Genomic DNA, 56505 nt, shown 5'->3' with positions numbered 1-56505 from the left:
CCCTGTCCCGGTACCGTCCGGTCCGCGTCCGCCCGGTGACGTCATCGGGGGTACGGCAGTCGGCGTACTCCGGCGCGCGAGGAACGACCCCCGCTCAGCGGACGGTGACGGTGACCGTGTGCCAGCCGGTGGCGCCGTCCGGGGCGACGTCCTGCGTACGCTCGGTCTGGGTTTCGCCTGTCGCGTCCGTCGCGCGAACCTGGAGTCGGTGCTCGCCCGGCGTGGCGTCCCAGCGCCAGGACCACTGCACCCAGGTGTCCACCGACACGGCCGGGGCCAGCGCTGCCTGCTGCCAGGGGCCGCCGTCGACGCGTACCTCGACTCGGCTGATGCCCCGATGCTGCGCCCAGGCCACACCGGCGACCGTGACCGGGCCGGTGGTCAGCCGGTTACGCCCCCGGGGTGTGTCGATCCGCGACTGGGTCTTGATCGGGCCCTGGGCGGACCAGCCGCGCGGCACCCAGTACGCGTCGAAGTCGGCGAAACGGGTCAGCTCCAGCTCGGTCACCCATTTGCAGGCCGAGACGTACCCGTAGAGGCCGGGCACGACCATCCGGACCGGGAAGCCGTGCTCGACCGGCAGTGGCTCGCCGTTCATGCCGACCGCCAACAGCGCGTCCCGCCCGTCGCGCAAGGCGGCGGTGGGGGTGCCGCAGGTCCAGCCGTCGACCGACCGGCCGACGACCTGGTCGGCATCGGCGTCCGGCTCGACCTCGTCCAGCAGCTCCCGAAGGGGTACGCCGAGCCAGCGGGCGTTTCCGATCAGGTCCCCGCCCACCTCGTTGGAGACGCAGGCAAGCGTGACGTACCGCTCGACCAGCGGCCGAGCCAGCAGATCCGCGTAGCTGTAGGTGCGCTCGGTGCCGACCCGCCCGTGGATCCGCAGCCGCCAGGTGTCCGGGTCGACCTGGGGCACCACAAGCGCGGTGTCGATCCGGTAGAAACCGAAGTTCGGGGTGACGTACGGCGCGAGCTGCGTCAACGAGAGGTCCGCGCCCGCCGGTAGGGCCGGTGCGGGGGCGACCGGCGCGGGCAGGCGGATCGCGTCGCGGGCGGCGGACACCCCGCGCCGGCCGGCCAGCCAGCGCCCACCGAGACCGGCCACCACGGCGGTGCCGAGCAGCACTCCGCTGCCGGTGAGGAAGCGTCGCCGCGACTCCGGGTCGACCCCCGTAGCCCCCTCCGGCTCGTTCGCCGCCGCGGACCGCCCGCCCGGAGCCACCGGTACCGGCGCAGCGGGCGACACCGACCCACCAGGCGGCACCGACCCGGCCGGCGGCACGATCGGTGTGGGTGGTGACCAGGGCCAGGGGTCCAGCTCGAACGGGCCGGCGATGAACAGCCAGAGCACCAGGGCGCCGAGGCCGGCACCGACAAGTGACGGCAGCGCGTCAGCCGCGTCGGCACCGGAGCGGGTCAGGGCGGCGGCCACGCCGATGACACCGAACGCGGCGATGCCGGCGAGGCCCAGTGCCAGTCGGCGGACGGCCAGCACACCGAAGAGGGCGGCGAACGCTCCGAGCAGCAGGCCCGTGCCGACCAGCAGTGCGATCTTGTCGGCAGTGCCGAAGAGGTCGATGGCGAACTGTTTCAGCGACTCGGGGACGGCGTCGACGACCACCCCGCCGACCGCGACCAGGGGCGCCGACCGCGGGCCGGTCAACACGGCCACCGGTTCGGCGATTCCGATCGCGACGGCGGCGGCGGTGACCCCGGCCAGCGCGGCGTACCGCCGCGACGTGGTGCTCATCGGCCCAGTGTGCGCGATCATCTTGCCCGGTCGCCAACAACGTCAGCGTTCGGTAATGACCTACCGGCTCAACGAGCGAACCGGGGCACATCGCCGTACGGCGGTGTGCCCCGGTTCAACTACCGGATCAGAAGCCCGGGCCGTGCTGGTGGCCGTGCCCGTGACCGTGGCCGCCACCGGCGGCGGCCGGCTCGGCCTGCTCCGGCTTCTCCACCACGAGGCTCTCCGTGGTGAGCAGCAGGCCGGCGATCGAGGCGGCGTTGGTGACCGCGTTGCGGGTCACCTTCACCGGGTCGATGATGCCGGCCTTGACCAGGTCGACGTACTCGCCCTTGGCGGCGTCGAGGCCGTTGCCCCAGTCGAGGTCGGCGACCTTCTGCGTCACGACGTAACCGTCGTGACCGGCGTTCTGGGCGATCCAGCGCAGCGGCTCGACGAGCGCCTTGCGCACGACCGAGACACCGACCTTCTCGTCACCGGTGAAGCCCAGGTCGTCGTCGAGCACCGAGCGGATCTGCACCAGGGCGGCGCCGCCGCCGGGGACGGTGCCCTCCTCGACCGCGGCCTTGGTCGCCGCGATGGCGTCCTCGATGCGGTGCTTGCGCTCCTTCATCTCGACCTCGGTGGCCGCGCCAGCCTTGATGACGGCGATGCCACCGGAGAGCTTCGCCAGCCGCTCGGCCAGCTTCTCCCGGTCCCAGTCGGAGTCGGAGGCCTCGATCTCCTTGCGGATCTGGGAGACCCGGTCGGCGACGTCTGCCTTCTGGCCGCCACCGTCGACGATCGTGGTGTTCTCCTTGTCGACCACGATGCGCCGAGCGGTGCCGAGCACCTCCAGGCCAACCTGGTCGATCTTGTAGCCCAGCTCCGGGGCGACAAGCTCGGCGCCCGTGGAGATCGCGATGTCCTGGAGCATCGCCTTGCGCCGGTCACCGAAGCCCGGGGCCTTGACCGCGCACACCTTGAGGGTCTTGCGCAGCGAGTTGACCACCAGGGTGGAGAGCGCCTGGCCGTCCACGTCCTCGGCGATGATCAGCAGCGGCTTGCTGTTCTGCAGGACCTTCTCCAGCAGCGGCAGCAGCTCCTCGATCGCCGAGATCTTCTGGGTGGTGACCAGGATGTACGCGTCCTCGAGGACGGACTCCTGACCCTCCAGGTCGGTGACGAAGTTCGGCGAGATGAAGCCCTTGTCGAACTGGAGACCCTCGGTCACGTCCAGCTCGGTGGTGAGCATGGAGCCTTCCTCGACGGTGATGACACCGTCGCGGCCGACCCGCTCCATCGCCTCGGCGATGAGATCACCGATCGTGGCGTCCTGCGCGGAGATCGTCGCCACGTTCGCGATCGACTCCTTGCTGGTGACCTCCGCGGCACGGCCGAGCAGCGCCTCGGAGACCTTGGTGGCCGCCGCGTCGATGCCCCGCTTGAGGCCGGCCGGGTTGGTCCCGGCGGTCACGTTGCGCAGGCCCTCGCGAACCATGGCCTGGGCCAGCACGGTCGCGGTGGTGGTGCCGTCACCGGCGACGTCGTTGGTCTTGGTCGCCACCTCCTTGACCAGCTGCGCGCCAAGGTTCTCGTACGGGTTGGTGAGCTCGATCTCCTTGGCGATGGTCACACCATCGTTGGTGATCGTCGGCGCACCGAATTTCTTGTCCAGGACGACGTTGCGCCCGCGCGGGCCGAGGGTGACCTTGACCGCGTCCGCGAGGGCGTTGACACCGTGCTCCAGCAGGTGTCGGGCGTCGTCCGAGAAGCTCAGGATCTTCGCCATTAATGTCCCTTCGAAGCGCCACTGCCCCGGCCCGGCGAGCCGGACCGGGGCAATGGAACTGATCGGTTGCTTACTTCTCGATGACCGCGAGGACGTCGCGGGCGGAGAGCACCAGGTACTCCTCGCCGGCGTACTTGACCTCGGTGCCGCCGTACTTCGAGTAAAGGACGGTGTCGCCGACCTGCACGTCAACCGGAACCCGGTTGCCGTTGTCGTCGACGCGCCCCGGGCCCACAGCGAGGACGGTGCCCTCCTGCGGCTTCTCCTTGGCGGTGTCGGGGATCACGATGCCCGACGCCGTGGTGGTCTCAGCCTCGTTCGCCTGGACCACGATGCGGTCCTCGAGCGGCTTGATCGCAACCTTGGTCGCGGTAGTCACGGGCATACCCTCCTGGGGTACTGGTTTCGTTGCTGGCCGGCGGGGCCAACCAGCGTCAATCTGCCTCATGCCACCGGGCGGGACCGTCGTCGCGGGTGCCGGTCCGCCTGGCGTGCGCACCCGGGTCGCGAGACCCGGAAGCTGGCACCCTCAGGGTGAGAGTGCTAATCGCAGGTTATTCCGTGGCTAGCACTCCGTCAAGGAGAGTGCCAGCGAGTCGCGCCCCGCCAGCCCGGATTTCCGGGTCCACCCGGACAATGACCGGGTGGATCTCGATCAGCTGGCGGCGCTGCGTACCCCCGAGGGGTCGGCCGCGCTCGCGACGGCGGCCGGTCTGGCCGGCGGTGATCCGCTGGTCGCGGCGTCGGCGCTGCGCGCGGCCGGGGTGCCGCCGACGCTGGCCGCGGCGGCGCTCACCCAGGCCGAGCTGCGGCACCGGGCGGCCGGCAAGTTCGGCCCGGTCGCCGCCGGGATGTTCCTCACCCGCCCCGGCCTGGAGCAGGCCACCCGCCGGGTGGTCGCCGACCGTCGAGCCGTCCGGCTGTCCGCGGCCGGCGTGCGCACCCTGGCCGACCTCGGGTGCGGCCTCGGCGCGGACGCGCTGGCCGCCGCCCGTGCCGGCATCCGGGTGTACGGGGTGGAGGCCGACCCGGTGACCGCGGCGATGGCCGCCGCCAACGCCACGGCGGCCGGGCTGGCCGAGCTGTTCACCGTCGAGTGCGGGGATGCCACCGCGTTCGACGTCTCCCGGGTCGACGGGGTCTTCTGCGACCCGGCCCGCCGCAGCAGCGGCACCGGGCGACGAATCTTCGACCCGCGCGCCTTCTCGCCGCCGTGGGACTTCGTCACCGGGCTGGCCGAGCGGGTGCCGCGCACGGTGGTGAAGGTGGCACCGGGCCTGGACCACGCGCTCATCCCGGCGGGTGCGGAGGCGGAGTGGGTCGGTGTGGACGGCGACCTGGTCGAGGCCGCGCTCTGGTGCGGGGAGTTGGCGGAGGTGCCCCGCCGCGCCACGCTCTACCGCCAGGAGGGCGCCGAGACCCGCCGCCACCAGCTCACCGGCTCGGGTGCCGACGAGGCGCCGGTCGGGCCGCCCCGGCGCTACCTGTACGACCCGGACGCGGCGGTCATCCGCGCGCACCTCGTCGCCGAACTGGCCGCCCAACTGGACGCCAACCTGGGTGACCCGAGCATCGCCTACCTCTACGCGGACCAGCCGACCCGCACCCCGTACGCGCGCTGCCTGGAGATCACCGACGTGCTGCCGTTCTCGCTCAAGCGACTGCGGACGCTGCTGCGCGAGCGCCGGGTGGGCCGGGTGGAGATCCTCAAGCGGGGTTCCGCGCTCACCCCGGAGCAGCTGCGCCGGGATTTGCGGCTGGCCGGCGACGCGGCGGCGAGCCTGGTGCTCACCCGGGTCGCCGGCGCACCGACAGTGCTGATCGGTCGGCCGGTCGACTAGCGTCGCGGGTGTGGCAGGACAGGGCACCCCGGCGACGGCACTGTTGGTCAGGCACGGAGTCGCGCACCGCACGCACCCCTACCGGGTGTCGCCGGACGCCCCGAACTACGGCGCGCTGGTGGCGGTGGCGCTCGGCGTGGCACCGGAGCGCGTCTTCAAGTCGTTGGTGACCGAGGTCGACGGCGCGCTCACCGTGGCGGTCGTGCCGGTCACCGGCGAGCTGGATCTCAAGGCGCTCGCGGCGGCGGTCGGCGGCAAGCGGGCGGCGCTGGCCGACCGGGCGGTCGCCGAGCGGGCCACCGGCTACGTACGCGGGGGGATCAGCCCGCTCGGGCAGCGCAGGCGACTGCCCACAGTGCTTGACGAATCCGCGCTGGATCTTCCGACGATCTACGTCTCGGCTGGTCGGCGCGGTCTGCAACTCGAACTGGCCGCGACGGCTCTGGTGGCGCTGACCGACGCCCGCACCGCGCCGTTGCAGACCCGCTGACACCCTTCGTTACGTCGACTACGCCGTGGGATACCCACGGAGTAACAGTCGCGTTGCTGAATTGTTATCGCTGCCAACAAACTAGGCACCGGAGCGGTCTTGTGGAGCCGGTGTGACGCGCAATACGTTGCCGGACACAACAAAAACAACACCTCCCCCACCCCCGAAAGGACCCTGCACATGCGTAAGGGGATCCTCACCATCGCCGCCGTGGGCCTGCTGACAACCGGCGGGTTGACCGCCTGCAGCGACGACTCCGGCGGCGACAAGGCCGGCTCGACCAAGACTCCCAAGATCGGCGTGATCCTTCCGGACAGCAAGTCCTCCCCCCGCTGGGAGACGGCCGACCGCCGCTTCCTGGAAGAGGCGTTCAAGACTGCCGGCGTCCAATACGACATCCAGAACGCCCAGAACGACAAGACCGCCTTCCAGACGATCGCCGAACAGATGATCACCAGCGGCGTCACCGCCCTGATGATCGTCAACCTGGACTCCGGCACCGGCAAGGCCGTGCTCGACAAGGCCAAGTCGCAGGGCGTCGCCACCATCGACTACGACCGGCTCACCCTCGGCGGCTCCGCCCAGTACTACGTCAGCTTCGACAACGAGACCGTCGGCAAGCTCCAGGGCGAGGGTCTGGCGAAGTGCCTGACCGAGAAGGGCGCCAAGAACCCGGTCGTGGCGTACCTCAACGGCTCCCCCACCGACAACAACGCCACCCTGTTCAAGTCCGGCTACGACTCGGTGCTCAAGCCGAAGTTCGACGCCAAGGAATACACCAAGGGCCCGGACGACGCCGTGCCGGGCTGGGACGGCCCCACCGCCGCGACCATCTTCGAGCAGCAGCTCACCGCGGCCAAGGGCAAGATCGACGGCGTGCTGGCCGCCAACGACACTCTCGGCAACGCCGCCATCTCGATCCTCAAGAAGAACAAGCTCAACGGCAAGGTGCCGGTGACCGGGCAGGACGCCAGCGTCGAGGGTCTGCAGAACATCCTCGCCGGTGACCAGTGCATGACCGTCTACAAGGCCGTCCGGGAAGAGGCCAAGGCGGCCTCCGAGCTGGCCATCACCCTGGCCAAGGGCGAGAAGAAGGACACCGGCCAGACGGTGAAGGACCCGGAGGGTGGCCGGGACGTCCCCTCGGTGCTGCTCACCCCGAAGGCCATCTACAAGGACAACGTCAAGGACGTCGTCGCCGACGGCTACGCGACCAAGGAGCAGGTCTGCACCGCGGCGTACGCCAAGTTCTGCACCGAAGCCGGCATCAGCTGACGGACGTCGCAGTACCCGCCGGGACGACAATCGCCGCCCGGCACGGGAGCACCCTCCCGTGCCGGGCGGCGCCCGCCGGACGGGCCCCGACCCTCCCTTGAGAAGGAGACCCCCGTGTCCGCGACCCCTTTGCTGGAACTCCGCGGGATCGACAAGAGCTTCGGTCCCGTCCAGGTGCTCCGCGACGTCGCCCTGAGCGTCCACCCGGGCGAAGTGACCGCACTGGTCGGCGACAACGGCGCCGGCAAGTCGACCCTGGTGAAGTGCATCAGCGGCATCCACCCCACCGACGCCGGCGAGATCCTGTTCAACGGTGAACCGGTGCACATCGGCAGCCCCCGGGACGCCGCCACGCTCGGCATCGAGGTCGTCTACCAGGACCTCGCGCTCTGCGACAACCTGGACATCGTGCAGAACATGTTCCTCGGCCGGGAGAAGCACAGCGGCATCGTCCTGGACGAGCCGAGCATGGAACAGCTCGCCGCCGAGACGCTGGCCGGGCTCTCCATCCGCACCGTCACCTCGCTGCGTCAGCACGTGTCCAGCCTCTCCGGCGGTCAGCGCCAGACCGTGGCCATCGCCAAGGCGGTGCTGTGGAACAGCAAGCTCGTCATCCTGGACGAGCCGACCGCGGCGCTCGGCGTGGCACAGACCGCCCAGGTTCTCGAACTGGTCCGCCGCCTCGCCGACAACGGCCTGGCCGTGGTGCTCATCTCGCACAACATGAACGACGTCTTCGCCGTCTCCGACCGGATCGCCGCGCTGTACCTCGGCCAGATGGTCGCCCAGGTGAAGACCACCGACATCACGCATGCCCAGGTGGTCGAGCTGATCACCGCCGGGCGCTCCGGCGGGCTCGGCCTCGCCACCGACCCGGGCAGCAACGGCGACGGCCCGCAGCCGGCCGACTCGATCTCAGGAGGCGCCCGATGACCACCACCGCCGTGCGGAAGGACGGCCCCGCGGCCGTCACACCGGCGCCGACCGTCGGGGGCCACGTCCGCAACTACTTCAGCCGGGTACGCGGCGGCGACGTCGGCGCGCTCCCGGCCGTACTCGGCCTGATCGTGCTCTGCACGGTCTTCGCGATCATGCGGCCGTCGTCGTTCCTGTCGGCCGGTAACTTCGCCAACCTCTTCACCCAGGGCGCGGCGGTCACGCTGATCGCGATGGGCCTGGTCTTCGTGCTGCTGCTCGGCGAGATCGACCTCTCCGCCGGCTTCGCCAGCGGTGTCTGCGCGGCGGTGCTGGCCAATGTGGTCACCGTGCTCGGCTATCCCTGGTGGGTCGCCGTGCTCGCCGCGATCGTCACCGGTGTGGTCATCGGCACCACGCTCGGGTTGCTGGTCGCGAAGATCGGCATTCCGTCCTTCGTGGTCACTCTCGCCGGCTTCCTCGCCTTCCAGGGCGTCGTGTTGCTGCTCGTGCAGGAGGGCACCAACATCTCCGTCCGTGACGAGGTGCTGGTCGCCATCGCCAACCGCAACCTCGCCCCCGTCCTGGGCTGGGCGCTGACCGCTGTCGCCGTCGTCGGCTACGCGGCGGTGCAACTGCTGCGCCACCGCAACCGGTCGGCCCGCGGTCTGATCACCGACCCGATCGCGGTGGTGGCGCTGCGGATCGGCGGGCTCGCCGTCATCCTCGGCACCGCGGTGTACGTGCTCAACCTGGAGCGCAGCCGCAACGTCCTCATCGTCTCGCTCAAGGGCGTGCCGATCGTGGTGCCGATCATCGCGGTGCTGCTGGTCATCTGGACCTTCGTGCTCCAACGCACCAGCTACGGCCGGCACATCTACGCCGTGGGTGGCAACCGGGAAGCGGCCCGCCGCGCCGGCATCGGCGTCGACCGGATCCGGATCTCCGTCTTCGTGATCTGCTCGTCCATGGCCGCCATCGGTGGCATCGTGGCGGCCAGCCGGGCCAACTCGGTCGACCCGAACACCGGTGGCAGTAACGTACTGCTCTACGCGGTCGGCGCGGCGGTGATCGGCGGCACCAGCCTCTTCGGCGGCAAGGGCCGCGTCCTCGACGCCGTCCTCGGCGGCGCGGTGGTCGCGGTCATCGAAAACGGAATGGGCCTGATGGGTTACAGCGCGGGAGTCAAGTACGTGGTAACTGGCATTGTGCTGCTGCTCGCCGCCAGCGTCGACGCACTCTCCCGCCGCCGCGCGGCAGCCACCGGCACCCGCTAGCCGCGCGGGAGGTAGCACCAGGATGCGCCCAGGACCGAGCCAGGATCACGTCCGACGGCAGAACCTCGGGGCCCTGCTGAGGCACGTGCACGTCCACGGGGCGACGACACGCGCCGAACTGACCACCACGCTGGGCCTCAACCGCAGCACCATCGGCGCGCTCACCGCCGACCTGTCCGCGGTGGGTCTGGTCAGCGAGGGTGCACCGAAGGAGACCGGCCGGGCCGGCCGACCGTCACTGGTCGTCCGGCCCGAGTCGGCCCGGGTCTACGCGTACGCGTACTCCGTCGAGGTGGACCGGTTGCGCGCGGCCCGGATCGGGCTGGGTGGCGCGGTCCTGGACCGCCGCGACCTGGACCGACCGCGCGGCCTACAGGCCGCAGAGGCCGCGCCGCTGCTGGCCGGCGCGCTCAAGGAGATGCAGCAGACGGTGCCGCACGACGCGATCTGTGTCGGCGCCGGCGTCGCGGTCTGCGGCATCGTCCGCCGCGACGACGGCCTGGTGCGGCTCGGCCCCACCACCGGCTGGGTGGACGAGCCGATCGGCGCGACCCTCGCCGCCGAACTGGGCATCGGGGTGCCGGTCACGGTGGGCAACGTGGCGGACGTCGCCGCGTTCGCCGAGCACGCACGGGGTGTGGCGGCCGGCTGCGACAACGTCATCTATCTGTACGGCGACGTCGGCGTGGGTGCCGGCATCATCGCCGGCGGGCGTCGACTGACCGGGCACGGTGGGTACGGTGGCGAGGTCGGCCACATGAAGGTGGTCGTCGACGGGCGACCCTGCCAGTGTGGTTCCCGGGGCTGCTGGGAGACCGAGATCGGCGAGCACGGCCTGCTCCGCGCCGCCGGACGCGCCGACGCCCGAGGTCCCGACGCGCTGCTGGCCGTCTTCGACGCCGCCGACCGGGGCGACGCCCGCGCCCAGACCGCGGTCCGCCAGGCCGGTGACTGGCTCGGCTTCGGATTGGCCAACCTGGTGAACGTCTTCAACCCGGAAATGGTCATCTTCGGCGGCACCATGCGCCACCTCTACCTCGCCTCGGCGGCCCAGGTCCGCAGCCGGCTCAACTCCAACGCGCTCGCCGCCTGCCTGGAGCACGTCCGGCTGCGTACGCCGAAGTTGGGCGAGGACGCACCCCTGCTCGGGGCCGCCGAGTTGGCCTTCGAACGGCTCCTCGCCGACCCCCTCGATGTGGGCTGATCCGCGTACGCTGTCCGGCGTGGATGTCGAGCTGCGCGCTTCCGACGACGACCGCAACCGGGTGGTCGCCGAGCTGCACCGGCACACCGCGGCGGGCCGGCTGACCCTCGACGAGTTCTCCGATCGGGCCGGTGCGGTGTGGACCGCCCGCACCCTCGGCGACCTGGCCGCGCTGACCCGCGACCTGCCACCCCTGCCCGCCCCGGCCGGCAGTGCCGACCCCGTCGAGCACGGGCGTCGGGAGCTGCTGATGCTCTTCGCCGCCGCCGCGCTCACTCTGCTGCTGCTCGGCGGCTTCCTCGCCGTCACCCGCTGATCGGCGCGACCCGTTTCCCGCTGATCGGCGTCGCCCTTGAGATGAACTGATCGCGCGATCGGTCCGTACCAGTGGGCGGACGGGCAGTCGGCAGGGTGTGACTGCCCGGTCCAGACGCGTTTCGGTCCGGACCGAGGAGGCCCCACAGACATGGCACCGCGCAGATCCGCCCACCACCGACTGGGCAACCGGACCCATCGAGCGGCGCTGCTGCTCATCGCGATCATCGCGGCGGTCGGTGTCCTGCCCGGCGTGGCCGTCGCCGCACCGGCCGGCGGTCAGCAGCTCAACGCCGCCGACATGACGCTGCTCAACGGGGTCCGGTTGGCCGGGCTGTGGGAGATGCCAGCCGGCCAGATGGCCGCCGAGAAGGGACAGTCGGCCAAGGTCCGGGAGATCGGCGCGGGCATCGCCAGCGAGCACCAGCGGCTCGACCAGCTCACCGTGGACGCGGCGAACAAGTTGGGCGCGAGCATCCCCAGCGAGCCGACGGCCGAGCAGAAGGGCTGGCTGGCCGAGATGCAGAAGGCCTCCGGCGCCCGGTTCGACCAGATCTTCGTCACCCGGCTCCGGGTCGCCCACGGCAAGATCTTCCCGGTGATCGGCGCGGTCCGCGCCAGCACCCGGGACGCCACCGTCCGCAAGCTCTGCGAGGACGCCAACACGTTCGTCCAGCACCACATGCAGATGCTGGAGAGCACCGGGCTGGTCCGCTGGCCGGAACTGCCGCCGGCCGCGCTGCCCGCCCCCGGCGAGGACGGATTGTTGGCCGCCGCCGCCGCGAACTCCGGCCCACAGGTCGGGGTCAGCAGCACCGTCGTCTGGCTGGTCTTCCTCGCCGCGCTGGGCACCGGCGGAATCGCCACGTACCGGATGCTGCGCCGCAGCTGACCGTCCCTCGTTGGTGGCTCGCGTCAGCGGTCGACCTGGGTGAAGTCCCAGGAGTGCGGGGCGCGGGCCACCAGCAGGGCGGGCGGATCGGGCAGCGGACGCGGGTTGCTGCGCCACTTGGAGATGACCACCACGCGATGATCCGTGGAGGAGAAGACCTCGCTGGAGACGTGCAGTGGGTCGTGCTCCAACTCGGGCAGGGCGGTGTCGCACACCCAGGTGATCAGGTCGGCGACGCCGTACGCCTCGGCGCGTGCCTCCCACATCCGCACGATCATGTCCGCCGCTCCCGTCACACGCTGACCGTGGTCAGCGGCAGTGCCGAATCGGCCGGCAGATCCAGCCGGCTGGGCGCGACCCCGGCGGCGACCAGGTGTGACCCGAGCGCCGCCACCATCGCCCCGTTGTCGGTGCACAGCTTCGGCCGGGGCACCCGCACCCGGATGCCGTACTTCTCGGCCCGTTGCTCGGCCATCGCCCGCAGCCGCGAATTCGCCGCCACTCCCCCGCCGATCACCAGGGTGTCGATGCCCTGCGCCCGGCAGGCGGCGAGCGCCTTGCTGGTCAGCACGTCACAGACCGCCTCCTGGAAGGACGCGGCCACGTCGGCCACCGGCACCGGCTCGCCGGCCCGCTGACGCGCCTCGACCCACCGGGCCACCGCCGTCTTCAGCCCGGAGAACGAAAAGTCGTACCGGTGGGCGGCGAGGTCCTTCGCGGCGGTCAGCCCGCGCGGGAAGGCGATCGAGGCGGCGTCGCCGGCGCGGGCCTCCCGGTCGATCGGCGGCCCGCCCGGGAACGGCAGCCCCAGCAGTCGGGCGACCTTGTCGAACGCCTCGCCGGCCGCGTCGTCGATGGTGGCGCCCAGCGGGGTGACTCCCCGGGCCAGGTCGTCGACGAGCAGGAGGGACGAGTGCCCGCCGGACACCAGCAGGGCGATGGCGGGTTCGGGCAGCGGGCCGTGTTCGAGGGTGTCCACCGCGACGTGGGCGGCGAGGTGGTTCACGCCGTACACGGGCTTCTCGGCGGCGAGCGCGTACCCCTTCGCGGCGGCGACGCCGACCAGCAGCGCGCCGGCCAGCCCGGGCCCGGAGGTGACCGCGATGGCGTCGATGTCGGCCAGGGTGATGCCGGCCTCGGTCAGGGCCCGGTCCATGGTCGGCACGATGGCCTCCAGGTGTGCCCGGCTGGCCACCTCGGGCACCACGCCCCCGAAGCGGGCGTGCTCCTCGACGCTGGACGCGAGCGCGTCGGCCAGCAGGGTGTGCCCCCGCACGATGCCGACACCGGTCTCGTCGCAGGAGGTCTCGATACCCAGGATCAGCGGTTCGTCAGCCATGGTCGTGTGGTCCGTCCCCGGTCGGCTCGGCGTCGCGCCGCATGACCAGCGCGTCGGTGTTGCTCGGTTGGTAGTAGCCGCGCCGCACCCCGACCGGCTCGAACCCGTACGTCGCGTAGAGCCGCTGGGCCGCGGCGTTGTCCACGGCGACCTCCAACAGGGTGCTGCGGGCGTCGCGCCGGGCCGCCTCGGCGAGCAGTTCCTCCAGCAGGACGCGGCCCACGCCGCGCCGCTGCACGTCCCGGCGGACGGCGATGTTCTGCACCCACACCTCGCCCGGCGGAACACCGGCGAGCCCGGCGTAACCGAGCACCGAGCCGTCCGCGTCGACGGCGACCCGGTAGTGGTGTCCGTTGGCCAGCTCGTTCCAGAACATGGCCGGCGACCACTGCTCGGCGCCGAAGAGGTCGGCCTCGATCGGCAGCACGTCGTCGATGTGCCACCAGCGGAACGGTTCGAGTCGTACCCCGGTCATGGCAGGACCGGCTTGCGGCCGGTCGCCGCCACGGCGTCCGGACGGCGCAGGTAGAGCGGGGTGAGTCGCTCGCCGGGCGCGCCGGCCCGAATCCGCTCGGCGGCCAGCAGCGCCAGCACCGTGGCGTCCGGGTACCGCGGCTCGACCCGGACCGGCAGGTCCAGGGTCTCGGCGTACCGGTGCGCGCCGTCGCCGACCGCGATCGTCGCGCCCAACTCCCGGGCGCGCGCGGCGGCCACCGCCGGCGTCGACACCTCGGGGCCGACGATCCGCTGGCCGGCACCGTCGTAGACGGCCCAGTACAGCTCCTTGCGCCGGGCGTCGCTGGCGGCCAACACCGGCTCACCGGACGCCGCCGGGTAGCCGATCCCGTCCAGCGAGCAGACGCCGTACGTGGGGATGCCGAGCACCTGACCCATCGTCGCGGCCGTGACCAGGCCGACCCGTAGCCCGGTGAACGGACCCGGGCCCAGCCCGGCGACGATGGCGTTCAGGTCACGTGGGCGCGCGTCGGCGTCGGCGAGAACCGCGTCCACCTGAGGGGCGAGCAGTTCGCCGTGCGCGCGGGCATCGACCGTGCACCGGTGCGCCCGGGACACCACAGCGTCCGCCGAGACCTCCACCAACGCCGCGGTCACCGCAGGGGTCGAGCTGTCCACCACGAGTACGAGCACGGTAAGCCAGCCTAGCCGCCCCGCCCTGCGCCCCGGTCACGCCCCGCCCCGCCCCGCCCCGGACATGACGTCGCCGGTCCGGGCGGCGAACCAACGGTGAGCGGTGGCGCCGCAGCTTCCAATTGAGCGTGATGCCGGTGGGTCATCAAGATGACTCAGAGGCATCGCGCTCATCGCCATAGGTCTTCCCGGCCGGGACCCGCTCGGGCAGCAGGTGACGCTGGCCGGTGTGCCGCCGCCGTCCGCCGCCGGCTCACACACCGGGCGTTCGCGGTGCGACTGGGGCGCAAGTCCCCGATCTGCCGCAATGGGATCGCGGACATCTCACGCCTGGCCCACCATGCTGGGATGTCATCCACTCGCCTTGTCACCCTTCTCGGCGCCGCCGTGCGGCACCAACGACACCTGCGCGACCTGAGCCAGCGCCAGTTGGCCGCGCTGGCCGAGGTCAGCCAGGCCGCGGTGGCCAGGATCGAACGTGGCGAGCGAGCGCCGACCATCCCGGTGTTGGAGCGGTTACTTGCCGCCATGGACGTGCAGTTGGTCGTTGGGGTTGAGCCGCTGGACGCACACCTGGACGCTCGGATCGACGACCTGGCCGCCCGGCCGATCGTCGAGCGGATCGACGCGCTTGGCCTGGACGAGCTACTGAGCCGGCGAGGTGCGCCACGGTGAGCGGAGTTACCAGGTCGTGCCGCTTGTCGAGCTGGAGCTGACCGAGCCGCGCGCCGCCGAACTGTTGCGCCGTTACCGGGCCCGGCAGCAGGCCAGCGGAAGCTGAGCGGCGGAGGTCAGCCGGCGGTGCGCTCCCAGTCGATGGTGGGCAGGCCGGCGTCGGCGAGTGCCTTGTTGGCGGCGCTGAACGGGCGGCTGCCGAGGAAGCCGCGCGGGTTCATCGGGCTGGGGTGGCCGGCCTCCAGCACCACGTGCTGCGGGTTGGTGACCAGGGCCGCCTTCTTGCGGGCGTAGCCACCCCAGAGCAGGAAGACCACCCGATCCGCGGACGCGTCAAGTGCCCGGATTGTCGCGTCGGTGAACTCCTCCCAGCCGGCGTTGGCGTGCGAGCCCGGGGTGGCCTGGCGCACGGTCAGCACCGCGTTGAGCAGCAGCACGCCCTGCGCGGCCCAACCGTCGAGGTTGCCGCTGCGCGGCTTGGGAACGCCGACGTCCTCGCCCAACTCCTTGAAGACGTTGCGCAACGACGGCGGCACCGACACACCGTCGCGGACGCTGAAGCTCAACCCGTGTGCCTGCCCGGCCCGGTGGTAAGGGTCCTGACCGAGGATCAGCACCCGGGTGCTCCGCGGCGGGCACAGCCGGTAGGCCGAGAACAGGTCCTCCAGGGGCGGGAAGACGGTCTGCGTCGCGTATTCCCGGGCGACGAACTCGCCGAGCGCGGTGGTGCGGGCGGCGTCCAGGTGGGGGGCGAGCGCGGCACGCCACTGCTCCGGCAGCAGGGCCAACAGGTCAAGGGCGGGGGCGTCGTCGGGCATCAGGAACCTCTCACAGCGCGGGTCGGTCCCCCGCACTCTAGGCATCGGGTACGACAGCCGCCGGGCTAGCCCAGGTCGGCGAGCCGCCGGGCCCAGTCGCCACCGATCGGGTCCAGCTCGACGATCCGGGTGTCGTCGTCGCGGCGGTCGATGCGGACCCGTAGGTGCGCGTCGACCAACTGCTCCACCAGGCCCTCACCCCACTCGACCACCGTCACCGAGTCGTCCACCGAGGCGTCGAGGTCCAGGTCGTCGATCTCGGCGCGCGGGTCGGTGGCGTCACCCAGCCGGTACGCGTCGGCGTGCACCAGAGCGACCCGGCCACCCCGGGCCGGATCGGGGCGGTGCACCCGGGCGATCACGAAGGTCGGCGAGGTGATGTCGCCGACGACACCGAGCCCGGCGCCGACGCCCTGGGTGAGCGCGGTCTTGCCGGCGCCCAGCGGACCGGTCAACAACACCAGGTCGCCGGCCCGCAGCAGCCCGGCCAGGCGTCGGCCGAACTCCCGAGTGTCCTCGACGGTCGGCAGCTTGACGACGTGACTCACCGTTCCTCCGGCTTCCCCAGTGACTCCAGGAACCGCGCGAGCGCGGCATTGACCTCGTCGGCGTGCTCCAGCATCACCACGTGACCACTGTCCTTGATCTTGACGAACTCGGCGTGTGGCAGCCGCCGGACGATCTCCTCGGAGTGGACCACCGGGGTGATCATGTCCTTGTCGCCGACCACCACCAGCACCGGCGTCGCGGCCAACGCCGCCAGAGCCGGGAAGCGCGAGTGGGTGGCCAGGGTCCGCAGGTAGCGGGTCACCGTGTCGGCCGACGTCCGAGAATTCATCGTCTCCACGTAGGACACCAGCGCCGGGCTGGGCTTGCGGGTGCCGAAGCCGTACTTGCGGGTCAGCAGCCAGGCCACGTTCGACGTCGACTTGCGGGCCTTGTCGATCACCGGCCCGCCGTAGCGGGTGGCGTTGCTGACCATGTAGAGCACCGGGCCGCCGACCCGGCCGAGCAGCGCGGGCGCGACCAGCTTGGTCTCCGCGACGAGCCCGCCCGAGGTGGCCATCAGGACGGTGCCCACCACCCGGTCACCGAACAGCTCGGGAAACAACTCGGCGAACGCCATGATGGTCATGCCGCCCATCGAGTGGCCGACAAGCACCAACGGCCCGTCCGGGGCGGTGCGGTCGATCACCTCGCGCAGCGTCCGGCCGAGCACCGCGAGGTCGTACTCCCCGGTCTCCAGCCGGCCGGACCGACCGTGACCCGGCTGGTCGTACGCCACGATCCGGTGGTCGCCACGGGCGGCGAGCATCTGACGTTGGAAGTGGAACGTGCCCATGTCCAGGCAGAAGCCGTGCACCAGCACCACCGTCGGGTGCCCCGGCACCGGCCGGGTCGGCTCGACCACCTCGACGTGGATGTCCGTGCCGTCCGGCAACGCCAGGCGGAACGCCTCGTCGTACCGCTGCTCGCCGAACGCCTCGTGCGCGTAGCGGTCGGCCGGGTCGGCCTTGAGCCGGCGGACCAGGGTGCGCTCGGTCGCCACCCCGGCCGCCAGGCCCGCCGCGGCCACCCCCACCGCGGCGCCGACGATCCCCGCGACCCGGCCCACCGCGGTCCGCGGACGCGGAATGCGATAGCTCATGGCCGCTCGCCGTCATAGACCCGGGGCACCCGCGTGCTGCCGAACCGGGTCACGATCTCGTAGTTGATCGTGCCGACCGCCTCGGCCCAGTCGTCGGCTGTCGGCTCGCCGTCGGCGCCGCTGCCGAAGAGGGTCGCCACGTCGCCGTCCGCCACCGGGTCGTCGCCGCAGTCGAGCACGAACTGGTCCATGCAGACCCGCCCCGAGATCGTCCGCCGTACGCCGCCGAGCTGCACCGGCCCGGTGTTGGAGGCGTGCCGGGGAACCCCGTCGGCGTATCCGAGCGGGACCACGGCCAGGTTCGCGTCGGATTCCGTGGTGTAGGTGTGCCCGTAGGAGACCCCGGTGCCGGCGGGCACCCGCTTGGTGAGCATCACCCGGGCGCGGGCGGTCATCGCCGGCCGCAGCCCGTACGTCTCACCGGCCACCGGGGAGAGGCCGTAGATGGCCAGACCGGGGCGGACCAGGTCGAAGTGGGTGTCCGGGCGGGTCAGGGTGGCCGCCGAGTTGGCGAGGTGCCGCCAGCGCGGTCGCAGCCCCGCCCGCTCGACCATGGCCAGCCCCTCGTGGAAGACGGCCAGTTGACGGTCGATGGTGGGGTGGCCGGGCAGGTCCGCGTACACGAAGTGGCTCCACACGCCGACCACCTCGACCAGGCCGTCGGCCTGCGCCTTCGCGGCGGCGTCCAGCAGCGCCGGCCAGTCGGCGACTGTCGCCCCGCCCCGGGACAGCCCGGTGTCGATCTTCAGGTGCAGGCGGACGGGGCGCCCGGCGAGCCGGCTCGCCTGGAGCATCTCGTCCAGTTGCGACAGGCTGGCCGCGCTCAGGTCCACCCCGGCGCTGACCCCCTCGTGCAGCGGCAGGCCGGGCGCGAGCAGCCAGGCCAGCACCGGCTGGGTCACGCCGGCCCGGCGCAGGGTGAGCGCCTCGTCGAGGGTGCAGACACCGAGCCAGTCCGCGCCGGCGTCGAGGGCCGCGCGAGCGGCCGGGAGCATGCCGTGGCCGTACCCGTCGGCCTTTACCACCGCCATCAGCTCGGCGGTGGTGCCGGAGCGGAGTCTGCCCACGTTCTCGCGGATCGCGTCAAGATCGACGCGTACCTCGGCCTGCCACATACGCCCAGCCTACTTTCCGCCGTGATCACCGGGGGCGGCGACGCGCGCCCTCAGACCCCGACCCGACCGGAACGGCCCGATCAGCCCAGCCGGGCGACAACCGGGCGAAGGGCGGTCACCACGTCGGGCGCGGTCACCGGCCCACCCCGGGCCGCCTCCCGGCCGGCGAGCCCGTGCAGGTACGCGGCCGCGGCGGCGGCCCGATCGGCGGGCACCCCGGCCGCCAGCAGCGAGCCGAGCAGCCCGGCCAGCACGTCGCCGGTGCCCCCGGTGGCCAGGGCCGGGGAGCCGGTCGGGTTGACGTACGCCCGACCGTCCGGCGTGCCGATCACCGTGCGGTCACCCTTGAGCAGCACCACCGCGTTCATCCAGGCGGCCAGCCGCAGCGCGGCGCCGACCCGGTCGGCGCCGGGCTCCTCACCGCACAGCCGGGTGAACTCACGATCGTGCGGGGTGACCACGATCGGCGCGTCCCGACCGCGCAGCCGGTCGGCGAGCGAGCCGTCCACCAGCAGGGTCAGCGCGTCGGCGTCGAGCACCACCGGGACCGCGGTGGCCAGCACGGCGCGCAACTCGGCCGCCGCCTCCGCGCCGGTGCCCAGCCCGGAGCCGCAGACCCAGGCCTGCGCCCGGCCCGCGTCGGCGACCCGCGCACTGGCGATCACCGAGGGGTGCTGGTGCAGCACCTCGGCGCGGGCGCCGCCGGCGTAGCGGACCAGGCCGGTCGGCCCGGCCAGGGCGCCGCCCACGGAGAGCACCGCCGCACCCGGGTAGGTCGCCGAGCCGGTCGCGACCCCCACCACGCCCCGCGTGTACTTCTCCGACGCCGGGCCCAGCTTCGGCCACCAGTCGACCAGGTCGGACCACTCGGTGACCAGCAGCGCCGGGGTGCCCCGCAGCCACTGCCGCAACCCGATGTCGACAAGCTCCACCTGCCCGGCCAGGGCGGCGGCCGGCCCGACCACCAGGGCGGGCTTCAGCGCGCCGAACGCCACAGTCACGTCGGCGTGGACCGCGTCCGGCCGGCCGGACGCGGCCAGCGGCACGTGCCCGGTGTCCACCGCGACACCGCTCGGCACGTCCACCGCCAGCACCGTGGCCCGGTTGCCGTCGCGCCCGCGCAGCTCACCGAGCCGCTGGACCACCTCGTCCGCACCCGCCCGCAGCCCGCCGGTGCCCCCGATGCCGACGATGCCGTCGAGAACCAGGTCGACCGGGCCGTCGGGCTGGTCCACAAGTCGACCACCGGCGGCCCGCAGCGCGGCCAGCCCCGCCGCGTGCGCACGCCCGGGGGTGAGGAGCAGCGCGGACACCTCGACACCCCGGCGGGCCAGTCGCTCCCCGGCGTACAACGCGTCGCCGCCGTTGTCGCCCGAGCCGACCAGCAGCAACACCCGACCGCCGTAGACCCCGCCGCGCTCGGTGAGCAGCAGCGCGGCCCTGCGGGCCAGCCCGGCGGCGGCCCGCTGCATCAGCGTCCCCTCCGGCAGCGTGCCCATCAGCCCCGCCTCGGCCGCCCGTACGTCGGCCACCCGCCACACCGATCTCATGCCACCGTGTCCCCATCCGCTCGCGGGTGGACCCGACTGGCCCGCCCGGTCGACGTCACCGTTCCGCGACCACCATCGCCGACGCGATCCCCCCGTCGTGCGACAACGAGAGGTGCCAGTGGTTGACCCCGCGCGCCTCGGCCGCCGCCGCCACGGTGCCGGCGACGGCCAGCCAGGGACGGCCGTCCGGGTCGGCCATGATCTCGCAGTCGTGCCAGCTCAGCCCGGCCGGAGCGCCGAGCGCCTTGGCCACGGCCTCCTTGGCGGCGAACCGCGCGGCGAGCGACTCCGGTGGGCGCGGGCTGCCGGAGCGGGTGTGCCGCTCGGCGGTGGTGAAGAGTCGGTCGGCGAGCAGCGGCGTCCGGGCCAGGGCTCCGGCGAACCGGTCGACCAGGACCACGTCGATGCCGACAGCGACGATCACCACACCACCCTACCGGCGGCCGGGGGTCGCAGATTAGCCGTCGGGTTCGCGGTGGGCAACGCCTGTGGACAAGCCGGGGTACGGCCCGCCGCCCGCCGTCCACAGGGCATCGCCGGGGCCGCCGAGCCCGCCTAGCGTCAGCGCGTCGATACCGATCGTGCACGGGGGTGTGGTCATGACCGAAGAGCTGTTCGCCGTCCGGCCGGAGGAGCTGCGGGCGGTCGCCGGCACGCTCGACGACGAGGCACACCGGCTGGCGTTGGGCCTCGCGCGGGTGCCCGGGCTGCTGGTGGCCGCGCCGCAGTGGCGAGCCGGCGCGGCTCTGGCCGGGCTGGAGGCGGCCGGGCACGCCTGGTTCTGCCGCCTGGGTGCCCGGGTCGCGGCGACCTCCGGTGGGGTCCGGGCGGCGGCCGAGGCGTACGAGACGGTGGACGACCGGGCCGCCGACCGGTTCGCCGCGCTGCCCCGGTGAGCAGCGTCGGCTACCGGCAACTGTGGGCTGCCGATCCGGGTGGCTGGCGGTCCGCCGGTGCCGCGTGGGCCGGCTTGACCGGGCCGGTCGACCGACGGGTCGGCGAGCTGGGTGGGGCCGGCACGCGGCTGCGGGGCGGTTGGTCCGGTGCGGCGGCCACGGCGGCGGGCACCCGGCTCGCCGGTCTGCGTGACGAGCTGACCTCGATCGTGCCCGCACTGATCGAGGTCGACCAGGTGCTGGCCGAGTTGGCCGGCCGACTGACGGTCGCGAAGGCGCGGCTCGCCGAGGCGGTCGCCCTGGCGGACGCGGGCGGACTGGTGGTGGACCGGTCGGGCGGGGTGCACGTCGATCCCGCCCGGGCCCGGCCGACCGAGCGGCCCGGCGTGGCGGCGGCTCGGGTCGCGGCCGCTCTGCGCGCCGCGCTCGACGGGGCCGGGGCGGCAGACCGGGTCGCCGCCGACCGACTGGACGAGCTGGCCCAGGCCGCCGCCTCCGGCTGGGCGTCCCCGCCACCACCGGGTCGGCCGGCGGCCGGTGCCGCACCGGCGCTGGTCCGCGCCTGGTGGTCCGGAATGACGCCGGCGCAGCGCCGGTGGCTGATCGGGCACGAGAGTGCTCTTGTCGGCCGGCTGGACGGGGTGCCGGTGGCCGCCCGGGACCAGGCCAACCGGTTGCGGCTCGGGGTCTGGCGCGCGGAGTTGCTGGCGGAGCGGCGACGGTTGCTGACCCGGGTGCCGCCGGGGCCGCTCGCGGCGGTCCGCCTGCACGGGCTGGCCGGGCGGTTGGCCGGTCTGGACACGTTGGCCGGGCGACTGACGGCGGGGGGCGAGCCGCGGGCGTTCCTGCTCGGGTTGGATCCGGCCGGTGAGGGCCGGGTGGTGCTGGCGCTCGGCGACCCGGACCACGCCGACCGGGTGCTGACCTACGTGCCGGGGACGACCGCCGGTCTCGGCGACGCTCCCGGTCAGTTGGGCAGGGCGGCGCGCGTGCTGGACCGGTGCGTCGCGCTCGCGCCAAGTGAGCGCAGCGCGGCGGTGCTCTGGTTGGACTACGACGCCCCGGATTTTTTGACCGAGGCCGCCTCGGCACGCCAGGCCCGCGACGCCGGCCCGGCGCTGCACCGCTTCCAGGAAGGGCTGCGGGTCAGCCACGAGGGGTCGCCGGCCCGGCAGACCGTGCTCGGGCACAGCTACGGGTCGCTGGTGGTCGGGACGGCCGCCCGGGAGCACGGGCTGGCCGCCGACGCGCTGCTCTTCGTCGGCTCGCCCGGGGTCGGCGCGTCGCACGCCGCCGAGTTGGGCGTGCCACCCGGGGAGGTCTGGGCGAGCAAGGCCCCCGACGACGTGATCCGCAAGGCCCGCCCGGTGGGCGAGCTGGGCCTGCGCACCCCGCTCAGCGCGGCCCAACTGGCCGCCGTGCTGGGCTGGCCCGACCGGGTCTCGCACGAGCTGTGGTTCGGTCACGATCCGTCGGATCCGGGGTTCGGTGGTCGGGTCTTCGCCAGCGGGCGCGGCGGGCACAGCGGTTACTGGGACCCGGGCAATCCCGCGTTGGACGGGATGGCCCGGGTCGTGTTGGGCCAGGGCGTTTCGGGTGGCTGAGGGCCTACTCGACGGTGACCGACTTGGCCAGGTTGCGGGGCTGGTCCACGTCGTGCCCACGGGCGGCGGCGATCTCGGCGGCGAGCACCTGCAACGGCACCGTGGTGACGAGCGGGGCCAGCAGGGTCGGCGTACGCGGCACGTAGATCAGGTGATCGGCGTACCGGACGACGGCCTCGTCACCCTCCTCCGCGATCACGATGGTCCGCGCGCCGCGCGCCCGGACCTCCTGGATGTTGGAGACGACCTTGTCGTGCAGCATGCCCCGGCCCACCGGCGAGGGCACCACGCAGATCACCGGAGTGCCCTCGTCGATCAGGGCGATCGGGCCGTGCTTCAGCTCGCCGGCGGCGAAGCCCTCGGCGTGCATGTACGCCAGCTCCTTGAGCTTCAGCGCACCCTCCAGGGCCACCGGGTAGCCGACGTGCCGGCCGATGAACAGCACGGTGGGCTCGGCCTTCAACTCCCGGGCCAGCTCACGGACGGGCTCGATCCGGTCGAGCAGCTCCCGCAGCTTGCCCGGGATCTCCTGCAACTGCGCGACGACCGCGCCCACCTCGTCGGCGAACTTGATCCCGCGCACCTGGGCCAGGTGCAGGCCGATCAGATAGCAGGCGACGACCTGGGTGAGGAACGCCTTGGTCGACGCGACGGCGATCTCCGGCCCGCCGTGGGTGTAGAGCACGGCGTCCGACTCGCGGGGGATGGTCGAGCCGTTGGTGTTGCAGATCGCCAGCACCCGGGCCTTCTGCTCCTTGGCGTGGCGCAGCGCCATCAGGGTGTCCATCGTCTCGCCGGACTGCGAGATCACCACGATCAGCGTGGACCGGTCGAGCACCGGGTCGCGGTAGCGGAACTCGCTGGCCAGCTCCACCTCGCAGGGGATCCGCGTCCAGTGCTCGATGGCGTACTTGGCGACCATGCCGGCGTGGTACGCGGTGCCGCAGGCCACGATGAAGATCTTGTCGACGTCGCGCAGATCCTGGTCGCTGAGGCGGACCTCGTCCAGGGCGATCTCACCGGTCTCGGTGAGCCGGCCGAGCAGCGTGTCGGCGATGGCCTGCGGCTGCTCCTCGATCTCCTTGAGCATGAACCAGTCGTAGCCGCCCTTCTCGGCCGACGAGGAGTCCCAGTCGATGTGGAAGTCCTTGCCGGCGGCGGGCTGGCCGTCGAAGTCGGTGATCTCGATGCTGTCGCCGGTGATCAGGACGATCTGGTCCTGGCCCAGCTCCACCGCTTCCCGGGTGTGCTCGATGAACGCGGCCACGTCGCTGGCCAGGTAGTTTTCCCCCTCGCCCCGGCCGACCACGAGTGGCGAGTTGCGCCGGGCGCCGACGACCGCGCCGGGCACGGAGGCGTCGACGGCGAGCAGGGTGAACGCGCCTTCCAGTCGCTGGCAGACCACGCGCATGCCGGCGGCGAGCAACTGCGGGCCGTCCGGCTGACCGGCGGCGCGCAGGTCGGCCAGCGCGGCGGCGAGCAGGTGCGCGGCGCACTCGGTGTCGGTGTCGCTGGTGAACTGGACGCCCTCGGCCTCCAGCTCGCCACGGAGCTTGGCGAAGTTTTCGATGATGCCGTTGTGGATCACCGCGACCCGTCCGTCGCCGGCGACGTGCGGGTGGGCGTTGCGGTCGGTCGGCCCGCCGTGGGTGGCCCACCGGGTGTGCCCGATGCCGGTGGTGCCGTCACCGATGCCGATCGGGCTGGCCGCGCAGGAGGTCGGGTCGTCGGCGGCCCGCTCGGACAGCAGCTTCTCCAGGTTGGCCAGCTTGCCGGCCTTCTTCTCGGTCAGCAGCTGGTCGTCGCAGACGATGGCGACGCCCGCCGAGTCGTAGCCGCGGTATTCCAACCGCCGCAGCCCGTCGAGCACGATCCCCAGTGCGGGGCGCGCGCCCGCGTATCCCACGATTCCACACATGGCCCGCAGCCTAACCCAGCTTCACTCATCATGGGTGCTCGAAAGTCGGGTTATCAATCACGGAATCTGAGCGATCGGGGCGTCGGCGGGTCACAACGGGACGAGCTTCCCGGCTCCCATCACGCCCAGCCTCGGAGGGCGGGGCTGGGCCTCGCGCGGGTGGTGGCCGTAGGCTGGCGCAGGTGACGAGCACCGATGTCGACCCGCTGGTGGCCCGGATGCGGCCGTTCGGCACGACGATCTTCGCCGAGATGTCCGCCCTCGCCACCCGGACCGGCGCGGTCAACCTCGGCCAGGGCTTCCCCGACACCGACGGCCCACCGGAGATGCTCGCCGCCGCCGTCGAGGCGCTGCGCGGCGGGCAGAACCAGTACCCGCCCGGCCCGGGGATCCCCGCCCTGCGCGCGGCCGTCGCGGCCCACCAACTGCGGTTCCACGACCTGTCGTACGACCCGGACGGCGAGATCGTCATCACCGCCGGCGCGACGGAGGCGGTCGCGGCGAGCATCCTCGCCCTGTGCGAGCCGGGCGACGAGGTGGTCTGCTTCGAGCCGTACTACGACTCGTACGCCGCCTCGATCGCACTGGCCGGCGCGGTCCGGCGGCCGGTGACCCTGCGCCCCACGGCCGACGGCCGGTACGCCTTCGACCCGGCGGCACTACGCGCGGCGTTCGGCCCACGGACCCGGCTGGTGCTGCTCAACTCACCGCACAACCCGACCGGCAAGGTCTTCACCCCGGCGGAGCTGGCGCTGGTCGCCGAGCTGTGCCAGGAGCACGACACCTACGCGGTCACCGACGAGGTGTACGAGCACCTGGTCTTCACCGACGCGGCGAACCCGCACGTGCCGCTGGCCACCCTGCCCGGGATGCGGGAGCGGACGCTGCGCATCTCGTCCGCGGGCAAGACGTTCTCCTGCACGGGCTGGAAGATCGGCTGGGCGAGCGGCCCGGCGGCGCTGGTCTCGGCGGCGCTGCGGGTGAAGCAGTTCCTCACCTACGTCAACGCGGCCCCGCTGCAACCGGCGGTCGCCGTGGCGCTGGCCCTGCCGGACGACTACTACACCGGTTTCCGGGACAGCCTGCAACAGCGGCGTGACCAGCTCGTCGGCGGTCTCACCGACGCCGGGTTCGAGGTGCTCGACTCGGAGGGGACATACTTCGTCACCGCCGACATCACCGCCCTCGGCGGCCGGGACGGGGTGGAGTTCTGCCGCTCGCTGCCGGAGCGCTGCGGCGTGGTGGCCGTGCCGACGCAGGTCTTCTACGACGACGTCGAGGCGGGCCGGCGACTGGTCCGCTTCGCCTTCTGCAAGCGCCCCGAGGTGCTGACCGAGGCGGTCAGCCGGCTGCGCGGCCTGCGCGAGCGCCACTGACCGACGCGGTGCCGACCGGCGCGGTCAGCCGGCCGCACGGGCCGGGCCGGTGCCGTCCGGCACTGCGGGCGACGCGACGTCGGCGACGGACGCCGCGATCTCCGACGGTGCGACGGCCAGGGTGGCGAGCAGCGCGCCACCGTCGGCCAGCAGCACCGCCTCGGCGTCGTTGACGAAGGCGAGGTCGGCCTCGACGTGCCGGCTCGCCGCGGCGAGCAGCAGCCCGACCACCGGGTCACCGGCCTTGCGGCGCAACCCGTCGAGGTTGCGCAGTTCGCGCAGCAGGTGCCCGCGTTGGTTGCTGAGCACGGTGCGGACGGTCTGCGCGGAGCCCGATCGGGCGGCGGCGGTGACCTTGAGGAAGAAGTCGTCCCGGAAACCGCCACTGCGCGGGCTCGGCTCGTCGAGCCAGCGGGCGAGCTCGGCCCGACCGGCGGCAGTGATCTGGTAGACGACCCGGTCCGGCTTCACCGGCTGGGCCTGCCGCTCGGCGACCACCAGGCTGTCCCGGGAGAGCCGGTCGAGGATCTGGTACAGGTGGCCGATGTTGAGCGGCCCCCACTGTGGACCGGTGGCGGCCTCGAAGGCGCCCTTCAGCTCGTAGCCGTAGCTCGGGCCGCGTGCGAGCAGCGCCAGAACCGCGTGCTGGATGGCCACTGTCTCCTCCGATTCCACTGACCAACGGGCCAGGTCTTGAATTGTGACAATGTAGCGCGCAGAGTGTGGGGTAGCACACGGGGAGGCGCGACATGCTCGGGTTCATCTGGGCGCAGCTACGCGGCCGTGCGGGCCGGTCGGTGGCACTGCTGGCGGGCGTGTTGGTGGCGACCACCGGCTTCGTCGTCCTGACCGGTGCCACCACCACCTCCCGCCTTAAAGTCACAGGTGCGCTGGAGCGCAACACCCGGGCCGCCTACGACATCCTGGTCCGTCCGCCGGGGACGCGCACGCCGCTGGAGGCCGAGCGTGGGCTGGTCCGCCCGAACTACCTCTCCGGCCTGTTCGGCGGCATCACTCCCGCGCAGTACGAGCAGGTGAAGCAGGTCGGCGGTGTCGACGTGGCCGCGCCGATCGCCATGCTGGGTTACTCCACCTCGTCGGTGTCGGTCCGGTTCGACCTGACCGACGCGGTCGACCGCTCCCTTGATCAGCAGGTCATTCGACTCGATCCCACCTTCACCGCCGAGCGCGGGCTCACCACCGCCCCGAGCCACCCACGCTACGTGTACGTGACCAAGCGCCCCCTGCTCCACCCCGAGGGAAAGTACACCCCGAACGATTCCTCGATCCCGTACTCGGACGGCCGGATGTACCCGTACGACATGGCGTGCGGGGATGTCCCACGGGAGGTGCTTCCGAACGGACAGAGCCAGCCGATCTGCGACCCACACCTGGCCCCGGAATCGGGGAACGGCTGGGTCTCCGAACGGGAGAGCTGGAGCGTCGACACCGTCCGGCTGTTGCCCGACGGGCGCTTCGAGGAGAGCCGCTGGTCTTCCGGTCGCGCCAAACGCGTGGCCACCGACCGACTGGTGGCCACCTACCGGGTGACGGTGCCGTTCCTACTGGCCGCCGTCGACCCCGACGCGGAGCAGCGCCTCGTCGGCCTCGACGAGGCGGTGACCGAGGGTCGCTCTCTCCGGGCCGACGACACGGCCACCGACACTCACCGCCCGCCGTATGCGCCCGAGCGGTCCATCCCGGTGTTGACCACCAGCCGCCCCTACCTCGACGTCACCGTGCGGTCCGCCCTCACCCGGCTGCCGCAGGCGCGGCCCGCCGGGCTGGGCATCCCCGACCTGAAGCAGACGCTGGACGACGCAACCGGGGTCGGGGCTGGGACCGACGAGTACGCGTTGGCCGACGGGTATCGCGACCTGCTCGCCGAGGGGATCTCCCCGACCGCCTGCTGCCGGGGTGAGTTGCAGACGATCGTTCAAGCGGGTGCCCCGGAGTACGACCAACTTTTTGACAGCACTCTCCGTGCTGTCCCGCGGCCGGCGTCGGATCCCGCGGCCTACGTCGGCGAGAACATCTACAGCTTCAACGGCCGTCCGTGGTCGACCGATGACAACGGCTTCCGCCCGCTGACCGCGCTGCCCGTGCAGCCGCCGGGCTCAGTCCTTCAGGTACGGGATTGGCGGACCGTCGGTATCTTCGATCCGGACAAGCTGAGCGGCTTCAGCGACCTGTCCTGGGTGCCGTTGGAGACGTACGAGCCGCCCCGCGTCGACGGCGCCGACAAGCGCAGCCGTCAGGCGTTGGGTGAGCGGCCGCTGGAGCCGAGCGGCAACCCGGCCGGTTACCTCTCCTCACCACCACAACTGCTCACCAGCCTGGCCGCGGTGCCGAAGCTGCTGGAGGGCAGCGCCTCCCCCACCCGGACGGCGCCGATCAGCGCGATCCGGGTCCGGGTCGCCGACGTCGACGGCTACACCGAACGGTCCGCCGAGCGGGTCCGGCTCATCGCCGAGCGGATCGCCGACACGACCGGGCTGGACGTCGATCTCACCTTCGGCTCGTCGCCCGCGCCGCAGACCGTCGAGCTGTCCGCGGGCTCGTTCGGCCGGCCCGAGCTGCGGCTGATCGAGCCGTGGTCCGCCCTCGGGGTGGCCTCGGTGATCACCAAGGCGGTCGACCGCAAGAGCCTCGTACTCTTCGGGCTGGTGCTTGTGGTCTGCGGGCTGTTCCTCGGCAACGCGGTCTCCGCCGCCGTCCGGGACCGGCGTCCCGAGTTGGCGGTGCTCTCCTGCCTGGGCTGGTCGGCACGCCGGATCGCGGCGCTGATCCTCGGCGAGGTGGCCGCACTGGGGCTGGCCGCCGGCCTGCCCGCCCTCGGGCTGGCGTTCCCGCTGGCCGCCGCACTGGACATCGGGATCGGCTGGCGGCAGGCGGCGCTCGCCGTACCGGTGGCTCTGCTGCTGGCGCTGGTGGCGGGCCTGGTGCCGGCGCTGCGGGCCGCGGGCGCCCACCCGGCCGCCGCCCTGCGGCCCCTGGCCGCCCCGGCCCGGTGGGTACGGCGACCCCGCGGCCTGTTCGGCATGGCCCTGGTCAACCTGGTCCGCACGCCGGGGCGCACCCTGCTCGGGGCCGGCGCGCTGGGCCTCGGGCTGGCCGCGTTGACCCTGGTCACCGCCGCCGCCTACGCCTTCCAGGGCGCGATCGTCGGCAACCTGCTCGGCGACACCGTTTCGCTGAGCGTGCGCGGTGCGGACACCCTGGCCGCGGTCGTCACCGTCCTGCTGGGTGCCGGTGCCGTCGCCGACGTGCTGTACCTGAACGTCCGGGACCGCGCCGCGGAGTTGTCCACGCTGCGCGCGATCGGGTGGACGGATGCGGCGCTGGGCCGCCTGGTGGGTTACGAAGGGCTTCTGATCGGCGCGCTCGGGGCGGTGGCCGGGGCGGGGATCGGGCTCGCCGGGGCCGCCTGGCTGGTCGGCGCTCTGCCGACCGACCTGGTCCTGGTCGCCGCCTCGGTGGCGCTCGGCGGGGTGGTGGTCACCTGTCTCGCGGCGCTCGTGCCGGCCGCGTTGCTGCGCCGGCTCCCGACCGCACGGCTACTGGCGGAGGAGTGACGATGGAGACAACGACGGGCAGCATGGTCCGGACGCTCGGGCTGCACCGGCAGTTCCGCAGCGGCGCCGAGCGGCTGACCGCGGTCGACGACGTCTCACTGGAGATCAGGGCCGGGTCGGTGGTGGCGCTCACCGGTCCCAGCGGCTCCGGCAAGTCGACACTGCTGCACCTGATCGGCGCCATCGAGCAGGCCGACAGCGGCACCGTCACTGTCGACGACGTGGAGATCACGGCGCTGCGCCGGGCCGCGCTGGCCCGGTACCGGCAGCGGGTGGGTTTCGTCTTCCAGCGCTACCACCTGCTGCCAGCGTTGACCGTGCTGGACAACGTGATCGCCCCGGTGTTGCCGCGACGCGGTCGAGCCGACCACGCGGCACGAGCCCGGGAGCTGCTCGACGCGGTCGGCCTGGCCGGGCGGGAGCGGGCCGTGCCGGCGCAGCTCTCCGGCGGTCAGCAGCAGCGGGTCGCCATCGCCCGCGCCCTGATGGGCGCGCCGGGGCTGCTGCTGGCCGACGAGCCGACCGGAAACCTCGACTCCACCACCGGCGGGCAGATCCTCGACCTGCTGCTCGACCTGCGCGACCGGCACGGCATGACCATCCTGCTGGCCACCCACGAACAGGCGATCGCCGCCCGCTGCGACCGGTTGGTCCGGCTCGCCGACGGCCGGGTGGTCGAGGATCTCGACCTCACCGACGGCGAGGACCCGGCCGACACGTACGAGCGGGCGGCCCGGCTACGGCTGTGACACCCCAGGGCGTCAGGCGGGGCTCGCGGTGCGGACCAGCTCGGCGATGCGCTCGGCGACCTCGCGGGCGGTCTGCTCGGTGGCGGCCTCGACCATCACCCGGACCAGCGGCTCGGTGCCCGACGGGCGCAGCAGCACCCGACCGGTCTCGCCCAGCTCCGCCTCGGCCCGCTCGACCTCGGCACGGACAGCGGGTGCGGCGGCGCCGACGGTCCGGTCGCCGACCGGCACGTTGATCAGCACCTGGGGCAGCTTGGTGACCACCGAGGCCAACTCGGCGAGCGACTGGCCGGTGGCGGCCATCCGGGCCATCAGGTGCAGGCCGGTGAGCACCCCGTCGCCGGTGGTGGCGTGCGCGGGCATGACGATGTGGCCGCTCTGCTCCCCGCCGAGCGCCAGCCCGGAGGCGCGCAGGGCCTCCAGGACGTACCGGTCGCCGACCTTGGTCTCGATCAGCCGGATGCCCTGCGCGGACATGGCCAGTCGCAGGCCGAGGTTGCTCATCACCGTCGCGACCAGGGTGTCCTGGGTCAGCGTGCCGGCATCGCGCATGGCCAGCGCGAGGATCGCCATCACCTGGTCGCCGTCGACCTCGTCGCCGTCGGCGCTGACCGCCACGATCCGGTCGGCGTCACCGTCGTGGGCGATGCCCAGGTGGGCGCCGTGCTGGACCACTGCCTCACGCAGCGCCTCGATGTGATTGGAGCCGCACTCGTCGTTGATGTTGAGCCCGTTCGGCTCGGCGTGGATCGCCACGACCTCCGCGCCGGCTTCCCGGTAGGCGACCGGGGCGACCTCGGCGGCGGCACCGTTGGCGCAGTCGACCACGACCTTGATCCCGTCCAGCCGGTGCGGCACGGCGCCGACCAGGTGTTGGACGTAGTGGTCGGCACCGTCGAGCAGGTCGTGCACCCGGCCGATGCCGGCACCTGTCGGCCGGTCCCAGGCGGTGGTGGCGTTGGCCTCCACGGCGGCCTCGATCTTCATCTCGATCTCGTCGGGCAGCTTGTGCCCGCCGGCGGCGAAGAGCTTGATGCCGTTGTCCGGCATCGGGTTGTGCGACGCGGAGAGCACCACGCCGAGGTCGGCCTTGGCCTCGGCGGTGAGGAACGCCACCGCGGGGGTGGGCAGCACGCCGACCCGCACCACGTTGGCACCGGCGCTGGTCAGGCCGGCGACCACGGCGGCCTCCAGCATCTCGCCACTGGCCCGGGTGTCGCGGCCCACGACGGCCAGCGGCGGATGGCTGCGGTCCGTCTCGGCGAGCGTGTGCGCGGCGGCCACCGCGAGCGCCAGCGCCAACTCCGGGGTGAGATCCGCGTTTGCCCGCCCGCGTACGCCGTCCGTGCCGAACAACCGACCCATACCCGCCAACCTCCGTGGTGCGCTGCCGAAGTGGAGAAAGCGAAACGGCCGGCTGCCTCCCCCGAATCGGGGGGAGGCGAACCGGCCGTCCGTCAGAAGTACAACGCGCTGGAAAAGATCAGCGCTTCGAGTACTGGGGAGCCTTACGGGCCTTCTTGAGGCCGTACTTCTTGCTCTCCTTGACCCGGGCGTCCCGGGTGAGGAAGCCGGCCTTCTTCAGGGCCGGGCGGTCATCGGGCTCGTTGACGATCAGCGCGCGGGCGATGCCCAGCCGCAACGCACCGGCCTGGCCGGTGGTGCCGCCGCCCCGCAGGTTGGCGATGATGTCGAACTGCTCGAGCTTCTCGGCGGTGACCAGCGGGTCCTTGATGAGCTGCTGGTGCACCTTGCTCGGGAAGTACGCCTCGAGGTCCTGGCCGTTGCAGGTGATCTTGCCGGTGCCCGGGACGATACGGACCCGGACGATGGCCTCCTTGCGGCGGCCCACGGTCTGGATCGGCCGGTCACCACGAGGCGCGCGGGCGACGGGCGCGGGCGCCTCGGTGGCCTCAGGGGCCTCAGGGGCTTCCTGGGCAACCTCGGGCTCGGTGGTGATGTCGGTCATGCTGCTTCCTTCGCCCGCGCTCACTGCGCGATCTGCTTGATCTCGAACGGCACCGGCTGCTGCGCGAGGTGCGGGTGCTCGGCACCGGCGTACACCTTCAGCTTCTTGATCAGCTGACGGCCGAGCTTGTTGTGCGGGAGCATCCCCTTCACAGCCAGCTCGATGGCCCGCTCGGGGCGCTTGGTCAGCAGCTCGTCGTAGCCGATCTGCTTCAGACCACCCGGGTAACCGGAGTGGCGGTAAGCAACCTTGGTCTGGCGCTTGTTGCCGGTCAACGCAACCTTGCCCGCGTTCACGATGACGACAAAGTCGCCCGTGTCGACGTGCGGCGCGAAAGTCGGCTTGTGCTTACCACGCAGCAACGTGGCGGCGTGGGTGGCCAGGCGGCCCAGCACGACATCAGAGGCGTCGATGACGTGCCACTGACGCTCGATCTCACCCGGCTTCGGGCTGTACGTACGCACAGGTCTACCTTGTCTCGTCGTCGGTCTGGGGTCGCGCGCCGAGGTGACCAGATCTTGCAGGCCGGACCAGCGCGCACGAACGACCAAGCGTACCTGATAGGGCACGCCTCTGGATGTCGTACAACAGCAGGCAACGATACCCGGCGCGGTGTCCGCAGGTCAAAACGGGGGTGCGGTGCCGCCCGGCGACTCGCCGAGGGTGGCCCAGCTCACACGCTGGCGAGCCGGTCGGCACCCGGACGACGGTAGACGACCCAGGTGACCGCGAAGCACAGCGCGTACCAGCCGATGAAGGCCACGTAGGCGGCGTCGGCGTTGCCGGAGCCGAGGAACGACTGGCGGAACGCGATGTTGACGAGCACCCCACCGGAGGCGCCGATCGCACCCGCGATGCCGATCAACGCGCCGGTCATCCGCCGCGCCCAACGAGCGGCGTCCTCCGGATCGCGCCGGCCGTCGGCCACCGACTCCGCCGCCCGGGCCCGGAAGATCGCCGGGATCATCTTGTAGGTGGAGCCGTTGCCGATGCCGGAGAAGACGAAGAGGGCGAGGAACCCGGCCAGGTAGAGCCCGAACGACTGCTCCCGGGCCGCGTACAGGACGGTGCCCGCGCCGGCGGCCATCGCCACGAAGTTCCAGAAGGTCACCCGGGAGCCGCCCAACCGGTCGGCGAGGTGCCCGCCCAGCGGCCGGATCAGCGAGCCGATCAGCGGGCCGAGGAAGGTCAGCCAGGCCGCGTCGACCGGGGTGGGGAACCGCTCGGCGAACTGGAGTTGGAGCACCTGACCGAAGGCGAACCCGAACCCGATGAACGAGCCGAAGGTGCCGATGTAGAGCAGCGACATGACCCAGGTGTGCGGGTCGCGGGCCGCCTCGCGCAGCGCGCCCGGCTCGTTGCGCGCCCCGGGCACGGTGTCCAACCAGCGGGTCGCGGCCAGCGCGGCCAGCACGATCAGCGGCAGGTAGACCGCCGGGACCAACCGGGGGTACGCGGCACCGGCGGTGGCGAGGACCGCCAGCCCGACCAACTGCACCGCGGGTACGCCGAGGTTGCCACCCCCGGCGTTGAGCCCGAGGGCCCGGCCCTTGAGTCGCTGCGGGTAGAACAGGTTGATGTTCGCCATCGAGGAGGCGAAGTTGCCGCCGCCGACGCCGGTGAGGCAGGCGAGCACCATCAGGGTGGTGTAGGACACCCCGGGCTCCAGCAACACCGTCATCGGCACCGTGGGCACCAGCAGCAGCAGGGCGCTGATGGTCGTCCAACGCCGTCCGCCGAACCGGGCCACCGCCAGCGTGTAGGGCAGCCGCAACACCGCCCCCAGGGCCGCCGGGATGGCGGTGAGCAGGAACTTCCCGGCCGGGTCGATGCCGTACGCGGGGCCGAGGAAGAGCACCGTCACCGACCAGAGGCTCCACACCGAGAAGCCGACGTGCTCGGCGAAGATCGAGACCCAGAGGTTGCGCCGGGCGATCGGCGCGCCGGTCGTCTGCCAGAAGTCGGGGTCCTCGGGACGCCAGTCGTCGAGCCGCCGCCCGCGCGCGGTGGCGGCCGGCGGCGCGGCGGTGACTGCGGTGCTGGTGAGCGTGCTCACGGCGGCTCCTTCTCGTCGATGTGACGAGGAGAAACGCTAGGAACGCCTGATTACCTGGCAGTGCCCGTCCTGGGTCGGCCCGGAAACGGGGACCGCACGACGGGCCGGTGGCGATGGTGAGCGCGTGCCGCCCGGGCGCGCGGTCAGAGTTGTTGGAGGATGCGCAGCGCGCGGCCGACCCGGAGCATGGTGTCGGTGTCGGCGACGTCCACGCAGTCGGTGAACCACTTCTTCATCGGCGATGATATGCGGTCGGGCATCACCACGTACCGGCCCATCGCCACGGCGAGCGGCGAGTCGCGCAGCAGCGACTCCTCGACCACCTCGACCACGATCACGATGGGCACGTCTGTGGAGTTGTAGACGTCCGAGCTGATCACGAGGCCGAGGCGTTCCCGGGCGCCCTCGATGCGCCAGACCTCTCCCCTACGCAGCACGCGGTCGTCCGCCGGAGAGCAGGTCGTTGACCATGCCCACCTCGCGGGCGTCGGCGAGTGCGGCGGACTCCAGGTCCAGGCCGGCGCGGCCCACGGCGGCGGCGTGCGCGGTGAAGACCTCGCGCAGCGCCTTCTCGCGGGCGGCCTGGTCCATCCAGGCGGAGAGCGACAGCCCCTCGCGCTTGGCGAACCGCCGCGCCTCCTCGATCGTCTCGTCGGTAAACGACAGAGTCACCTTGGCAGTCATGCCGCTGAGACTACCCAGCGGTATGACCGTCAGTCATCCCCGTGGGGCGCACACCCACCTTCGGCGTCGAAACGCCCATTCCGGCTCAGGTCACCGGACCCGGCCACCGAACACCGCGAAGCGCCACTCCTTGAAGTAACAGTCGACGTCGACCAGGCCGGCCTCGGCGAGCCACCGGCACTGGTCGGTGACGGTCGCCGGCAGGTCGTGCCGCATCCGCCCCCGGGAGCCGGCGATCTCCTCGGGGGACGCGCCCAGCTCGGCGATCCGTTCCATCCACACCTCGTCGTAGCGCCGCTCCAGCTCCGGGGTCGGCCCGGCGACCTGCTCGGCGTTGACGAACACCCCGCCCGGTGCCAGCGCGTTGGCGGCCCGCCGGTAGAGCGCCTGCTTGCCGGCGTCGTCCAGGTGGTGGATCGCCAGCGCGCTGACCACCGCGTCGTACCGGCCCGGCGGCAGCTCGCCGGACAGGTCGGCCAGCACGGACCGGTGCGGCACGTCCCGGTCGCGCAGCTGCTCGGTGGCGCGCGCGAGCATCGCCGGCGCTCCGTCCACCAGGGTCAGCCGGACTCCGGGCACCGCCGCGGCGAGCAGCAGCGAGAGCAGGCCGGTGCCGGCGCCCAGATCCAACACCTCCGGGGTACGCCCGGCGGCGAGCGCGGCGCGCAGCGGTGGAGCGGCCACCTGGACGGCGGTGCCGTAGAAGGCGTCGAAGCAGGGAATCAGTCGCCGGCGCTCCTCGTCGTAGGTGCCGGCCACCGCGTCGAAGACGTCCACCACACCCATCGCATACTCCCATTTAATGAGACGATTTTCCCACATGGTAAGCGAGACGAGCGGGACAAGCACCGCACTGCCCGCTGCGTGGGACGTGGGCGGCTCGGGCCACGGATGGCGAACGGCAGGTCGGCCGACACCACCCATCCGCCACGCCCGCTGCCCCGGTGCGGTGTGAGCCCCACTTGACAGGACCGAAACAGAAGGGACCCGGACTGGAAACGGCCTGGCGGCACGCTTTGCCGACATGACAGACGGTGCACGGTCGGCAACTCGACCGGGGTCCACACCCCGGCAGGTGGCGACGCACTGTCCGTACTGCGCGCTTCAGTGCGGGATGGTGCTACGCGAGGACGACACCGGGGTGACGGTCCATCCCCGCCAGTTCCCCACCAACCGGGGCGGGCTCTGCCAGAAGGGCTGGACCTCCGCCGAGTTGCTCGACCACCCGGAGCGGCTGACCACCCCCCTGGTGCGCGACCCCGCCACCGGTGCGCTGCACCCGGCAAGCTGGGACGTCGCCCTCGATCGGGTCGTCGCGGGCATCCGCGCGGTGCAGGACAATGCCGGCCGGGACGCGGTCGCCGTCTTCGGCGGCGGCGGCCTGACCAACGAGAAGGCGTACGCGTTGGGGAAGTTCGCCCGGATCGGGCTCCGCACCCGGCACATCGACTACAACGGACGGTTCTGCATGTCCTCGGCGGCAGCCGCCGGGATGCGCGCCTTCGGCATCGACCGGGGGCTGCCGTTCCCGCTCTCCGACCTGGGCCGGGCCGACACCTTGCTGCTGGTCGGCGCGAACCCGGCGGAGACCATGCCGCCGCTCGTGCGCTGGCTCACCGAGCAGCGCGGCAACGGGGGTCAACTGATCGTCGTCGACCCCCGGGTCACCGCCACCGCCCGCCAGGCCGACCTGCACCTGCAACCACTGCCCGGCACCGATCTCGCGGTGGCCAACGCACTGCTGCACATCGCCCTCACCGAGGGTTGGATCGACCGGGAGTACGTGGCCGAACGCACCTCCGGGTTCGAGGCGGTCCGCCGCAGCGTCGCCGCCTGGTGGCCGGCCCGCGCCGAACAACTCTCCGGGGTGCCGGTGGCCGACCTGGAGGCGACCGCCCGGGCGCTGGGCACCGGCGGTCGAGTGATCATCCTGACCGCCCGTGGTGCCGAGCAGCACGCCAAGGGCGTGGACACCGTCAGCGCGTACGTCAATCTCGCCCTCGCCCTCGGTCTGCCCGGTCGCGACGGCTCGGGTTATGGCTGTCTCACCGGCCAGGGCAACGGCCAGGGTGGGCGGGAGCACGGGCAGAAGGCCGACCAACTCCCCGGCTACCGGAAGATCGACGACCCGGTGGCCCGCGAGCACGTGGCGGGCGTCTGGGGAGTGCCGGCCGACGAGCTGCCCGGTCCGGGTGTGCCGGCCTACCAACTGCTCGACTCACTCGGCACACCGGCCGGCCCCCGGGCGTTGCTGGTGTTCGGCTCGAACCCGGTGATCTCCGCCCCCCGGGCGGCACGGATCGAGAGCCGGCTGCGCGACCTCGACCTGCTGGTCGTCGCGGACCTGCTGCTCTCCGAGACGGCCGCGCTCGCGGACGTGGTGCTGCCCACGGCGCAGTGGGCCGAGGAGGACGGCACCATGACCAACCTGGAGGGTCGGGTGCTGCGTCGGCGCGCGCTCCGCCCGCCCCCGCCGGACGTCCGGACCGACCTGGCCATCATCTCCGACCTCGCGGCCCGGCTGGCGTCCGCCGAAGCAACGGACACCGACGTCGCGGCGACGCGGTTCCCCGCCGATCCGGCCGCCGTCTTCGCCGAGTTGCGCCGCGCCTCGGCCGGCGGGGCCGCCGACTACGCCGGCATCAGCTGGGCCCGGATCGACGCCGACGACGGCGTCTACTGGCCCTGCCCGACCGAGGACGGGCCGGACACGCCGCGGCTCTTCGCCGACCGGTTCGCCACCCCGGACGGCCGAGCCCGGTTCCACCCCGTCGACCACCGGCCCGCCGCCGAGGAAGTCAGCGCCGCGTACCCGCTGCACTTCACCACCGGCCGCGTGCTGGCGCAGTACCAGTCCGGCACCCAGACCCGCCGGGTGGCCGCGCTACGCCGCGCTGCCGGTGAGGCATTCGTCGAGCTGCACCCCGACCTGGCCGCCCGGTTGGGCGTCGACGACGGAGACCCGGTGCGGGTCACCTCGCGCCGAGGTGAGTTGTGCGCCCCGGCCCGACTCAGCGCCGGGATCCGACCGGACACGGTGTTCGCCCCGTTCCACTACGCCGGGGCCGGGCGAGCCAACTCGGTGACCAACGACGCGGTCGACCCGATCTCCGGGATGCCCGAGTTCAAGATCTGCGCGGTCCGGGTGGAGAAGGCATGACCGCCCGGGTGGTGATCGTCGGCAACGGGATGGCGGGTGCCCGCCTCGCCGGAGAGCTGCACGCCCGGGAGGGCGACCGGAAGGTCACCGTGCTCGGGGCGGAGCCGCACCGGGCGTACAACCGGATCATGCTCTCCACCCTGCTGGCCGGCCGGGTCGACGAGCCGGACGTGGAGCTGACCGAGGCCGCCGGGCACGGCATCGACCTGCGCACCGGCGTACCGGTGACCGGAGTCGACAGGTCCGCCCGGGAGGTCCACACCGCCGACGGCGAACGCATCGGCTACGACCACCTGGTGCTGGCCACCGGGGCGCGGGCGGTGGTGCCGCCACTGCCCGGCCTCGACCCGGCCGACCTGCCGGAGCGGGTGGTCCCCTTCCGTACCCTGGACGACTGCCGACGGATCCTCGCCGCGGCGGACGGCGCCCGCAGCGCGCTGGTGCTCGGTGGTGGCCTGCTCGGGTTGGAGGCCGCCCGCGGCCTCGCCGCCCGCGGGCTGACCACGACCGTGGTGCACCCACGCGGGCACCTGATGGAACGGCAGCTCGACCCGGCGGCCGGTGCGGTGCTCGCCGGCACGCTCGCCGGTCTCGGCGTCACCATCCAACTGGCGGTGCCGGCGATCGGCGTGGCCGCGGACGCCACCGGCGTCCGCCTCGACCTGGCCGACGGTCGGACGCTGCACGCCGACCTGCTGGTGCTCTCCTGCGGCGTCCGCCCGGACACCGCCCTGGCGCAGGCGGCCGGGTTGAGCGTCGGCCGTGGCGTGATCGTGGACGACCGGCTCCGCACCAGCGACCGGTCCATCTCGGCGATCGGCGACTGCGCCGAGCACGACGGCGTGCTCACCGGGCTTGTCGCACCCGCCTGGGCCCAGGCCCGGGTGCTCGCCGACGTGCTCACCGGGACGGACCCGCTGGCCCGCTACCGACCCCGGCCGGTGGTGACCCGGCTCAAGGCCGCCGGGATCGACCTGGCGTCGATGGGTGACCCGGTGGGCGGCGGGCCGGGTGAGGAGCTGACCTTCGCCGACCCGAGCCGGGGCACGTACGCCCGGTTGCGCATCCAGGACGAGCGGCTGGTCGGGGCGATCCTGCTCGGCGACAACCCGGCCGTCGGCACGGTGATCCAACTCTTCGACCGCGGCCACCCGGTGCCGACCGACCGGCGGGCACTCCTGCTGGGCCGGGCACTCGGCACGGTTGGCGCGACACCGGCCGCGACTCCGGCACTGATGCCGGACGGGGCCACGGTCTGTCAGTGCAACTCGGTGAGCAAGGGCGCTCTGGTGCGCAGTTGGCGTTCCGGGGCCCGCACGGTCGACGCGGTGACGGCCGCGACCCGGGCCGGCACCGGATGCGGCGGTTGCCGCGACGCGGTGGGCGGCATCGTCGACTGGCTCAGCCAGGCGGAATCGGTGGAGGTGACGCGATGAACGGCGGCGAACTGGTCGTCATCGGCAACGGCATGGTCGGGCAGCGGTTCGTCGACGCGCTGCGCGCCCGGGACCCGCAGGGGCACTGGCGCGTGACCGTGCTGGCCGAGGAGGGGCGTCCGGCGTACGACCGGGTGCGGCTCTCGGCGTACTTCGACGGGGTGAGCGAGGACGAGCTCAACGTGCACACCCCGCACGAGGGGGTGCGGCTGCGCCTCGGTGAGCCGGTCACCGCCCTCGACCGGGAGCGGCAGGTGGTGACCACCGCCGTGGGCGAGTACCGCTACGACGCGCTGGTGTTGGCCACCGGGTCGTACCCGTTCGTGCCGCCGGTGCCCGGGGCCGACCTGCCCGGCGTCTTCGTCTACCGGACCCTGGACGACCTGGCCGCGATCCGGGAGTACGCGCGGGGCCGGCGGGTCGGCGCGGTGATCGGCGGTGGGCTGCTCGGTCTGGAGGCGGCGAACGCCCTGCGGCTGCTCGGTCTGAGCACCGACGTGGTCGAGTTCGCGCCCCGGTTGATGCCCGTGCAGGTGGACCAGGCCGGCGGTGCGATGCTCCGCCGCTACGTCGACGACCTGGGCGTGCGAACCCATCTCGGAGTGGCCACCACGGCGATCCGGCCCGGCCCGGACGGCGCGGTCGCCGCCCTGGAACTCTCCGACGGCAACGCGGTCGACGCCGAGCTGGTGGTGGTGGCCGCCGGCATCCGGCCACGCGACGAGCTGGCCCGGACGTCCGGTCTGCCGGTGGGTCCGCGCGGTGGGGTGCTCGTCGACGAGACGTGCCGCAGCGCCGACGAGCGGATCTGGGCGGTCGGTGAGTGCGCGGCGGTCGACGGCACCTGCCACGGCCTGGTCGCGCCGGGGTACGCGACGGCCGAGGTGGTGGCCGACCGGCTGGTCGGTGGCGCGGCGACCTTCCCGGGCGCGGACACCGCCACCAAGCTCAAGCTGCTCGGCGTCGACGTGGCCTCGTTCGGTGACGCCCACGGCACGACCCCGGGCTGCCTGGACGTCACGTTCACCGACCCGGCCACCCGGGTCTACGCGAAGCTGGTCCTCTCCGACGACGCGCACACCCTGCTCGGTGGGGTGCTGGTTGGCGATGCCAGCGCGTACCCGACGCTGCGGGCCAGCGTGGGCGGTCCACTGCCGGCCGCGCCACTGGCGTTGCTCGCCCCGGAGGGCGGTGGCGCGGACGCCGGCGCGTTGCCCGCCGCCGCCCAGGTCTGCTCCTGCAACGCGGTGACCCGCGGCGACGTGGACGCCGCCATCGCCGACGGTTGCGCCGACGTGCCGGCGTTGAAGGCGTGCACCAGGGCCGGCACCAGTTGCGGGTCCTGTGTGCCGATGCTCAAGCAGCTGCTGGACGCGGCCGGGGTGGTGCAGTCCAGTGCCCTCTGCGAGCATTTCGACGTCAGCCGACGGGAGCTGTTCGAGATCGTCCGCGTGCGCGGCATCCGCACCTTCTCCCAGCTCATCGCCGAGCACGGGCAGGGGCGCGGCTGCGACATCTGCAAGCCGGTGGTGGCGTCGATCCTCGCGTCGCTGGGCACCGGGCACGTGCTCGACGGTGAGCAGGCGTCGTTGCAGGACACCAACGACCACTTCCTGGCCAACCTGCAACGCGACGGCAGCTACTCGGTGGTGCCCCGAATCCCGGGCGGCGAGATCACCCCGGAGAAGCTGATCGTGATCGGCGAGGTCGCCCGGGACTTCCAGCTCTACACGAAGATCACCGGCGGGCAGCGGATCGACCTGTTCGGTGCGCGGGTGGAGCAGTTGCCGCAGATCTGGCGGCGGCTGGTGGACGCCGGTTTCGAGTCCGGCCACGCGTACGGCAAGGCGCTGCGCACGGTGAAGTCCTGCGTGGGCGAGACCTGGTGCCGGTACGGGGTGCAGGACTCGGTGGGACTGGCCGTCGCGTTGGAGCTGCGCTATCGGGGGCTGCGCGCCCCGCACAAGCTCAAGTCCGCGGTCTCCGGTTGCGCCCGCGAGTGCGCGGAGGCACGCAGCAAGGACTTCGGCATCATCGCCACCGAGACCGGCTGGAATCTCTACGTCGGTGGCAACGGCGGCTTCCGGCCCCGGCACGCAGACCTGTTCGCCACTGACTTGTCCACCGAGGCGCTGATCACGCTTATCGACAGGTTTTTGATCTACTACATCCGCACCGCCGACCGGCTGCAACGCACCGCCGGCTGGATCGAGGCGATGGACGGCGGCCTGGACCACCTGCGCGCCGTGATCGTGGACGACTCGCTGGGGCTCTGCGCCGAGCTGGACGCGGCGATGGCCCGGCACGTGGCGACGTACTCCGACGAGTGGCGCGACGTGCTCGACGACCCGGATCGGCTGCGCCGCTACACCTCCTTCGTCAACGCCCCCGACGTGCCCGACCCGTCGATCACCTTCGGCCGGGAACGCGGCCAGCCGGTGCCCGTACACGACCACCCCCCGACCGGATCCGAGCCGATCGACGGGCACCGTCGGCAACCGGTCACCCTCGGCCTACCGGAGGTACGGCGATGACCCAGACCATCACGCTGCCCTGGACCACCGTCTGTCCCCTCGACCGGTTGGACCCGGATCGGGGCGTCGCCGCCCTGGTCGACGGGGTGCAGGTCGCCCTCTTCCGAACCACCGACGGGCTGTTCGCGATCGACAACCGCGACCCGGTCTCCGGGGCGTACGTGCTGTCCCGGGGCATCGTCGGCAGCCGTGGCGGAGTGCCGACGGTCGCCTCACCGCTGCACAAGCAGGTGTACGACCTGCGCAGCGGGGACTGCCTCGACCTGCCGGGGGTTACCGTGCGGCGGCACGACGTGCGCTGCCGCGACGGGCTGGTCGAGGTGCGGCTGCGACAGGAGGGTTGATGCGGGAAGAATTGGCGGGCTTCACCATCGGGGTGACCGCCGACCGGCGGCGCGACGAGTTGGCGGCGCTGCTCGAACGGCGGGGAGCGCGGGTGGTGCTCGCCCCGGCACTGCGGATCGTGCCGCTGTCCGACGACACCGAGCTGCGCGAGGCGACCCGCGCCTGCCTCGACCAACCGCCGGACATCCTGATGGCCAACACCGGCATCGGCATGCGCGGGTGGCTGGAGGCGGCCGAGGGCTGGGGGCTGGCCGAGCCGCTGCGTTCGGTGCTGGCCAACTCGTACGTGGTGGCCCGGGGCCCGAAGGCGCGCGGCGCGATTCGTGCGGCCGGTTTGCACGACCAGTGGTCACCAGCCTCGGAGAGCTGCGAGGAGGTCGTCGACCACCTGCGCCGACGCGGCGTGGCCGGGCAGGTGGTCGCCATGCAGCTGCACGGTGAGCGGCAGCCCGAGTGCACTCTCGCGTTGGAGGCGGCCGGCGCCACGGTGATCGAGGTGCCGGTCTACCGCTGGGCCCCGCCGACCGACCCGGCGCCGCTGCACCGGTTGATCGACCTGATCACCAGCCGGTTGGTGGACGCGGTGACGTTCACCTCGGCACCCGCGGTCGAGGCACTCCTGCGCGCGGCCGGGGACCGTACCGACGCGGTGGTGTCCGCGTTCCGCGGTGACGTCCTGGCCAGTTGCGTCGGCGCGGTGACCGCCGAGCCGCTGCTGCGCTACGGGGTGCCGGTGAGCGCGCCGGGCCGGGCTCGACTGGGGGCTCTGGTGCGGACCATCGTCGACGAGCTGCCCCGCCGGACCATGACGTTCAAGGCCGGCGGGCACCTGCTCACGCTGCGCGGGCACGCCGCCGTGATCGACGGCGAGTTGCGGCCGCTCGCCCCCGCCCCGATGGCGGTGCTGCGGGCGCTGGCCCAGTCCCCCGGCCGGGTGCTGTCCCGCACGGCGCTGCTACGGACGCTGCCCCGGGGCGCGGACGAGCATGCCGTGGAGATGGCGGTGGCCCGCCTCCGGGCTGGCCTGCGCGCGCCGCGCGTGGTGCAGACAATCGTGAAGCGCGGCTACCGGCTCCGCGTCGACTAGCGCGCGTCTGTCACGGCCGGCCGGTGGGTGCCGGCCGTGACGCCACGCGTCAGCCGACCGGCGTGGGGAAGCCTCGCCCGTGCTCCGCCTGGAGGCGCAGCATGGCGTGCTCGACGACAGTCACCAACACCTGCTTGACCGAGTCCCGGTGCCGGGCGTCGGTCATCACCAGCGGCACCTGCGGCGAGATGGCCAGCGCCTCGCGGACCTCCTCCAGCTCGTACTGGGGAGCACCGTCGAACCGGTTCAGCGCCACCACGTACGGCAGGTTGCGGTTCTCGAAGTAGTCCAGCGGGGCGAACGCGTCGGTGATCCGGCGGGTGTCGACCAGCACGGCGGCACCCACCGCACCTCGGATGATCTCGTCCCACATGAACCAGAACCGGGTCTGACCGGGTGTACCGAAGAGGTACAGGATCAGGTCCTGGGCCATGGTGATCCGGCCGAAGTCCATGGCGACCGTGGTGGTCTCCTTGCCCGGCACCTTGGACGGGTCGTCGATGCCGACACCCGCCGCGGTCATCAACGCCTCGGTGGTCAGCGGTGTGATCTCGGAGATCGCCCCGACCAGTGTTGTCTTGCCGACGCCGAAGCCGCCCGCGACGACGATCTTCGCGGAGACGATTCCCCGGCCTGGCCGCCCCCCAGCGGGGTCATAGCCTGCGAAGTCCACTTAGCACCCTTCCAAGCAGTTCCATCCGCTCCTCGAACCCCTCGGCGGGAGCAGCAGTGTGTAACGTCAGCAGGCTCTCGGCCACCATGTCGGCGACCAACACCCGGGCGACGCCCAGCGGCATCCGGGTGTACGCGGCGATCTCCGCCAGCGACTGTGCTCGGCCCTCACAGACCGTGGCGATGCGGTGCTTGTCATGCCCGGCGAAGCGGGACTCGGCAACCTGGGTGGGAGACGCGGTGAGGACTGCCTCGAGGGCGATGTCCTGCCGAGGCTCGGTACGACCCCGGGTGACCGCGTACGGACGCACCAGCGCGCCACGCGGGTCAGCGCGCCTTTGGTCCATCCCCGATCACCTCCTCGTCCCCTGCGGAGCCGCTGTGTGCCGCCTCCCGTTCCTGACTCGGCGCGCGGCCGAGCGCCTTCTTCTCGGTGCTACGAGCGCACCGCGTCGCGCGGCAGCGGCACCAGCGCGGCACCCACCCGCTCGACCAGCAGCGCCATCTCGTAACCCACCTGGCCCACGTCGCAGCTGCGCGCGGCCAGCACGGCCATCGACGACCCGTCGCTGATCGACATCAGGAAGAGGTATCCGCTGTCCATCTCGATGACTGTCTGCAACACCCCGCCCGCGCTGAACATCCGGGCAGCGCCCTCGGTCAGGCTCACCACGCCGGAGGTGATCGCGGCGAGCTGGTCGGCCCGGTCCCCCGGTAGATCCCGGGAGGACGCGAGCAGCAGCCCGTCGGCGGACACCGCCACCACGTGGGCGATGCCCGCCACGCTGTCGGCGAAGTTGGTGAGCAGCCAACCCATGTCCTGCATGGCAGCTGGCCTGTTCATCGGCTCTCCTTGGTCGAGGTGCTGTTCAGGTCCGTTCCGGCCGTCCGACCACGTTGTACACCGCGGTGGTAGGCCGACAACAGACCGCGTACTTCATCGGGGGTCCGCCGGCTGCGGTCCCGGCCGCTCTTCGGTTCGATGCCACCCGGCACGAGCTGCGCCTGCGGCACCCGCTTGGGCAGCCCGGAGCGGGTGGTCCCGGCGGGGGCCGGCTCGGCGGCCCGGCTGGCCCGGGACCAGCCCTCGTCCGCCGCCGTCCGCCAGGCATCCGGGTCCACGGGGGGCGCGGTAGGCGTGGCGGGAGCGGCCGGTGCCGGCCGGGCTGCCGGCGGCGGCGCGTACGACGGCGGGGTGCCGAACCCGCCGGTGGTCGCGCTGCCACGGCCCCCGGTGCCCGGCGTGGTGGTGCCGTCGGTGTTGGAGCTGCCCGGGGTGCGGGTCGGCAGGGGCGGTCGGGCCGGTGCCGTGGTCGGCGCGGACGCGGCACTCGGCTGGCCGCTGCTGCCCGTGCGCATGCCGGCGTCGGCCGGGGCGGCGGGCGCTGGCGGCTCGTCGAACGAGGGCCGGGTGAAGATCGCGGTGGCGTCGTCGCCGTGCGACCGGAACCAGACCGCCTCCATCTCCCGGAAGATCGGCGCCTCGGCCGGGAAGTCGGGCCGGTTGGTGACCGGTGCGGCGGGCACCGACGGCGCGGGCGGCGGTGCCACCGCGCCGGCGCCGGCGACCGGGCCGACCGGCAGACCCGGGGCGCCGCGCCCGTCCGCCGCCTCCGCGGTCGCGCCGCGTCGGGGCAGCGGATCGATGGTCGGGTAGGCCACGGTCGGGCCGCCCGCCGAGGCACCCGCGCCGGTGCCGAACGCGGGCCGCGCCGGCGGGAGCGGGGCGACGGGTGTCGGGGCGGCCGGTGCCGGCGAGCGGGTAGCGCCGAAGCCACCCGCCTGTACGGCCGGGGTGGTGTCCCGCGAGTCCAGCGGGGACTGCCACTGGGCCGGAGCCGGCGTGTTGGTGCGCCACTGGTCGGGTAGGGTCGCCGCCGCGGTCGCGGCACCGGCGTACTGCTCGCGGTGACCGGCCGGGGTGAGCGGCGTCTGCTCCACGGCCATCGGCTGACGCGGCCGGGTGAGCACCTGGTCGCGGCCCCGGCTGCTGGGCAGCACCACGGTGGTGGCGGGCAACGTCACCTGGGCGACGGTGCCACCCTCGACGTTGCGACGCAGCTCCACGCGGATGCCGTAGCGGGAGGCGAGCCGACTGACCACGGCCAGACCCATCAGCCGGAACGCGGCGACGTCGACGCTCGGCGGGGCCGCCAGCCGGCGGTTGAGCGAGTCGAGCTGCTCGTCGGTGAGGCCGAGCCCACGGTCCTCGATCTGGATCAGCACGTAGTCGCGGATCCGGCGCCCGTCGGCGACCACGGTGGTGTTCGGCGGTGAGAAGCGGGTGGCGTTGTCGAGCAGTTCGGCGACGAGGCGTACCACGTCGTTGACGGCGTGCGCGGCCACCGAGATGTCGGTGTCCACCGTGCCGAACTCGATGCGGTTGTAGAGCTCCACCTCGGACTGGGCGGCGCGCAGCACGTCCACGACAAGCGCGTCGTCGCGGCGCGGCACGGCGGAGTCGGCGCCGGCCAGGACCAGCAGGTTCTCGTCGTTGCGGCGCATTCGGGTGGCCAGGTGGTCCAGCTCGAAGAGCTGCGCGAGCCGCTTCGGGTCCTCCTCGCCGCGCTCGATCGCGTCCAGCTCGCCGATCATCCGGTCGACCAGGGTCTGACTACGACGTGCCAGGTTGAGGAACATCGCCGAGACGCTGGTCCGCAACGCGGCCTGCTCGGCGGCGACCCGCACCGCCTCGCGGTGGACGACGTTGAAGGCCAACGCCACCTGACCGACCTCGTCGCGGGTGTTGAGCTGGATCGGGTCGCGCACCTGGCGGACGATCTCCTCCACTCCGCCGTCGCCCACGCTGCCCATGGTCTGCAGCCGCCGCACCGCGTCGGGCAGGTCGTGGTTGGCCACCGAGAGGGCACCCTCACGGAGCCGGCGCAGCGAGTGGTTGAGCGAGCGGGCCAGCACCACGGCCAGCGACACGGCGATGATCAGGGTCAGCAGCACCAGGATCGACTCGATCGCGGCCTGCCGGATGACGTCCGAGCGGGCCTGGTCGGCCTGCTGGAGCAGCCGGTCCTGCAGTTGGATCTCGGCCCAGCGCATCAGGTCGTTGACGGCGCCGATGGCGGCGGTGGCGTCCTGCGCGGTGACCAGCGGGCGCTGCCCGACCGACCGGGTGATGTCGTTGGCGACCCGGTCGGCCAGGCCGACCGCGTCACCGGAGACGGTGCTGTCGACCAGGGCGCGCTGCACCGGGTCGGCGGCCAGGGAGAAGGCGACCAGGGCCTCCTGCTGACTGGTCAGCGTGGCCACGAAGGAGGAGAACTGCTCCGAGTCGAGTTGGCCCGCCGTCAGCGCGGTGAAGGCGACCGCCTCCTCCTCGGCGACGGAGGCCTTGGCGCGGGCGAACGCGGAGACCGCGCGGCGGCTGTCCGACAGGCTCTCGTCGCCGGGCAGCTGGGCCAGGCCGTCACCGTAGGCGACCAGGTCGGTGAGGATGACCCCGTAGCGGAGCACCGCCTCGGCGACCGCCATCTGCCGGCGGTCCAGCACCTTCTGGCGGGTGCCGTCCAGAGTGGCGAGGTGGTCGTCGATGGTGGCCAGCCGGTCCCGCAGGGCCGCCGGCACCTCGCCGATCCGGCCCCGCTCGGCGCGGTACTCGTCCACCTTCTGTTGCGTCTGGCGGACCCGCAGGTTGTACGCGTCGGCCGGCTGCTGCGGGGTGGCCAGGTAGGCCGCCGCGGCCATCCGCTCGGCCTGGAGGTCCTGGGTGAGCGCGCTGACGTCGATGGAGAGCGCCGTCAGTGACCGGGCTCGGGTGGCGTCGAAGGCACCCTCGCCAACGGAGATCAGCCGGACCGTGGCCAGCGCGATCACCGCCGCCACCGGGACGACCAGGATCAGCGCCAGCTTGGACCGGATCCGGGCGTCGCGCAGTCGCGGCATCCGCCGGCGGGTGGGCCGTGCGCTGTCGCCGAGCGCGGGCAGGGTCGTCGGTCCGGTGCTCACGACATCGCCTCCGTCGTTTCTTCCCCACCTGACCCGCCGAGCCATGCCGTAAGCGGAGGGGACCACGCGCGGCACGGCCGCGATTTCATCAGAGAAGATCCTGTTTGGGAAGCCGCAGTGAGGTAGGAAACGGTCGGACGGAGCGCATCCCGTGATCCGGGCAACTGATACCTTCATTTCCGCAAGCCCCTGAACAGGGCATGTAACTCCTGAGTGGTCACGCGTGTATGCAAAGTGAGCTTTTGCAAACATTGCGTTACCCCAGCATGTGGGATGGCCGTCCCGAAAGTGCTGCCGGGGTCCGCGCTTGACCACAGCGCCGGCCATTGGCAAGGTTTTGCAGGCTTCGCGCACACCGTACGGCAGAGGAGATCCCGTCTTCCACTGAGGACGGATTAGCGGCGGTGACCGGGCAGCGCCCGCGCCCGCACCTGGAGGACTGAGTTGAGCCCCATCCGCTCCGCGACCATCGCGGCGCTCGCATCGGCCGTAGTGGCCACCACGCTCACCGGCTGCCAGTTCGGCGGGGCGGAGCAGGACACGAGTCCGATCGTGATCGCTGCCGACCTCGAACTCTCCGGCGCCGCCGCCCCCGTCGGGCGGGCATACCAGCGCGCGCTGGAACTCAAGAGGGACCAGTTGAACTCCTCCGGAGCACTGAACAACCGGAAGATCGAGCTGAAGGTGAAGGACAACCGTTCCGACCCGGCCGAGTCACTTCGCAACATCGTCGACTTGAGCGGCGATTCTCGGGTCAGCGCCATCATCATGGGTGGCTGTAACGAATGCGCGGTCGGTGCGGTTGGGACCATCAACGAGAAGCGGATTCCCACCATTGCGCTCGCCGCTTCCGGCGCCATCGCCAGCCCGGCGGCGGAACGGCGCTTCGTGTTCAAGCTCGGCCCCAACGCCCCGGACAGCGCTGCCGCGCTGACCACGGAACTGCGTCGCAACAACATCCGCAAGGTGGGTGCGCTCTTCAGCGACGACGACTACGGCCGGGAGGGCGCGGCCGCACTCCGGAGTGAGCTGGTCAAGGCCAACATCACGCTCCGCGAGCAGCGGGCCAAGACCACCGACACCGACGTCAGCCAGCAGATCCAACAGCTCACGGCGACCAAGCTCGACGCGCTGGTCTTCTGGACGCCGCCGGAGCAGGCGACACTGGCCGCCACAAGCGCTCAGCAGACCACCTTCCGCGGGTCCCTCTTCTTTGACGCGGGTGCGGCCGGTGACCTCTTCCTCGGTGCGGCGGCCAGGGCGACCGAGCGGGCCACGCTGATCTTCACCCAGACGATGGTGATCGACGACGTGATCGCGACGACCCCGGCCAAGGCGGCGCGGCGGCAGTGGTTCCAGGACTACACCGCACGCTACGGCGGGTACAACGGGTCCTCGTCCTTCGCGGCGGACGCCATCCAGCTGATCGCCGACGCGGAACTTCGCGCCGGCGGGGAGGCCGGGAAGGTGAACCGTACCGGCATTCGGGACGTGCTCGAAACGTCCCAGATGGACGGCCTGTCGGGCCCGATCCGAATGACGCCGGACAACCACAGCGGTCTGATGCCGCAGGCGCTCACCACGCTGGTGGCCCGCAACGGCCGCTGGCGCCTGGCGGGATAACAGGCCGCGGTAATTCAGAAACCGCGACGTCACGGAAACCGAGTCGATCGAGAAAGGGCCGGCCTCCCGATGGGGGCCGGCCCTTCGCGTTTCCTGTGCGCTCAGCGACTGCTGGTGGTCTCGCGGACCCAGGGCAGGGCGATCCGTTCGGTCAACACGAGCGCCGAGTAGAGCAGGATGCTCACCAACGCCACCAACATGATCGCCGCCCAGGCGGTGGCGGTGTCGCCGACGCCCGCGTACTGCGTGATGACGTAGCCGAGGCCACTCTCGCCGGCCTGGAACTCACCGATCACCGCGCCGATCGCGGCCAGTGGCATGGCCACCTTGAGCCCGACGAAGATCTGCGGCAACGCGGCCGGGAAGCGCACCTTGCGGAACGCCTGCCAGCGGGAGGCGTTCCAGGAACGCACCAGCTCGGCCAGGTCGGCCGGCGTGGTGGTGAGCCCGGTCGCGGTGGAGAGCACGATCGGAAAGAAGCAGAGCAGGAACACCATGGTCAGGATCGGTCTCTGACCCCAGCCCAGCGCCACCACCAACAGCGGGCCCAGCGTGATCTTCGGCACCGCGTTCACCGCGACCAACAGCGGGGTGAACATCCGCTCCACCGTTCGGGAGCTGGCCAGCGAGAGTCCGATCAGGATGCCGGCCGCCGCCGACAGCGCGAAGCCGACAAGGATCTCCAGCAGGGTGTCCCAGGTGTGTTCCAGCATCTGGGCGGGCTTGTCGACGAACGCGGTGAGCACGTCGCCAGGCGGTGGCAGGGCCGCGGGGTGGACCAGCTCCAGCCGGGCGATCAGCCACCACGCCGCCAGGGCGACCAGGAGGCCGGCCGCGGGCAGCAGCGCCGCCCCGGCCCCGGAGCGGAGACCGGCGCCTCGACCTGCCCGCCCCGCCTCGGGTCCGACACCCACGGGTGGGGATGCCGCCACCGCCGGGTCCACCGACCGGACGTCGGTCATCTTGTCCTCCTCGAAATCCCACGGCCCCCGGGGGCCGACGAGCGACGGGGGTACGCCCCACCGGAATTCGGCGGGACGTACCCCCGGGTGACGACCGGACGATCAGGCCTTCGGCGCGAGGCTGAAGTCGATGATCTGCTCGGGGGTGATGTTCTGCTTGAGCGCGCCGGCGCCCTGCAGGATCGCGATGCTCTTGGCGACCCGGCCGCTGTCCAGGGTGCCGATCGCGGTGCCGGTGTTGCCGGACCGGACGTACGCGGCCATCAGCTCCAGCTCGGCGGCGGCGGCGACCGGGTTGGCGGCGTCGACGTTCTTCTTCAGGATCTCGCCGGCCTCCTTCGAGTTGGCCAGGCTGTACTCCAAGCCCTTGAGCAGCGCCGTGGTGAACCGCTTCACCATCTCGGGCTTCTCCTTGGCGATCTTCGAGGAGGTGATCAGCACGTTGCCGTAGAGGTCCTGCATCACGTTGCTGTACGGCAGCATGACGGCCTTCTTCTTGGCCACCGCCTCGATGGTCGGCTGGCCGACGACGAACTGGCCGATGCCGTCCACCGCGCCGGAGGCGAGCGTGCCGATCAGGGCCTGCGCCTCACCGTTGACCCAGGTCACCTTGCTCGCGTCCACACCGGCGAGCCGGGCGTACGTCGGGAAGAGGTTGCGGACCACCGAGCCGGGGGTGTCGGCGAGCTTCTTGCCCTCCAGGTCCTTCGGCGAGGCGATGTTCTTGCCCTCGACCGAGGCGATGCCGGCCATGGTGCGCTGCTGGATCGCGGCCACCACGGTGAAGTCCTTCGCCTGGCCGTTGCCGACCTGGAGCAGACTGCCGGTGAGGTCGACCGGGCCGAACTGGGCCTGGCCACCGACGATGGTCTGGATCACGCCGCCGGTGCCCTGACCAGGCTTGATCTCGACGTCGAAGCCGGCGTCCTTGAAGAAGCCCTTCTCCTTCGCCACCCAGGCGTAGGAGTCACGGCCGAAGTTGCCGAAGGAGGTGAGGTAGATCACCTTCTCCAGCTCCCCACCCTTGCCGCCCTTGGCGTCGTCCGACGAGTCCGACCCGCTGCTGCAGGCGGAAACGAGAGCGAGGGCGGTGGCCAGCGCGGCCGTAGCGACCGTACGGGTCAGCCTTCTCATCAGTAGCACCATGTCCTTTCCAACCGGGGCCGACAGGCCGCCGGAGGGGGTTGTCATGACGGGCCGGCGGGAGGGGTGGAAGCCGGACGCCGCCGTCGTGGGGGGACTCTTCGCGGGCACAGCGTACGAGAAAGGCACAGTTGCGACGCCAGGCGTATCGGGTTGCGGATCGGAAACAACCTCATGACCACCCCGGACGGCTCGATAGGCAGACACGCCGCTAGCCTTTGTCGGATTCCTGACCGACCACTTAGCGGAGGTGCGCCGGAGATGATCCGACTGACCGGGGTGTCCCGTACCTTCGAGGGCCGATCCGGCCGGGTGGAGGCGCTGCGGGGCATCGACCTCGACGTCGCCGAGAGTGAGTTCGTCGCCATACTCGGTCGCTCCGGCTGCGGCAAGTCCACACTGCTGCGGTTGATCGCCGGGCTGCTCCCACTGACCGCCGGTGAGATCACCGTGGCCGGTACGCCGATCTCCCGTCCCCGCCAGGACATCGCCATGCTGTTCCAGAAGCCGGCGCTGCTGCCCTGGCGCACCGTGCTGGACAACGTCCTGCTGCCGGTGGAGATCTTCGGCTGGAGCCGCGCCAAGCACCGCGAGCGGGCCCGGCAACTGCTCGACGTGGCCGGGCTGGCCGGGTTCGAGAAGCGGCTCCCGCACGAGCTCTCCGGCGGCATGCAACAGCGGGTGTCGCTGTGTCGGTCGTTGATCGGTGAGCCCCGGGTGATGCTGATGGACGAGCCGTTCTCCGCGCTGGACGCGCTCACCCGCGAGGAACTCTCCGGCGAACTCCAGCGGGTGCACATGGAGAACAAGCCGACGATCGTCTTCGTCACCCACTCGATCGACGAGGCGGTGCTGCTCGCCGACCGGGTGGTCGTGCTGAGCCCCCGCCCCGGACGGATCCGCAAGGTGGTGGACGTCGCCATCCCCCGACCCCGCACCCTGGGCCGCAACGCCCACCTGGCCGACGTCGCCCGCGTCAGCGCCGACCTCCACGAGCTGCTGATGGAACGCGAGCAGCCGGCCGCGGCCGGCGCGGAAGGACGATGAGCATGCGGGTGTCGGTCTTCACCGAGCCGAACCGTGGTGCCAGCTACGAGACGCAACTCCGGTTCGCCCGACTGGTCGAGGCGTGCGGCTACGAGGGCTTCCTGCGCGCCGACCACTACCAGTCGATGGGTGCCGACCCGGGCCTGCCCGGCCCGACGGACGCCTGGCTGACCCTCGCCGCGCTGGCCCGGGAGACCGAGCGGATCAGGCTCGGCACCCTGGTGACGTCGGCCACCTTCCGCCTGCCCGGCCCTCTCGCGGTGATGGTCGCGCAGGTCGACCAGATGAGCGGCGGCCGGGTCGACCTGGGCATCGGCGCCGGCTGGTACGAGCGCGAGCACACCTCGTACGGCATTCCGTTCCCGCCGGTCGGCGAACGCTTCGACCGGCTGGCCGAGCAGCTTGAGGTGATCACCGGGCTGTGGCGTACCCCGGCCGGTGAGACCTACAGCTTCAGCGGCGACCACTACCGCCTGGTCGACGCGCCGGCCCTGCCCAAGCCGGTGCAGGTGCCCGGGCCGCCGATCATCGTGGGCGGGCGCGGCCCCAAGCGCACCCCCGAGCTGGCCGCCCGGTACGCCGACGAGTTCAACATGCCGTTCAAGTCCGTGGCGGACACCGCCGCGGCGTTCGACCGGGTGCGTGAGGCGTGCGAGCGCACCGGTCGGACGGAGTCCGGTCGAGCGCCGTTGGTGCTCTCCGCCGGGCTCGTCGTGGCCATCGGCCGGACCGACGCCGAGGCCCAGCGCCGGGCCGCACCTCTGCACGAGAAGAGCGCGCTGCCGCCGGAGGACCCGGTGGTCGGCTCGCCCGCGCAGCTCGCGCAGCGGATCGGCGAGTTCGCCGCGATCGGCGCCACCCGCGTACACCTGCGCCTGATCGACTTCGCGGACCTCGACCACCTCGAGCTGATCGCCGCCGAGGTGCTCCCACAACTGGACGGAGAACGATGACCGACGTGATCGACGGAACCGAACTCGGACCGGTGGGCCAGGAGATCGTGTACGAGAACGACCGGGTCCGGGTCTGGCACATCCGGCTCGAGCCGGGTGAGCGGCAGCCGCTGCACCGGCATGATCACCCGTACCTGGTGGTGGCGATCGAGGGCGCGAAGAACGTCGTGCAGACCATCGACGGCACCCGGATCGACGCCGACGAGCCCACCGGCGGAGTGGTCTACCGGGACCCGGGAGCCGTGCACATGCTCACCAATGTCGGAGACACGACTTACCTGGCTCGACTGGTCGAACTCAAGTAGACCCGCCGAACGGCGAGCCGGCGCGCCGCGCGGCGCGCCGGTGGCGGTCCGGTGTACAGGGTGCGTAACGTGCCGGACATGGCCTTTCGGACCTGGGGCAGACTGCTGCTCACGGCGCTCGGGGTGAGCGTGCTGGCCGGGGCCGGCCAGCTCGGCGTCGCGTACGGTTTCGGCATCGTCCGGCTGACCGGCGCCTTCACCGGTACGACCGTCAACCAGTGGCCCGCCCAACTCGTCTGGGTCGGCTGGTTCGCCGCGAACGCCGCAGTCGTCGGCGCTGTCCTGACCGGACGCCTCGCCCGCAGCGACGCTCCGGCAGCCAGCACCCGCCGGCAGTTGGCGATCGGCGGCGCGGCGGCACTCGGCGCCGTCGTCATCGCCCCGCTCTGCATGCAGCCCGCCCGCGCCGCGGAGTTGATCTCCGTTGACCCGGTCTGGGCGGTGGGCATCTGCGCCGTACTCGGCGCGGTGATCGGGGCGGGCGCGGCGATCGCCGTCCAGCTCCGGCCCGAGCTGGGCTGGAACATGGCGGCGGTGGCCGGCGCGGTCTGGCTGCTGGCGCTGATCTCCGTCCTGCCGTCGCTCGGCACGGCCGGGCCGCTGCCGACCGTCCGGCTCGGCGTGCTGGAGCCGAGCTGGCTGGACGACGCCGCCGCGCAACGGCTGGCACTGCTCCTGCTGCCCATCGTGGCGCTGCTGGCCGGTGCCGCGACCGCCGGGTTGGCTCGCTGGCGGGGGCAGGAACCCCTGATCAGCGGGGCGACCGGGGTGGCCGGTCCGGTGCTTGTGGCGTTCGCCTACCTGACCGCCGGTCCGGGTGACTCCGTGGACCGCTACCAGGTGAATCCGTACTACGGCGCGCTGATCGCGATCCTCGCCGGCGCGCTCGGCGCGGCCGCCGCCGCGTTGCTGCGCTGGCCGTCGCGCGCCCGCACCGCGGGATCCGCGGCGATCGAGCCCACCGACATCCTGGGCGCGCTGCCGACCGGCCCGGCCCTACCCAACGCCGCGTCGGCGAGCCCGGCGAACGACGAGGCCACCGCCAACCGGACCGACGCGCCGGAACCCGCCGGGTCGCCGACCGTCGCGCCGCCAGCGGTCGGGTCGCCAGCGGTCGGGTCGCCAGCGGTCGGGTCGCCACCCGGAGAGCTGGCCGGCTCCGCGCCAGGTCCGCGTGCGGCCGGCGGCTCCGATGGTGTACGCACCGTCCCGGCGCACTGGGACTGGCCGGCGACCACCGCGAGCGGCCAGCACGGTTCGACTCCCGCCGTGCCGGCGAAGCCCGCGAGCTGGCTGACCGATCCGACCGGTGAGTTCACCGCCAGACGGCAAATGCCCTCGTTGAGCCGGGATGATGTCATCTCCCCGGCCGAGACCACGCGCCCGGCCAAACCCGCCGACACCAGCCCGACCGGCACCACGGCCGGACGCGCCGACGCCGCCGATCCGACAGCTGGTCCGGCGGCCGACGAGCCGACCGGCAGCATCGCGGCGAGCACCAGCGCAACGCCGACCGGCGGACGCACCACCGCCCCGACGGGAGCCGCTTCGACCGGCTCGGAGACACCCGGCGCCGGCACCGTCAGCACGGGCACGAGCAGCACGGCAGCAGCCGGCGCAGGCGCAATCAGCTCGGAACCCGTCGGCGCGACCGCCGCCAGCACGGGAACTACCGGTGCGGACGAGGTCAGCACTGGCACGACCGGCACGACCGCCACCAGCACGGAAACCTCCGGCACCACCGCCGCCAGCACGGAAACCTCAGGCGCGACCGCCGCCAGCAGCGGAACATCCGGTGCGGCCAAGGTCAGCACGGATCCCACCGGCGCGGTTGCCTTCAGCACGGGGACAGCCGGTACGGACGAGGTCAGCACGGGAACTGCCGGTGCTGTTGCCGCCAGCACGGGGGCAGCCAGTGCGGACGAGGTCAGCGCGGGCCGAGCCAACATGGACGGGGGCAGCGCGCACGGGACCAGCACAGACGGGGTGGATGCGCCGCTGACGGTCAAGCCCCGCCGAGTCCGTAAGCCGAAGGCCAGCCCGCTGGCCACCACAAATCCGGCCGACGGTGCGCCGGCATCGGGGTCGACGGGCACCGACGAGACGGCCGCCGGCACCGACGTGCCCGACGAAGAGGGCCAGGGCTCCGAGTCCGGCCCGGTCACCGAGGCCACCCCGACCGCCGCGAGCGCAGCAGCCCCGACCACCAGAACCGGTCGGACAAGAACCCCCGTCACCCCGACCCCCACGACCGGCCCGACGAGGACACCCACCCCGACCAGCACCGCCGGCCCGACGAGAACGCCCACCCCCACCACCACCGCCGGCCCGACCAGAACACCCACCCCCACCACCACCGCCGGCCCAACCAGAACACCCACCCCCACCACCACCGCCGGCCCAACCAGAACACCCACCCCCACCACC

At 72.4% G+C, this 56505-nt stretch carries 52 protein-coding genes; 24 read left to right on the top strand and 28 right to left on the bottom strand.

The genetic code is table 11. The features are described 5' to 3' along the window. Positions 1-94: 94 nt before the first annotated feature. The 3 genes from AB0B57_RS32890 to groES all read right to left on the bottom strand — a co-directional run bounded on the left by AB0B57_RS32890 (position 95) and on the right by groES (position 3906). Positions 95-1750 carry a molybdopterin-dependent oxidoreductase gene (locus tag AB0B57_RS32890; protein WP_357078867.1) on the bottom strand — a complete coding sequence of 552 codons (1656 nt, stop codon included), beginning with the start codon at positions 1748-1750 and terminating at the stop codon, positions 95-97. A gap of 127 nt (positions 1751-1877) precedes the next feature. Further along, the gene (groL, locus tag AB0B57_RS32885; RefSeq protein WP_357078864.1) at positions 1878-3521 is read right to left on the bottom strand and encodes a chaperonin GroEL; all 1644 of its coding nucleotides are present in this window, start codon (positions 3519-3521) and stop codon (positions 1878-1880) included. Positions 3522-3591: 70 nt separating this feature from the next. Further along, positions 3592-3906: a co-chaperone GroES gene (groES, locus tag AB0B57_RS32880; RefSeq protein ID WP_030330046.1), complete on the bottom strand. Its 315-nt coding sequence runs from the start codon at positions 3904-3906 to the stop codon at positions 3592-3594. A gap of 259 nt (positions 3907-4165) precedes the next feature. Here groES and AB0B57_RS32875 point away from each other — a divergent pair, with 259 nt between their 5' ends. From AB0B57_RS32875 to AB0B57_RS32840, 8 genes are all read left to right on the top strand, one after another. After that, a complete protein-coding gene (locus AB0B57_RS32875) occupies positions 4166-5362 on the top strand; it encodes a methyltransferase domain-containing protein (protein ID WP_357078861.1) in 1197 nt (398 codons plus the stop codon). A 10-nt stretch (positions 5363-5372) separates the two neighbouring features. Continuing rightward, complete coding sequence (gene ybaK, locus AB0B57_RS32870) at positions 5373-5852, top strand: Cys-tRNA(Pro) deacylase (protein WP_357078858.1); 480 nt, start codon at positions 5373-5375, stop codon at positions 5850-5852. A 180-nt stretch (positions 5853-6032) separates the two neighbouring features. Continuing rightward, positions 6033-7127, top strand: a complete 1095-nt coding sequence (locus tag AB0B57_RS32865) for a substrate-binding domain-containing protein (RefSeq protein ID WP_357078854.1) — start codon at positions 6033-6035, stop codon at positions 7125-7127. 114 nt (positions 7128-7241) lie between these two features. Further along, entirely contained in the window at positions 7242-8060 is an 819-nt protein-coding gene (locus AB0B57_RS32860; RefSeq protein ID WP_357078851.1) for an ATP-binding cassette domain-containing protein, read from the top strand. Beyond that, positions 8057-9319, top strand: coding sequence for an ABC transporter permease (locus AB0B57_RS32855; RefSeq protein ID WP_357078848.1), 1263 nt, complete (start codon positions 8057-8059; stop codon positions 9317-9319). The genes AB0B57_RS32860 and AB0B57_RS32855 overlap by 4 nt, the downstream gene beginning before the upstream one ends. A gap of 22 nt (positions 9320-9341) precedes the next feature. Beyond that, positions 9342-10523: an ROK family protein gene (locus tag AB0B57_RS32850; protein WP_357078845.1), complete on the top strand. Its 1182-nt coding sequence runs from the start codon at positions 9342-9344 to the stop codon at positions 10521-10523. Between the two features lie 19 nt (positions 10524-10542). Further along, a complete protein-coding gene (locus AB0B57_RS32845; RefSeq protein ID WP_357078842.1) occupies positions 10543-10839 on the top strand; it encodes a DUF1707 domain-containing protein in 297 nt (98 codons plus the stop codon). 150 nt (positions 10840-10989) lie between these two features. Next, positions 10990-11730 (top strand): DUF4142 domain-containing protein, encoded by a 741-nt coding sequence (locus tag AB0B57_RS32840; RefSeq protein ID WP_357078839.1) that lies wholly within the window; start codon positions 10990-10992, stop codon positions 11728-11730. 23 nt (positions 11731-11753) lie between these two features. Here the strand turns inward: AB0B57_RS32840 and AB0B57_RS32835 are convergent, their stop codons facing one another. The 4 genes from AB0B57_RS32835 to tsaB are packed head-to-tail and all read right to left on the bottom strand — an operon-like array spanning position 11754 to position 14218. Continuing rightward, positions 11754-12008 carry a hypothetical protein gene (locus AB0B57_RS32835; protein ID WP_053660576.1) on the bottom strand — a complete coding sequence of 85 codons (255 nt, stop codon included), beginning with the start codon at positions 12006-12008 and terminating at the stop codon, positions 11754-11756. Between the two features lie 14 nt (positions 12009-12022). Beyond that, positions 12023-13069: a tRNA (adenosine(37)-N6)-threonylcarbamoyltransferase complex transferase subunit TsaD gene (tsaD, locus tag AB0B57_RS32830; RefSeq protein WP_357078836.1), complete on the bottom strand. Its 1047-nt coding sequence runs from the start codon at positions 13067-13069 to the stop codon at positions 12023-12025. Next, a complete protein-coding gene (rimI, locus tag AB0B57_RS32825) occupies positions 13062-13544 on the bottom strand; it encodes a ribosomal protein S18-alanine N-acetyltransferase (RefSeq protein ID WP_357078833.1) in 483 nt (160 codons plus the stop codon). The genes tsaD and rimI overlap by 8 nt, the downstream gene beginning before the upstream one ends. Then, positions 13541-14218 (bottom strand): tRNA (adenosine(37)-N6)-threonylcarbamoyltransferase complex dimerization subunit type 1 TsaB, encoded by a 678-nt coding sequence (tsaB, locus tag AB0B57_RS32820; protein ID WP_357078830.1) that lies wholly within the window; start codon positions 14216-14218, stop codon positions 13541-13543. Before tsaB ends, rimI begins: the two co-directional genes overlap by 4 nt. Before the next feature lie 348 nt (positions 14219-14566). On the opposite strand from tsaB, the gene AB0B57_RS32815 reads away from it, so the two are divergent. Next, a complete protein-coding gene (locus tag AB0B57_RS32815; RefSeq protein ID WP_357078827.1) occupies positions 14567-14893 on the top strand; it encodes a helix-turn-helix transcriptional regulator in 327 nt (108 codons plus the stop codon). Between the two features lie 116 nt (positions 14894-15009). On the opposite strand, the gene ung is transcribed toward AB0B57_RS32815, so the two are convergent. The 6 genes from ung to AB0B57_RS32785 all read right to left on the bottom strand — a co-directional run bounded on the left by ung (position 15010) and on the right by AB0B57_RS32785 (position 20448). After that, positions 15010-15711, bottom strand: a complete 702-nt coding sequence (gene ung / locus AB0B57_RS32810; protein ID WP_357078824.1) for a uracil-DNA glycosylase — start codon at positions 15709-15711, stop codon at positions 15010-15012. A 65-nt stretch (positions 15712-15776) separates the two neighbouring features. Further along, positions 15777-16259 (bottom strand): tRNA (adenosine(37)-N6)-threonylcarbamoyltransferase complex ATPase subunit type 1 TsaE, encoded by a 483-nt coding sequence (gene tsaE, locus AB0B57_RS32805; RefSeq protein ID WP_184178621.1) that lies wholly within the window; start codon positions 16257-16259, stop codon positions 15777-15779. Beyond that, positions 16256-17359 (bottom strand): alpha/beta hydrolase, encoded by a 1104-nt coding sequence (locus tag AB0B57_RS32800; protein WP_357078820.1) that lies wholly within the window; start codon positions 17357-17359, stop codon positions 16256-16258. The genes tsaE and AB0B57_RS32800 overlap by 4 nt, the downstream gene beginning before the upstream one ends. Beyond that, positions 17356-18474 (bottom strand): alanine racemase, encoded by a 1119-nt coding sequence (gene alr / locus AB0B57_RS32795; protein ID WP_357078817.1) that lies wholly within the window; start codon positions 18472-18474, stop codon positions 17356-17358. The genes AB0B57_RS32800 and alr overlap by 4 nt, the downstream gene beginning before the upstream one ends. 80 nt (positions 18475-18554) lie before the next feature. Next, positions 18555-20024 (bottom strand): NAD(P)H-hydrate dehydratase, encoded by a 1470-nt coding sequence (locus AB0B57_RS32790; protein WP_357078813.1) that lies wholly within the window; start codon positions 20022-20024, stop codon positions 18555-18557. Positions 20025-20079: 55 nt separating this feature from the next. Next, entirely contained in the window at positions 20080-20448 is a 369-nt protein-coding gene (locus tag AB0B57_RS32785) for a holo-ACP synthase (protein WP_357078810.1), read from the bottom strand. Between the two features lie 175 nt (positions 20449-20623). Here AB0B57_RS32785 and AB0B57_RS32780 point away from each other — a divergent pair, with 175 nt between their 5' ends. Further along, positions 20624-20920, top strand: a complete 297-nt coding sequence (locus AB0B57_RS32780; RefSeq protein ID WP_357078807.1) for a hypothetical protein — start codon at positions 20624-20626, stop codon at positions 20918-20920. After that, positions 20917-22524 carry an alpha/beta hydrolase gene (locus AB0B57_RS32775; protein ID WP_357078804.1) on the top strand — a complete coding sequence of 536 codons (1608 nt, stop codon included), beginning with the start codon at positions 20917-20919 and terminating at the stop codon, positions 22522-22524. Before AB0B57_RS32780 ends, AB0B57_RS32775 begins: the two co-directional genes overlap by 4 nt. A 4-nt stretch (positions 22525-22528) precedes the next feature. On the opposite strand, the gene glmS is transcribed toward AB0B57_RS32775, so the two are convergent. Then, positions 22529-24442 (bottom strand): glutamine--fructose-6-phosphate transaminase (isomerizing), encoded by a 1914-nt coding sequence (gene glmS / locus AB0B57_RS32770; RefSeq protein WP_357078801.1) that lies wholly within the window; start codon positions 24440-24442, stop codon positions 22529-22531. Between the two features lie 182 nt (positions 24443-24624). Here glmS and AB0B57_RS32765 point away from each other — a divergent pair, with 182 nt between their 5' ends. Beyond that, positions 24625-25818, top strand: coding sequence for a pyridoxal phosphate-dependent aminotransferase (locus AB0B57_RS32765; protein ID WP_357078798.1), 1194 nt, complete (start codon positions 24625-24627; stop codon positions 25816-25818). Positions 25819-25842: 24 nt separating this feature from the next. Here AB0B57_RS32765 and AB0B57_RS32760 read toward each other — a convergent pair whose 3' ends face one another. Further along, entirely contained in the window at positions 25843-26475 is a 633-nt protein-coding gene (locus tag AB0B57_RS32760) for a PadR family transcriptional regulator (protein ID WP_357078795.1), read from the bottom strand. 92 nt (positions 26476-26567) lie between these two features. Here AB0B57_RS32760 and AB0B57_RS32755 point away from each other — a divergent pair, with 92 nt between their 5' ends. Both AB0B57_RS32755 and AB0B57_RS32750 read left to right on the top strand, forming a co-directional pair. Next, positions 26568-29393 carry an FtsX-like permease family protein gene (locus tag AB0B57_RS32755; RefSeq protein ID WP_357078792.1) on the top strand — a complete coding sequence of 942 codons (2826 nt, stop codon included), beginning with the start codon at positions 26568-26570 and terminating at the stop codon, positions 29391-29393. Between the two features lie 2 nt (positions 29394-29395). Further along, positions 29396-30142: an ABC transporter ATP-binding protein gene (locus AB0B57_RS32750; protein WP_357078789.1), complete on the top strand. Its 747-nt coding sequence runs from the start codon at positions 29396-29398 to the stop codon at positions 30140-30142. A gap of 12 nt (positions 30143-30154) precedes the next feature. On the opposite strand, the gene glmM is transcribed toward AB0B57_RS32750, so the two are convergent. From glmM to AB0B57_RS32715, 7 genes are all read right to left on the bottom strand, one after another. Further along, a complete protein-coding gene (glmM, locus tag AB0B57_RS32745; protein ID WP_357078786.1) occupies positions 30155-31507 on the bottom strand; it encodes a phosphoglucosamine mutase in 1353 nt (450 codons plus the stop codon). Between the two features lie 118 nt (positions 31508-31625). Continuing rightward, a complete protein-coding gene (rpsI, locus tag AB0B57_RS32740) occupies positions 31626-32111 on the bottom strand; it encodes a 30S ribosomal protein S9 (RefSeq protein WP_357078783.1) in 486 nt (161 codons plus the stop codon). 20 nt (positions 32112-32131) lie between these two features. Next, positions 32132-32575, bottom strand: coding sequence for a 50S ribosomal protein L13 (gene rplM, locus AB0B57_RS32735; RefSeq protein WP_053653864.1), 444 nt, complete (start codon positions 32573-32575; stop codon positions 32132-32134). Between the two features lie 209 nt (positions 32576-32784). Then, positions 32785-34167, bottom strand: a complete 1383-nt coding sequence (locus tag AB0B57_RS32730) for a nitrate/nitrite transporter (protein ID WP_357078779.1) — start codon at positions 34165-34167, stop codon at positions 32785-32787. Positions 34168-34310: 143 nt separating this feature from the next. After that, the gene (locus AB0B57_RS32725) at positions 34311-34604 is read right to left on the bottom strand and encodes a hypothetical protein (protein WP_354823974.1); all 294 of its coding nucleotides are present in this window, start codon (positions 34602-34604) and stop codon (positions 34311-34313) included. Further along, positions 34594-34851: a DUF6364 family protein gene (locus tag AB0B57_RS32720; protein ID WP_088950199.1), complete on the bottom strand. Its 258-nt coding sequence runs from the start codon at positions 34849-34851 to the stop codon at positions 34594-34596. Before AB0B57_RS32720 ends, AB0B57_RS32725 begins: the two co-directional genes overlap by 11 nt. 90 nt (positions 34852-34941) lie before the next feature. Next, a complete protein-coding gene (locus tag AB0B57_RS32715; protein ID WP_357078774.1) occupies positions 34942-35637 on the bottom strand; it encodes a class I SAM-dependent methyltransferase in 696 nt (231 codons plus the stop codon). 238 nt (positions 35638-35875) lie between these two features. Between AB0B57_RS32715 and AB0B57_RS32710 the strand changes: the two genes are divergently transcribed. Genes AB0B57_RS32710 through AB0B57_RS32690 form a run of 5 tightly spaced genes read left to right on the top strand, consistent with a single transcriptional unit; the run spans position 35876 to position 43413 of the window. After that, a complete protein-coding gene (locus AB0B57_RS32710) occupies positions 35876-38011 on the top strand; it encodes a molybdopterin oxidoreductase family protein (RefSeq protein WP_357078771.1) in 2136 nt (711 codons plus the stop codon). After that, positions 38008-39447, top strand: a complete 1440-nt coding sequence (locus tag AB0B57_RS32705) for an FAD-dependent oxidoreductase (protein ID WP_357078768.1) — start codon at positions 38008-38010, stop codon at positions 39445-39447. Before AB0B57_RS32710 ends, AB0B57_RS32705 begins: the two co-directional genes overlap by 4 nt. Beyond that, positions 39444-41981: a nitrite reductase large subunit NirB gene (gene nirB / locus AB0B57_RS32700; protein ID WP_357078765.1), complete on the top strand. Its 2538-nt coding sequence runs from the start codon at positions 39444-39446 to the stop codon at positions 41979-41981. Before AB0B57_RS32705 ends, nirB begins: the two co-directional genes overlap by 4 nt. Then, positions 41978-42325, top strand: a complete 348-nt coding sequence (nirD, locus tag AB0B57_RS32695) for a nitrite reductase small subunit NirD (protein ID WP_357078762.1) — start codon at positions 41978-41980, stop codon at positions 42323-42325. The genes nirB and nirD overlap by 4 nt, the downstream gene beginning before the upstream one ends. Continuing rightward, positions 42325-43413 carry a uroporphyrinogen-III synthase gene (locus tag AB0B57_RS32690; RefSeq protein ID WP_357078759.1) on the top strand — a complete coding sequence of 363 codons (1089 nt, stop codon included), beginning with the start codon at positions 42325-42327 and terminating at the stop codon, positions 43411-43413. Before nirD ends, AB0B57_RS32690 begins: the two co-directional genes overlap by 1 nt. A gap of 49 nt (positions 43414-43462) precedes the next feature. On the opposite strand, the gene AB0B57_RS32685 is transcribed toward AB0B57_RS32690, so the two are convergent. The 4 genes from AB0B57_RS32685 to AB0B57_RS32670 all read right to left on the bottom strand — a co-directional run bounded on the left by AB0B57_RS32685 (position 43463) and on the right by AB0B57_RS32670 (position 48045). Beyond that, positions 43463-44086, bottom strand: coding sequence for an ATP/GTP-binding protein (locus AB0B57_RS32685; protein ID WP_184178649.1), 624 nt, complete (start codon positions 44084-44086; stop codon positions 43463-43465). Next, positions 44067-44432, bottom strand: coding sequence for a DUF742 domain-containing protein (locus AB0B57_RS32680; RefSeq protein ID WP_007465174.1), 366 nt, complete (start codon positions 44430-44432; stop codon positions 44067-44069). The genes AB0B57_RS32685 and AB0B57_RS32680 overlap by 20 nt, the downstream gene beginning before the upstream one ends. Positions 44433-44521: 89 nt before the next feature. Then, entirely contained in the window at positions 44522-44929 is a 408-nt protein-coding gene (locus AB0B57_RS32675; RefSeq protein WP_007465177.1) for a roadblock/LC7 domain-containing protein, read from the bottom strand. Next, positions 44926-48045: a sensor histidine kinase gene (locus AB0B57_RS32670; RefSeq protein WP_357078756.1), complete on the bottom strand. Its 3120-nt coding sequence runs from the start codon at positions 48043-48045 to the stop codon at positions 44926-44928. The genes AB0B57_RS32675 and AB0B57_RS32670 overlap by 4 nt, the downstream gene beginning before the upstream one ends. A 444-nt stretch (positions 48046-48489) precedes the next feature. Here AB0B57_RS32670 and AB0B57_RS32665 point away from each other — a divergent pair, with 444 nt between their 5' ends. Continuing rightward, positions 48490-49668 carry an ABC transporter substrate-binding protein gene (locus tag AB0B57_RS32665; RefSeq protein WP_357078753.1) on the top strand — a complete coding sequence of 393 codons (1179 nt, stop codon included), beginning with the start codon at positions 48490-48492 and terminating at the stop codon, positions 49666-49668. 101 nt (positions 49669-49769) lie between these two features. Here AB0B57_RS32665 and AB0B57_RS32660 read toward each other — a convergent pair whose 3' ends face one another. Beyond that, positions 49770-50630, bottom strand: coding sequence for an ABC transporter permease (locus tag AB0B57_RS32660; protein WP_357078750.1), 861 nt, complete (start codon positions 50628-50630; stop codon positions 49770-49772). 102 nt (positions 50631-50732) lie between these two features. After that, entirely contained in the window at positions 50733-51764 is a 1032-nt protein-coding gene (locus AB0B57_RS32655; protein WP_357078747.1) for an ABC transporter substrate-binding protein, read from the bottom strand. 270 nt (positions 51765-52034) lie between these two features. On the opposite strand from AB0B57_RS32655, the gene AB0B57_RS32650 reads away from it, so the two are divergent. The 4 genes from AB0B57_RS32650 to AB0B57_RS32635 all read left to right on the top strand — a co-directional run. Beyond that, a complete protein-coding gene (locus AB0B57_RS32650) occupies positions 52035-52820 on the top strand; it encodes an ABC transporter ATP-binding protein (protein WP_357078744.1) in 786 nt (261 codons plus the stop codon). A 2-nt stretch (positions 52821-52822) separates the two neighbouring features. Continuing rightward, positions 52823-53773, top strand: a complete 951-nt coding sequence (locus AB0B57_RS32645) for an LLM class F420-dependent oxidoreductase (RefSeq protein ID WP_357078876.1) — start codon at positions 52823-52825, stop codon at positions 53771-53773. Then, positions 53770-54078, top strand: a complete 309-nt coding sequence (locus AB0B57_RS32640) for a cupin (RefSeq protein WP_007465195.1) — start codon at positions 53770-53772, stop codon at positions 54076-54078. Before AB0B57_RS32645 ends, AB0B57_RS32640 begins: the two co-directional genes overlap by 4 nt. Before the next feature lie 78 nt (positions 54079-54156). Further along, the coding region (locus AB0B57_RS32635) for a hypothetical protein (protein ID WP_357078740.1) at positions 54157-56505 on the top strand (2349 nt) is incomplete at its 3' end.

The sequence above is a fragment of the Micromonospora sp. NPDC049101 genome (genome assembly GCF_040648675.1).
Classification (GTDB): domain Bacteria; phylum Actinomycetota; class Actinomycetes; order Mycobacteriales; family Micromonosporaceae; genus Micromonospora.
The sequence above is the reverse complement of the archived record's forward strand: the minus strand, read 5'-3'. Positions and strand labels throughout refer to the sequence as shown.

Excerpts from the sequence above, each read along its gene's own strand:
- AB0B57_RS32890 (WP_357078867.1), bottom strand. The coding sequence starts at position 1,750 with ATGAGCACCACGTCGCGGCGGTACGCCGCGCTGGCCGGGGTCACCGCC.
- groL (WP_357078864.1), bottom strand. The coding sequence starts at position 3,521 with ATGGCGAAGATCCTGAGCTTCTCGGACGACGCCCGACACCTGCTGGAG.
- groES (WP_030330046.1), bottom strand. The coding sequence starts at position 3,906 with ATGCCCGTGACTACCGCGACCAAGGTTGCGATCAAGCCGCTCGAGGAC.
- AB0B57_RS32865 (WP_357078854.1), top strand. The coding sequence starts at position 6,033 with ATGCGTAAGGGGATCCTCACCATCGCCGCCGTGGGCCTGCTGACAACC.
- AB0B57_RS32855 (WP_357078848.1), top strand. The coding sequence starts at position 8,057 with ATGACCACCACCGCCGTGCGGAAGGACGGCCCCGCGGCCGTCACACCG.
- AB0B57_RS32850 (WP_357078845.1), top strand. The coding sequence starts at position 9,342 with ATGCGCCCAGGACCGAGCCAGGATCACGTCCGACGGCAGAACCTCGGG.
- AB0B57_RS32840 (WP_357078839.1), top strand. The coding sequence starts at position 10,990 with ATGGCACCGCGCAGATCCGCCCACCACCGACTGGGCAACCGGACCCAT.
- AB0B57_RS32835 (WP_053660576.1), bottom strand. The coding sequence starts at position 12,008 with ATGATCGTGCGGATGTGGGAGGCACGCGCCGAGGCGTACGGCGTCGCC.
- tsaD (WP_357078836.1), bottom strand. The coding sequence starts at position 13,069 with ATGGCTGACGAACCGCTGATCCTGGGTATCGAGACCTCCTGCGACGAG.
- rimI (WP_357078833.1), bottom strand. The coding sequence starts at position 13,544 with ATGACCGGGGTACGACTCGAACCGTTCCGCTGGTGGCACATCGACGAC.
- AB0B57_RS32815 (WP_357078827.1), top strand. The coding sequence starts at position 14,567 with ATGTCATCCACTCGCCTTGTCACCCTTCTCGGCGCCGCCGTGCGGCAC.
- ung (WP_357078824.1), bottom strand. The coding sequence starts at position 15,711 with ATGCCCGACGACGCCCCCGCCCTTGACCTGTTGGCCCTGCTGCCGGAG.
- AB0B57_RS32800 (WP_357078820.1), bottom strand. The coding sequence starts at position 17,359 with ATGAGCTATCGCATTCCGCGTCCGCGGACCGCGGTGGGCCGGGTCGCG.
- alr (WP_357078817.1), bottom strand. The coding sequence starts at position 18,474 with ATGTGGCAGGCCGAGGTACGCGTCGATCTTGACGCGATCCGCGAGAAC.
- AB0B57_RS32790 (WP_357078813.1), bottom strand. The coding sequence starts at position 20,024 with ATGAGATCGGTGTGGCGGGTGGCCGACGTACGGGCGGCCGAGGCGGGG.
- AB0B57_RS32780 (WP_357078807.1), top strand. The coding sequence starts at position 20,624 with ATGACCGAAGAGCTGTTCGCCGTCCGGCCGGAGGAGCTGCGGGCGGTC.
- glmS (WP_357078801.1), bottom strand. The coding sequence starts at position 24,442 with ATGTGTGGAATCGTGGGATACGCGGGCGCGCGCCCCGCACTGGGGATC.
- AB0B57_RS32755 (WP_357078792.1), top strand. The coding sequence starts at position 26,568 with ATGCTCGGGTTCATCTGGGCGCAGCTACGCGGCCGTGCGGGCCGGTCG.
- AB0B57_RS32750 (WP_357078789.1), top strand. The coding sequence starts at position 29,396 with ATGGAGACAACGACGGGCAGCATGGTCCGGACGCTCGGGCTGCACCGG.
- glmM (WP_357078786.1), bottom strand. The coding sequence starts at position 31,507 with ATGGGTCGGTTGTTCGGCACGGACGGCGTACGCGGGCGGGCAAACGCG.
- rpsI (WP_357078783.1), bottom strand. The coding sequence starts at position 32,111 with ATGACCGACATCACCACCGAGCCCGAGGTTGCCCAGGAAGCCCCTGAG.
- AB0B57_RS32720 (WP_088950199.1), bottom strand. The coding sequence starts at position 34,851 with ATGACTGCCAAGGTGACTCTGTCGTTTACCGACGAGACGATCGAGGAG.
- AB0B57_RS32715 (WP_357078774.1), bottom strand. The coding sequence starts at position 35,637 with ATGGGTGTGGTGGACGTCTTCGACGCGGTGGCCGGCACCTACGACGAG.
- AB0B57_RS32710 (WP_357078771.1), top strand. The coding sequence starts at position 35,876 with ATGACAGACGGTGCACGGTCGGCAACTCGACCGGGGTCCACACCCCGG.
- AB0B57_RS32705 (WP_357078768.1), top strand. The coding sequence starts at position 38,008 with ATGACCGCCCGGGTGGTGATCGTCGGCAACGGGATGGCGGGTGCCCGC.
- nirB (WP_357078765.1), top strand. The coding sequence starts at position 39,444 with ATGAACGGCGGCGAACTGGTCGTCATCGGCAACGGCATGGTCGGGCAG.
- nirD (WP_357078762.1), top strand. The coding sequence starts at position 41,978 with ATGACCCAGACCATCACGCTGCCCTGGACCACCGTCTGTCCCCTCGAC.
- AB0B57_RS32690 (WP_357078759.1), top strand. The coding sequence starts at position 42,325 with ATGCGGGAAGAATTGGCGGGCTTCACCATCGGGGTGACCGCCGACCGG.
- AB0B57_RS32680 (WP_007465174.1), bottom strand. The coding sequence starts at position 44,432 with ATGGACCAAAGGCGCGCTGACCCGCGTGGCGCGCTGGTGCGTCCGTAC.
- AB0B57_RS32675 (WP_007465177.1), bottom strand. The coding sequence starts at position 44,929 with ATGAACAGGCCAGCTGCCATGCAGGACATGGGTTGGCTGCTCACCAAC.
- AB0B57_RS32660 (WP_357078750.1), bottom strand. The coding sequence starts at position 50,630 with ATGACCGACGTCCGGTCGGTGGACCCGGCGGTGGCGGCATCCCCACCC.
- AB0B57_RS32655 (WP_357078747.1), bottom strand. The coding sequence starts at position 51,764 with ATGAGAAGGCTGACCCGTACGGTCGCTACGGCCGCGCTGGCCACCGCC.
- AB0B57_RS32650 (WP_357078744.1), top strand. The coding sequence starts at position 52,035 with ATGATCCGACTGACCGGGGTGTCCCGTACCTTCGAGGGCCGATCCGGC.
- AB0B57_RS32645 (WP_357078876.1), top strand. The coding sequence starts at position 52,823 with ATGCGGGTGTCGGTCTTCACCGAGCCGAACCGTGGTGCCAGCTACGAG.
- AB0B57_RS32640 (WP_007465195.1), top strand. The coding sequence starts at position 53,770 with ATGACCGACGTGATCGACGGAACCGAACTCGGACCGGTGGGCCAGGAG.